This is a genomic window from Amycolatopsis acidicola, assembly GCF_007713735.2.
GTDB classification, from domain to species: Bacteria; Actinomycetota; Actinomycetes; order Mycobacteriales; family Pseudonocardiaceae; genus Amycolatopsis_E; species Amycolatopsis_E acidicola.
Map to the genome: position 1 here is coordinate 1 of NZ_VMNW02000039.1, position 56000 is coordinate 56000.

Annotated in this window: 57 protein-coding genes, 1 tRNA gene and 3 pseudogenes (1 of these 61 running past the window's edge); 22 read left to right on the top strand and 39 right to left on the bottom strand. The window is 69.1% G+C overall.

Translation table 11 applies throughout. The features are described 5' to 3' along the window. Nucleotides 1-679 (top strand): MFS transporter (locus FPZ12_RS24135; RefSeq protein WP_144749006.1); only part of this gene is annotated, 679 nt, incomplete at its 5' end. Between the two features lie 225 nt (nt 680-904). Here the strand turns inward: FPZ12_RS24135 and FPZ12_RS24145 are convergent. Both FPZ12_RS24145 and FPZ12_RS47020 read right to left on the bottom strand, forming a co-directional pair. Then, nucleotides 905-1792, bottom strand: coding sequence for a coiled-coil domain-containing protein (locus FPZ12_RS24145; protein ID WP_144749007.1), 888 nt, complete (start codon nt 1790-1792; stop codon nt 905-907). A 266-nt stretch (nt 1793-2058) separates the two neighbouring features. Beyond that, nucleotides 2059-2487 (bottom strand): helix-turn-helix domain-containing protein, encoded by a 429-nt coding sequence (locus FPZ12_RS47020; RefSeq protein ID WP_144749008.1) that lies wholly within the window; start codon nt 2485-2487, stop codon nt 2059-2061. A gap of 738 nt (nt 2488-3225) precedes the next feature. Between FPZ12_RS47020 and FPZ12_RS24160 the strand changes: the two genes are divergently transcribed. From FPZ12_RS24160 to FPZ12_RS24170, 4 genes and pseudogenes are all read left to right on the top strand, one after another. Next, nucleotides 3226-3657, top strand: coding sequence for an Hsp20/alpha crystallin family protein (locus FPZ12_RS24160; RefSeq protein WP_144749010.1), 432 nt, complete (start codon nt 3226-3228; stop codon nt 3655-3657). A gap of 158 nt (nt 3658-3815) precedes the next feature. Beyond that, nucleotides 3816-3992, top strand: a complete 177-nt coding sequence (locus FPZ12_RS45695; protein WP_166462880.1) for a hypothetical protein — start codon at nt 3816-3818, stop codon at nt 3990-3992. Between the two features lie 17 nt (nt 3993-4009). After that, the gene (locus tag FPZ12_RS24165) at nt 4010-4297 is read left to right on the top strand and encodes a hypothetical protein (RefSeq protein ID WP_144749011.1); all 288 of its coding nucleotides are present in this window, start codon (nt 4010-4012) and stop codon (nt 4295-4297) included. A gap of 573 nt (nt 4298-4870) precedes the next feature. After that, nucleotides 4871-5802 (top strand): annotated as a pseudogene (locus tag FPZ12_RS24170) (fatty acid desaturase family protein). Between the two features lie 7 nt (nt 5803-5809). Here the strand turns inward: FPZ12_RS24170 and FPZ12_RS24175 are convergent. Beyond that, nucleotides 5810-6145, bottom strand: a complete 336-nt coding sequence (locus tag FPZ12_RS24175; RefSeq protein ID WP_144749012.1) for a helix-turn-helix domain-containing protein — start codon at nt 6143-6145, stop codon at nt 5810-5812. A gap of 749 nt (nt 6146-6894) precedes the next feature. Between FPZ12_RS24175 and FPZ12_RS24180 the strand changes: the two genes are divergently transcribed. The 4 genes and pseudogenes from FPZ12_RS24180 to FPZ12_RS46905 all read left to right on the top strand — a co-directional run. After that, nucleotides 6895-7161, top strand: a complete 267-nt coding sequence (locus FPZ12_RS24180; RefSeq protein WP_144749013.1) for a DUF6401 family natural product biosynthesis protein — start codon at nt 6895-6897, stop codon at nt 7159-7161. Between the two features lie 131 nt (nt 7162-7292). Further along, a pseudogene (locus FPZ12_RS46575) lies at nt 7293-7480 on the top strand (Hsp20/alpha crystallin family protein); the annotation flags it as partial. A gap of 48 nt (nt 7481-7528) precedes the next feature. Further along, on the top strand, nt 7529-7909 hold the full coding sequence (locus tag FPZ12_RS24190; RefSeq protein ID WP_144749014.1) for a hypothetical protein: 381 nt from the start codon (nt 7529-7531) through the stop codon (nt 7907-7909). A 134-nt stretch (nt 7910-8043) separates the two neighbouring features. Further along, nucleotides 8044-8178: pseudogene (locus tag FPZ12_RS46905) on the top strand (J domain-containing protein); the annotation flags it as partial. Between the two features lie 232 nt (nt 8179-8410). On the opposite strand, the gene FPZ12_RS46585 reads toward FPZ12_RS46905, so the two are convergent. Beyond that, complete coding sequence (locus FPZ12_RS46585) at nt 8411-8629, bottom strand: hypothetical protein (protein WP_243770005.1); 219 nt, start codon at nt 8627-8629, stop codon at nt 8411-8413. Here FPZ12_RS46585 and FPZ12_RS24200 point away from each other — a divergent pair. Then, nucleotides 8622-8939, top strand: coding sequence for a DUF899 family protein (locus FPZ12_RS24200; RefSeq protein WP_144749016.1), 318 nt, complete (start codon nt 8622-8624; stop codon nt 8937-8939). The genes FPZ12_RS46585 and FPZ12_RS24200 overlap by 8 nt on opposite strands. 530 nt (nt 8940-9469) lie before the next feature. On the opposite strand, the gene FPZ12_RS24205 is transcribed toward FPZ12_RS24200, so the two are convergent. The 14 genes from FPZ12_RS24205 to FPZ12_RS24270 all read right to left on the bottom strand — a co-directional run bounded on the left by FPZ12_RS24205 (nt 9470) and on the right by FPZ12_RS24270 (nt 26296). Further along, nucleotides 9470-10219 (bottom strand): 3-hydroxybutyrate dehydrogenase, encoded by a 750-nt coding sequence (locus FPZ12_RS24205; protein WP_243770000.1) that lies wholly within the window; start codon nt 10217-10219, stop codon nt 9470-9472. A 44-nt stretch (nt 10220-10263) separates the two neighbouring features. Beyond that, a complete protein-coding gene (locus tag FPZ12_RS24210) occupies nt 10264-11391 on the bottom strand; it encodes an FAD-dependent monooxygenase (protein ID WP_166462881.1) in 1128 nt (375 codons plus the stop codon). Beyond that, a complete protein-coding gene (locus FPZ12_RS24215) occupies nt 11388-12014 on the bottom strand; it encodes a flavodoxin family protein (RefSeq protein ID WP_144749019.1) in 627 nt (208 codons plus the stop codon). Before FPZ12_RS24215 ends, FPZ12_RS24210 begins: the two co-directional genes overlap by 4 nt. Further along, entirely contained in the window at nt 12011-13192 is a 1182-nt protein-coding gene (locus tag FPZ12_RS24220) for an NADH:flavin oxidoreductase/NADH oxidase (protein WP_208025980.1), read from the bottom strand. The genes FPZ12_RS24215 and FPZ12_RS24220 overlap by 4 nt, the downstream gene beginning before the upstream one ends. Then, complete coding sequence (locus tag FPZ12_RS24225) at nt 13189-14406, bottom strand: acetyl-CoA C-acetyltransferase (protein WP_144749020.1); 1218 nt, start codon at nt 14404-14406, stop codon at nt 13189-13191. The genes FPZ12_RS24220 and FPZ12_RS24225 overlap by 4 nt, the downstream gene beginning before the upstream one ends. 47 nt (nt 14407-14453) lie before the next feature. Beyond that, a complete protein-coding gene (locus FPZ12_RS24230) occupies nt 14454-15488 on the bottom strand; it encodes a phosphotransferase family protein (RefSeq protein ID WP_144749021.1) in 1035 nt (344 codons plus the stop codon). Next, on the bottom strand, nt 15485-17137 hold the full coding sequence (locus FPZ12_RS24235) for a (2,3-dihydroxybenzoyl)adenylate synthase (protein ID WP_144749022.1): 1653 nt from the start codon (nt 17135-17137) through the stop codon (nt 15485-15487). The genes FPZ12_RS24230 and FPZ12_RS24235 overlap by 4 nt, the downstream gene beginning before the upstream one ends. Further along, nucleotides 17134-19434, bottom strand: a complete 2301-nt coding sequence (locus FPZ12_RS24240; protein WP_144749023.1) for a hydantoinase B/oxoprolinase family protein — start codon at nt 19432-19434, stop codon at nt 17134-17136. The genes FPZ12_RS24235 and FPZ12_RS24240 overlap by 4 nt, the downstream gene beginning before the upstream one ends. Beyond that, nucleotides 19431-21548, bottom strand: a complete 2118-nt coding sequence (locus tag FPZ12_RS24245) for a hydantoinase/oxoprolinase family protein (protein WP_144749024.1) — start codon at nt 21546-21548, stop codon at nt 19431-19433. The genes FPZ12_RS24240 and FPZ12_RS24245 overlap by 4 nt, the downstream gene beginning before the upstream one ends. A gap of 46 nt (nt 21549-21594) precedes the next feature. Then, on the bottom strand, nt 21595-22494 hold the full coding sequence (locus tag FPZ12_RS24250) for an enoyl-CoA hydratase (RefSeq protein WP_144749025.1): 900 nt from the start codon (nt 22492-22494) through the stop codon (nt 21595-21597). Nucleotides 22495-22523: 29 nt separating this feature from the next. Next, a complete protein-coding gene (locus FPZ12_RS24255) occupies nt 22524-23810 on the bottom strand; it encodes an acyl-CoA dehydrogenase family protein (protein ID WP_144749026.1) in 1287 nt (428 codons plus the stop codon). Then, nucleotides 23807-24652, bottom strand: a complete 846-nt coding sequence (locus FPZ12_RS24260; RefSeq protein WP_144749027.1) for a CoA-transferase — start codon at nt 24650-24652, stop codon at nt 23807-23809. The genes FPZ12_RS24255 and FPZ12_RS24260 overlap by 4 nt, the downstream gene beginning before the upstream one ends. After that, nucleotides 24649-25458 (bottom strand): CoA transferase subunit A, encoded by an 810-nt coding sequence (locus FPZ12_RS24265; RefSeq protein ID WP_144749028.1) that lies wholly within the window; start codon nt 25456-25458, stop codon nt 24649-24651. The genes FPZ12_RS24260 and FPZ12_RS24265 overlap by 4 nt, the downstream gene beginning before the upstream one ends. 142 nt (nt 25459-25600) lie before the next feature. Beyond that, nucleotides 25601-26296, bottom strand: coding sequence for a TetR/AcrR family transcriptional regulator (locus FPZ12_RS24270; RefSeq protein ID WP_166462882.1), 696 nt, complete (start codon nt 26294-26296; stop codon nt 25601-25603). A gap of 76 nt (nt 26297-26372) precedes the next feature. Here FPZ12_RS24270 and FPZ12_RS46590 point away from each other — a divergent pair, with 76 nt between their 5' ends. The 5 genes from FPZ12_RS46590 to FPZ12_RS24300 all read left to right on the top strand — a co-directional run bounded on the left by FPZ12_RS46590 (nt 26373) and on the right by FPZ12_RS24300 (nt 30603). After that, entirely contained in the window at nt 26373-27281 is a 909-nt protein-coding gene (locus tag FPZ12_RS46590; RefSeq protein WP_243770001.1) for a ferredoxin, read from the top strand. Next, nucleotides 27278-28063 (top strand): NAD(P)/FAD-dependent oxidoreductase, encoded by a 786-nt coding sequence (locus FPZ12_RS24285; RefSeq protein ID WP_166462883.1) that lies wholly within the window; start codon nt 27278-27280, stop codon nt 28061-28063. Before FPZ12_RS46590 ends, FPZ12_RS24285 begins: the two co-directional genes overlap by 4 nt. 118 nt (nt 28064-28181) lie before the next feature. Next, entirely contained in the window at nt 28182-28436 is a 255-nt protein-coding gene (locus FPZ12_RS24290; protein WP_144749031.1) for an oxidoreductase C-terminal domain-containing protein, read from the top strand. Then, nucleotides 28429-29601 (top strand): cytochrome P450, encoded by a 1173-nt coding sequence (locus tag FPZ12_RS24295; RefSeq protein ID WP_144749032.1) that lies wholly within the window; start codon nt 28429-28431, stop codon nt 29599-29601. The genes FPZ12_RS24290 and FPZ12_RS24295 overlap by 8 nt, the downstream gene beginning before the upstream one ends. A gap of 39 nt (nt 29602-29640) precedes the next feature. Continuing rightward, nucleotides 29641-30603 carry an AraC family transcriptional regulator gene (locus FPZ12_RS24300; protein ID WP_144749033.1) on the top strand — a complete coding sequence of 321 codons (963 nt, stop codon included), beginning with the start codon at nt 29641-29643 and terminating at the stop codon, nt 30601-30603. A 225-nt stretch (nt 30604-30828) separates the two neighbouring features. Here FPZ12_RS24300 and FPZ12_RS24305 read toward each other — a convergent pair whose 3' ends face one another. The 11 genes from FPZ12_RS24305 to FPZ12_RS24355 form a co-directional block, all read right to left on the bottom strand. Continuing rightward, a complete protein-coding gene (locus tag FPZ12_RS24305; protein ID WP_144749034.1) occupies nt 30829-31314 on the bottom strand; it encodes a flavin reductase family protein in 486 nt (161 codons plus the stop codon). Continuing rightward, nucleotides 31311-31802 carry an NADPH-dependent FMN reductase gene (locus tag FPZ12_RS24310; RefSeq protein ID WP_144749035.1) on the bottom strand — a complete coding sequence of 164 codons (492 nt, stop codon included), beginning with the start codon at nt 31800-31802 and terminating at the stop codon, nt 31311-31313. Before FPZ12_RS24310 ends, FPZ12_RS24305 begins: the two co-directional genes overlap by 4 nt. Next, nucleotides 31799-32431, bottom strand: a complete 633-nt coding sequence (locus FPZ12_RS24315; protein ID WP_144749036.1) for an isochorismatase family protein — start codon at nt 32429-32431, stop codon at nt 31799-31801. Before FPZ12_RS24315 ends, FPZ12_RS24310 begins: the two co-directional genes overlap by 4 nt. Before the next feature lie 11 nt (nt 32432-32442). Continuing rightward, nucleotides 32443-34014, bottom strand: a complete 1572-nt coding sequence (locus FPZ12_RS24320; RefSeq protein ID WP_144749037.1) for an amidase — start codon at nt 34012-34014, stop codon at nt 32443-32445. After that, nucleotides 34011-34916, bottom strand: coding sequence for a carbon-nitrogen hydrolase family protein (locus FPZ12_RS24325; RefSeq protein ID WP_144749038.1), 906 nt, complete (start codon nt 34914-34916; stop codon nt 34011-34013). The genes FPZ12_RS24320 and FPZ12_RS24325 overlap by 4 nt, the downstream gene beginning before the upstream one ends. After that, nucleotides 34913-35995, bottom strand: a complete 1083-nt coding sequence (gene rutA / locus FPZ12_RS24330; protein ID WP_144749039.1) for a pyrimidine utilization protein A — start codon at nt 35993-35995, stop codon at nt 34913-34915. The genes FPZ12_RS24325 and rutA overlap by 4 nt, the downstream gene beginning before the upstream one ends. A 95-nt stretch (nt 35996-36090) precedes the next feature. Beyond that, nucleotides 36091-37125, bottom strand: coding sequence for a LacI family DNA-binding transcriptional regulator (locus FPZ12_RS24335; RefSeq protein ID WP_144749040.1), 1035 nt, complete (start codon nt 37123-37125; stop codon nt 36091-36093). Nucleotides 37126-37293: 168 nt separating this feature from the next. Further along, the gene (locus FPZ12_RS24340) at nt 37294-38037 is read right to left on the bottom strand and encodes an SDR family NAD(P)-dependent oxidoreductase (protein WP_144749041.1); all 744 of its coding nucleotides are present in this window, start codon (nt 38035-38037) and stop codon (nt 37294-37296) included. Continuing rightward, the gene (locus tag FPZ12_RS24345) at nt 38034-38783 is read right to left on the bottom strand and encodes an SDR family NAD(P)-dependent oxidoreductase (RefSeq protein WP_144749042.1); all 750 of its coding nucleotides are present in this window, start codon (nt 38781-38783) and stop codon (nt 38034-38036) included. The genes FPZ12_RS24340 and FPZ12_RS24345 overlap by 4 nt, the downstream gene beginning before the upstream one ends. Beyond that, nucleotides 38780-39274: a VOC family protein gene (locus FPZ12_RS24350; protein WP_144749043.1), complete on the bottom strand. Its 495-nt coding sequence runs from the start codon at nt 39272-39274 to the stop codon at nt 38780-38782. The genes FPZ12_RS24345 and FPZ12_RS24350 overlap by 4 nt, the downstream gene beginning before the upstream one ends. Continuing rightward, nucleotides 39271-39819 carry a cupin domain-containing protein gene (locus FPZ12_RS24355; protein WP_144749044.1) on the bottom strand — a complete coding sequence of 183 codons (549 nt, stop codon included), beginning with the start codon at nt 39817-39819 and terminating at the stop codon, nt 39271-39273. Before FPZ12_RS24355 ends, FPZ12_RS24350 begins: the two co-directional genes overlap by 4 nt. A 146-nt stretch (nt 39820-39965) precedes the next feature. Here FPZ12_RS24355 and FPZ12_RS24360 point away from each other — a divergent pair, with 146 nt between their 5' ends. After that, on the top strand, nt 39966-40856 hold the full coding sequence (locus tag FPZ12_RS24360) for a LysR family transcriptional regulator (RefSeq protein WP_144749045.1): 891 nt from the start codon (nt 39966-39968) through the stop codon (nt 40854-40856). Further along, nucleotides 40853-41128, top strand: coding sequence for a hypothetical protein (locus FPZ12_RS24365; protein WP_144749046.1), 276 nt, complete (start codon nt 40853-40855; stop codon nt 41126-41128). Before FPZ12_RS24360 ends, FPZ12_RS24365 begins: the two co-directional genes overlap by 4 nt. Before the next feature lie 306 nt (nt 41129-41434). On the opposite strand, the gene FPZ12_RS24370 is transcribed toward FPZ12_RS24365, so the two are convergent. From FPZ12_RS24370 to FPZ12_RS24380, 3 genes are all read right to left on the bottom strand, one after another. After that, nucleotides 41435-42100 (bottom strand): lactate utilization protein, encoded by a 666-nt coding sequence (locus FPZ12_RS24370; RefSeq protein ID WP_144749047.1) that lies wholly within the window; start codon nt 42098-42100, stop codon nt 41435-41437. Between the two features lie 64 nt (nt 42101-42164). Beyond that, nucleotides 42165-42788: a GntR family transcriptional regulator gene (locus FPZ12_RS24375; protein ID WP_144749048.1), complete on the bottom strand. Its 624-nt coding sequence runs from the start codon at nt 42786-42788 to the stop codon at nt 42165-42167. 3 nt (nt 42789-42791) lie between these two features. Beyond that, nucleotides 42792-43295: a MarR family winged helix-turn-helix transcriptional regulator gene (locus tag FPZ12_RS24380; RefSeq protein WP_144749049.1), complete on the bottom strand. Its 504-nt coding sequence runs from the start codon at nt 43293-43295 to the stop codon at nt 42792-42794. Between the two features lie 62 nt (nt 43296-43357). Here FPZ12_RS24380 and FPZ12_RS24385 point away from each other — a divergent pair. Next, nucleotides 43358-43452, top strand: a tRNA-Sec gene (locus tag FPZ12_RS24385). 34 nt (nt 43453-43486) lie between these two features. On the opposite strand, the gene selB is transcribed toward FPZ12_RS24385, so the two are convergent. From selB to selD, 7 genes are all read right to left on the bottom strand, one after another. Continuing rightward, nucleotides 43487-45226 (bottom strand): selenocysteine-specific translation elongation factor, encoded by a 1740-nt coding sequence (gene selB / locus FPZ12_RS24390; protein WP_144749050.1) that lies wholly within the window; start codon nt 45224-45226, stop codon nt 43487-43489. Further along, entirely contained in the window at nt 45217-46467 is a 1251-nt protein-coding gene (gene selA / locus FPZ12_RS24395; RefSeq protein WP_243770003.1) for an L-seryl-tRNA(Sec) selenium transferase, read from the bottom strand. Before selA ends, selB begins: the two co-directional genes overlap by 10 nt. 155 nt (nt 46468-46622) lie before the next feature. Beyond that, the gene (locus FPZ12_RS24400; protein WP_144749052.1) at nt 46623-46877 is read right to left on the bottom strand and encodes a hypothetical protein; all 255 of its coding nucleotides are present in this window, start codon (nt 46875-46877) and stop codon (nt 46623-46625) included. Nucleotides 46878-47259: 382 nt separating this feature from the next. Continuing rightward, a complete protein-coding gene (locus FPZ12_RS24405) occupies nt 47260-48426 on the bottom strand; it encodes a ferritin-like domain-containing protein (RefSeq protein ID WP_144749053.1) in 1167 nt (388 codons plus the stop codon). Further along, on the bottom strand, nt 48404-49231 hold the full coding sequence (locus FPZ12_RS24410; RefSeq protein WP_144749054.1) for a phosphate/phosphite/phosphonate ABC transporter substrate-binding protein: 828 nt from the start codon (nt 49229-49231) through the stop codon (nt 48404-48406). The genes FPZ12_RS24405 and FPZ12_RS24410 overlap by 23 nt, the downstream gene beginning before the upstream one ends. Before the next feature lie 2 nt (nt 49232-49233). Then, entirely contained in the window at nt 49234-50355 is a 1122-nt protein-coding gene (locus tag FPZ12_RS24415) for an acyl-CoA dehydrogenase family protein (protein ID WP_144749055.1), read from the bottom strand. 15 nt (nt 50356-50370) lie between these two features. Beyond that, nucleotides 50371-51375, bottom strand: a complete 1005-nt coding sequence (gene selD / locus FPZ12_RS24420; protein ID WP_144749056.1) for a selenide, water dikinase SelD — start codon at nt 51373-51375, stop codon at nt 50371-50373. An 89-nt stretch (nt 51376-51464) separates the two neighbouring features. Here selD and FPZ12_RS24425 point away from each other — a divergent pair, with 89 nt between their 5' ends. From FPZ12_RS24425 to FPZ12_RS24440, 4 genes are all read left to right on the top strand, one after another. After that, on the top strand, nt 51465-52835 hold the full coding sequence (locus tag FPZ12_RS24425; protein WP_208025981.1) for an MFS transporter: 1371 nt from the start codon (nt 51465-51467) through the stop codon (nt 52833-52835). A 268-nt stretch (nt 52836-53103) separates the two neighbouring features. Continuing rightward, the gene (locus FPZ12_RS24430; protein ID WP_166462884.1) at nt 53104-54795 is read left to right on the top strand and encodes an ABC transporter permease; all 1692 of its coding nucleotides are present in this window, start codon (nt 53104-53106) and stop codon (nt 54793-54795) included. Between the two features lie 46 nt (nt 54796-54841). Further along, nucleotides 54842-55903, top strand: coding sequence for an ABC transporter substrate-binding protein (locus tag FPZ12_RS24435; protein WP_166462885.1), 1062 nt, complete (start codon nt 54842-54844; stop codon nt 55901-55903). Nucleotides 55904-55930: 27 nt separating this feature from the next. Beyond that, nucleotides 55931-56000, top strand: the start of a protein-coding gene (locus FPZ12_RS24440) for an SDR family NAD(P)-dependent oxidoreductase (protein ID WP_144757739.1). 710 nt of this gene lie beyond the right edge of the window; only the first 70 of its 780 coding nucleotides appear in the window; the start codon lies at nt 55931-55933; its stop codon lies off the right edge, out of view.

The window sequence follows — 56000 nt, forward strand, 5'->3', positions numbered from 1 at the left end:
GGGCGGGTTGGGGCTCGCGGCCGCCGCGGTCGGCGTCTTCGTCGTGATCGAGCGACGCCGGGCGGCACCGTTCGTCCCGCCGAAGTTGCTGGCCGAGTCGCGCTTCGCCCGCTCCGCGGTCGCCGCGATGTGCCAGATGTTCTGCCTGACGGCCACCCTGCTCACGATCCCCCTGTACCTGACCACGCGGTGGGGAACCAGTTCCCGGGCGGCGGGAGTCCTCGTCGTGGCGCTGCCGCTGGCGATGACGGTGCTGGCTCCGGTGACGGGCCTGCTCACCGAACGCTGGCGGCCGCGTCAGGCACTCCGGATCGGCCTGAGTTGCCTGGCACTGGCCGAAATCGCCCTCGCGGCGATCCTCGCCTCCCTCGGCTCCGGGGCCGGTCCGATGTGGACACTCGTCGCGACGGCCGCGTGCATCGGCGCCGGCATGGCGCTGACCCAGACCCCGGCCGCCGCCGGGGCCGGCCGTTCGGCGCAGGAAGCGGACTCGGGCGCCGGTCTCGGAGTCTTCAACATGCTGCGCTTCGTCGGTGCGGCGACCGGAGGCGCCACGGTAGCCCTCATCCTCGGCGACTCCCCTGACGGCCCCACCCCGTTCGCCATCATGGCCACCGTGTGCGCCGGCGCCGCGGTAGTGGCGCTGGGAGTCACTTTCCTCGGCCGCACACCCCGCTGAGCGACAGGATTCGCACCGCGCGGACGCAAGGGACGTGTCCGTGGCGAGCCGCGACTCCCTGGTGTTGCGGGCAAACGGCCGTTCGTCCCGATCAACGCCCACGCCCGGCGCTCCCTGAGCTGGACGCCACTCCCTAGCAGGGCCCTGGCCCTGCTAGGGAGTGGAGCGCATCCTCGCCGACTGACCTCCCGGCGAGTCACCTCTGCCGCTTTTTCCTCCCTGCGCTCACGCGGCGGTCGCGGTACCGGCGTCGGGATCGGGTGGCGCCGGGAGTGCGGAGACGGGCGCGGGGACTCCGGTCAGGGTGGGGGCCTCGGCAGCGTTGTCGGTGTCTTCTGCCAGCAGGGGCAAGGCTTCGGCGACGAGGGCCTGAGCGTCGCGGAGCTGGGCGAGAACGTCGTCGCGGATGTGGTGCAGCTGCTGTACCGCCTGGCGGGCCTCGCTCAGCATGGCGTCGGCCTCGGCACGGGCGGTGGCGCGGAGTTCGGCGATGTCCCGCTCGGCGGCGGCGCGCCGGGACTGCAGGTCGCGCTGGAAGTCGCGTTCGATGGCGGCGCGGCGGCGTGCGGCCTGGGTGTCGAGGGCAGCACGTTCGGCGTGCGCCTGGGTGGTGAGGGCCTCGACGTCGGCGCGGGTGCGGGCGAGCAGGTCGCGGTGTTCGCGTTCCAGTTCCGCCCGCCGGTGGTCGAGTTCGCGCAGCAGGGTGAGGTGGCGGGCGCGTAGTTGTCCGGCGGCCTCCTGGGCGGCGGCCCACTGGTTCTCCGCGGCGGTGCGGGCGCGGGCGGTGATCTCACCGGCCTCGTCCTGGGCCAGTTCGACCATGCGCCGCAACCGGTCCGTCAGCCCGTCGACGCTGGGTGGCGTGCGGCAGACCCGGTCGAACCGGGCCTGCAGCCGGCTCAACGCGGCGCGGGTCCGTTCGAGTTCGGCGGCCAGGTCGTCGCGCTGGCTCAGCGCGGCATCACGATCGGCGGTCACCACCGCCAGGTCGGCTTCGAACTGGCTGATCCAGTAGCGCACCTGCTCCTGGTCATAACCGCGCCACCGCACGTCGAAGTCGGTGTGCAGCGGAACAAGCTCCTCGGTGTCCACCCGCGTGGCCTCCGAGTACATGACCCCTCCCCTTCACAGAACACCTAGGAAGTGTTTCAAATGTGGTTTGCGTGGCGGTGCGGGTAGCGGAACCTGAGGCGGCCCCTGACTCCGGGATCGCCTCATCATGAATGCCCATTCACCACTTCGGCGCTGTCCTCGCCAGGAACCACCTCAGAACCCCCGGCGGTGCCGGTTGACGGCCCACCGCAAGCGGCTCCGCCGCTTATCAAACAGAACATCTAGCCGAAGAAAACCCGTCTCGCCCGTATCGGTGGCGTGGCGCGCTACGCGCGTTCCGGCGGCGGCCCTGCCGCGCCCGGACCGTGCCCGTCGGGCGTCGCGATCTGGCCGGCCGGGCCGTCGCGGCCGAGCTCGACGCGCAGGTCGGCGATCTCCGTTTCCGCCGCGGCAAGCCGGCCCTCGGTGTCCGCCAGCTGATCCTCGGCATCAGCGAGCTGGTCCTGTAAGCCGATGATGCGGCCCGCGGCCGCCAACGTGTGGCCCTCGTCGAGCTCTTCGCGCAGTCGGGCCACGCGGGTGAGCTGGCGCCGGGAGTAACGACGGTGCCCGCCTTCGGACCGGTGTGGACGTACCAGCTCGGCGGTGTCCAGACTGCGCAGAAACGCCTCCTGCACCCCGAGCATCTTCGCGGCCTGCCCGGTCGTGAAGGCCGGGTAGTCCTGATCGTCCAGCCTGCCCAGATCGGCCAACATGCACCTCCCGCTAGATACAATCTACAGCACCCACTACAAGATATCGCAGCGGGCGAGGTCGCAACGCTACGAGCCGCCGCTGCACATTTTCTCCCCTGAACACTTGACACAATCTGCAGTCCGAGCTATAGAAATGAGCGAGTGGTTCATGAACTGGATGTCGGAGACAGCGGACGACCGGGGAGTGATCGACTATGCCTGATACCCGCGACCCAGCGGTGACCAGCGAGTTCGCCGAGCTGGTCTACGCCGATCCGGCCTGGTTGCGCGCGGAGTTCGACGCCATCATGACCGCCAACTTCGGCGTGCGCCCACCTCGCCACCCCCGGCCCGAGCCAAGGGCGTCAGGCCCGCGAAGGCCACGCCGGCACAAGCACAGTCTCGCCCCGGGCGGCCGGACGCCGCCCACCGCGCCGACGGCGAGAGGCAGGCGCCGGCAACGAGCCCCTCCGCTTCCGGCACCACATACGGCCGAGGAGACCCAGCAGCGGTCCCGGCCCCGCGCCTCGTGACGCACTCGATGCGCGCCCCGGACGGCGCGGCACCGGGTGGCCCGATCCGAAGCGACAGCACGATATTGCGACACCCCTTCCCAGAAATGGGGTCCGGCCCCGGCCGCCGGGCTGCGACGGCCGGGCCGCCCCGGCAACGACACTGACAAGCTGACGTCAGCCGCCGCCGGCGCCTCCAGCACGCCGGATGGCGGCGTACAGAAAGGAGCAAAGGAGGCGGATGGTCATGTTGATGAGGACGGATCCGTTCCGTGAGCTGGACCGGCTGACTCAGCAGTTCTTCGGCGGCAACGGCACCGCGGCCCGCCCGGCGGCGATGCCGATGGACGCCTACCGGTCCGGTCACGAGTACGTCGTGGAGTTCGACCTGCCCGGGGTCGCACCGGACTCGATCGAGCTGGACGTGGAGCGCAACGTGCTCACCGTGAAGGCCGAGCGGGCACCGGCCTACGACGACGGCGCGGACGTGCAGGTGTCCGAACGCCCGCGCGGAGTGTTCTCGCGCCAGCTGTTCCTGGGCGACACCCTCGACGCCGACAACATCACCGCACACTACGAAGCCGGTGTCCTGACCCTGCGAGTACCGATCGCCGAACAGGCCAAACCCCGCAAGATCGCCATCACCGGCGGCAGCGACGCCAAGCAGATCAACGCCTGAAGGTCCCGGACCCAGAAAGACGGATTCCCGCCCCGCCCGGCACGCACGCCGCGCCCGCGCGGGGCCGGAGCCGAGGTGTCCACAGTGGACTCGGACGAACTGTGGACCCTCCTTCGCGCGATGCACTTTTCCTCACCCGGCAGAACGGAGAAGCCGCCATGCCCGACGGTTCCGCCCACGACGTCGCCGACCAGCAGCGCCAGGCCCGCCCCGAACCCGGCGACGCCGAACCCGCCTTGGCCGGCACCGGGAGCCTGCTGGATGCCGACCCGGCCGATGTCGCCGATCAACGCCGCGACGCTCCGGTTCTCGACGAGGGCGAACCCTGGCCCTGACACCCGGGGAGTAAGCGATGAGCACCACCCGACCGGTCACGCTCGCCGCCACGCTGGCCACGACCGTCCGCGCGCTCCGCGGCATCAACCCGGCCGCGTCGCCGAGCCTGGGCAAGCTGCGTGACTCCGGCTGGCAGCTGGTCCAGTTGACCGGCGGCCTGACCGACCTGGTCACCATGCTCGCTGAGCACACGGGCCACCACCTGCGCCACCCGTCGCAAGTCCACCGGACGGACGGGACACCCGACACCGCCGCACTGGCCCGCGGCTGCCGTGACCATCGGGCGCTCCGCGCATCCCGTTGACCAACACGCCTGATTCGTCCCAGACGAGCATCAGGGTCGCAGTGCGGGTTCAATGTCCAAAATGGACAACGAGAGACTCTCGTCATGTGGGTCGCGCACCTCAGAATCGCGCACGGGGGCCGGGCCGCAAGCGGTGGAGCACACGGGCACACGGACCGTCAAACGGCACGCGCCTCGCCCCCGTGCTGGCTGTTGCCCGCGGATGCGCGTAGCGTCGACATCAGCAGGCTCGCGCCGCGCTTTTCGACCCTGGGTTACGAGGAGCCTTGACGACGCTGTTCGACCTGCGACCAAGCCTGTGCCCAACGATGGCGCGCCGATCCGCTCGACGCCGCCGTTCGGTGCTCATGCGTCACCGCTGGCCGTGTTCACCTGCCGGCCTCTTCTCAAGGAGTTTCTTTTGTCGCCCACACCCGTACGTACCCGCAGCGCGCGTACCCCGGCCTCGCCGGCGCTGTTCAGCCACCCCGTCTCGCACGCCGCCGGACACACGCTGTCCGACGCGGATCAGCGCCGCACCCGCAGCGTCCGGTTTTCCTCCTCTGCCGCCGGAGCGCCTGCGACGCGGCACCGGTGAACGACCGCGCACCGGGATACGGCAGTCTGCTCGCCGAAGTTCGGGAAGCCGGGCTGCTGCGCCGCCGCCACGGCTACTACGCCGCGGTGATCACGGCGAACCTGGTGGTGTTGTCCGGGGCGTGGGTCGGGTTCGCGTTCCTGGGCGACACGTGGTGGCAGCTGCTGATCGCGGCCGTGCTGGCCGTGGTGTTCGCGCAGTTGGCGTTCGTCGGCCACGATGTGCCGGGCACAAGCAGATTTTCCGGACCCGGCGCCCCAACGACGCGGTCGGTGTCGTGCACGGCGGCGGCCTGGTCGGGATGAGCTTTCAGTGGTGGATCGACGGGCACAACCGTCACCACGCCAACCCGAATCACGAAGAGCACGACCCCGACCTCGACATCCCGGCGCTGGCTTTCACCGGCCGGCAAGCCCGCGTGAAACAGGGTTTCCTCCGCTGGATGGCCAAAAATCAGGCGTTCCTCTTCTTCCCCCTGCTCACCCTCGAAGGGCTCAACCTGCACGTCTCCGGAATCCGGGCGGTGTGGCGGGGTGAGACGAAGCGGCGCCGCGTGGAAGGTGCCCTGCTGACCGCGCACGTCGCCGGCTACCTCACCGCGGTGTTTCTCGTGCTCTCCCCTGGGCTCGCGGTCACGTTCGTCGTGGTGCACCAAGCACTCTGGGGTGTCTACATGGGCTGTTCGTTCGCGCCCAACCACAAGGGAATGCCCACGATGACCGGGCCGCCGGTCGACTTCCTGCGGCGGCAAGTGCTGACCTCACGCAACATCCGCGGCGGGCGGGTCGTCGACTTCGTGCTCGGCGGGCTGAACTACCAGATCGAGCATCACCTTTTCCCGAACATGCCCCGCCCGCACCTCCATCAGCTCGGCGCTCCACTGCGCGCCGCAGACCACGCCCGCGGTCTCGGGGTGCACCGCCGGTGAGGGCGGCTCAGTCTCCGCCCCGGAGATCGGAATTCTGCTGCTGTGCTTCGTGCAGCTGGTCTTCGAGGGACACGATGCGGCACGCCGCGTCGACGGCGGTGCCTTGGTCGACCAGTTCCCGCACCCGCGCGGCGATCCGCAACTGGCGGCGGGAGTAGCGGCGGTGCCCGCCGGCGGAGCGCTGCGGCTCGATCAGGCCGGCTTCGTCCAAGCTGCGTAAGAAGTTCTGACTCGCGCCGAGCATGTCCGCGGCGCGGCCCATGGTGTAGGCGGGGTAGTCCTCGTCGTCGAATTTGTCCGCGCCGCCACCGGGCACGACCGGGTCGTGTTGGTCAGGGATCATTCCACCTCCACATCACAAGGGACCCCGGGTGCCGTGCACGACACCCGGGGTCCCAGGGGTTTGGGTTTCATCATTGCCGACCGGCATCCACGCCGGACTGTTGTACCCGCATCCAGCCGACGAGCGGACTGTGCGGGGATCGCTGTGTCGTAACCGAGAACCACCTTCCAATCCGATGGGACTGCGGTACCCGCGCGGCACTACTGCCCCGCCGCGGCGGGCGATCCAATGATGTGCCCTATCCCTTCTCTCCTGTGTTTCTCTCGTACTCGGTACTGCTGCGATCATCACCGGCCGGAACCCCTTACCGAGATCGGTCCCAGCACGCCTGATGTCGCTCGGGGAATGCGGGGCCCTTGTGCTGCCCCGCATCCGCCCGTCTTCTTCACTGCATACTGCGAACTGACATCACTTCACGCGGACACTGGTGCTCGTCCGCGTCTGCCACACCGGGACCACTACTGCTTCGTGTTCACTACCCGGCCCCGGATCCGCCACGAGCCGGAACCCCTTCTGCGATCGGCTCCGTCCCGCGCGGCGGTCTTACTCGCTCTTGTCTCTCTCCGAACGCCGAGAATATTACAACCCCCCGGCGTTGAATGTCTACCCCCGCCAGCATAGATTTACTGTGCTGGCGGCGTATGGATGTCTGATCCCCGGCCGGACGACGAGAGGAGCGCGTGAGCATGTGCGCGCCGATACCGCTCGAGACCTGGGTGAGCGGGCCAGTGCGCGCCACGATCGCGGAAATGACGGCCGATCCCTGGCGGAAAGCCGTGCTCGACCACCACCAGGACGAGATCCGCGCCGAACTCAGCGCGGCAGGCGCGGCGCCGGATCGCCCCACTCTCACCCTGTATCTGCACGTGCTCGGCCGCGCCATGGACTACGTCGGCACGAACCTCCCCGGCGACACTCTGCCCGTCGCCCGCGTGCACGACACCGGAATGGACTGGTTCACCGTCCGCATCGCTGCCGCGTGCCAGCTCGCCCTCAGCGAAGGGCTCGCCGCCTGAAATTTGCAGCCATGGGAACAGGAAACTTGAGCGCGCCGCCACCGGCCCGCCAGGGCGGTGCACAGGAAAGGAGAATGGAAGCGGATGGTCATGTTGATGAGGACGGATCCGTTCCGTGAGCTGGACCGGCTGACTCGATCGAGCTGGACGTGGAGCGCAATGTGCTCACCGTGAAGGCCGAACGCGGCCCGGACTACGGCGAGGGCGCCGAGGTCCAGGTGCCGGTGTCCTGACGCTACGGGTGCCGATCGCCGAACAGGCCAAGCCCCGCAAGATCGCCATCACCGGTGGCAGCGACACCAAGCAGATCAACGCCTGAGCACCCGGCCCCGCCCCTGGGCGGGCCATCGAGCGGGAGGTGAGCACGGTGACCGACATCGACACGGTGCACGAACGGCTCGAACAGGCGCACGATCATCTGGCCGCGGCCGAGAAGTGTCTGGCCACGCGGACACCCGGGCCGGTCGAGCTGCACGCCGCGGTCGACGCCGCGATGCGGATCGGCACCGCGTTGGCCGACCTCGTCGCGACCGTGATGCACCAAGCCCCCGCCGCGCTGGACCACCGCAGCGACGCGGTCCTGACCGAGCTGGTGGCCGACCTGCGCGCGATGCACGGCTGCCTGACAACGGGACCGCTCCTGCTCGCCCCGGCCCGCGACGACCTGCGCCAGCTGCTCGCCCACCCGCACACCACCGCCCAGCACGAAGGCCCCACCATGCCCGACGACGGCGACCTTCGGCCCTGAACGATCCTCCGATCGCAGCTGCGTCGGACAACTTCGCCCACGCTCCGACCCGCTCAGACCACTGCCCGCGGCTCCTACACCGCCGTCAGCCAGCTCAACCCCGCACACGCACCCGACCCTCCACGGCCACCACAATGAGCACACAACCGCCCGATCCCTACGCAGTCCTCGGCATTGAGCCCGGCGCCAGCGCCGCCGAGATCACGGCTGCCTACCGCCGCGCAGTCCGTGCCTGCCACCCCGACGCACCGCACCCCGACCGCGACCGGTTCGCGATCGTGCTCGCCGAGTACCGCCAACTCCGCGGACCTCCGCGCGGGCCCCGTCCGTCGCCATCCCCGCCGACGCTGACACCCCAACCGGTACCGCCAGAACCCAACCACCGCGAGCCCGAGCTGGTCCCGCCGATCTGGGCGGGGTGCGCTCTGCTGGTGTGGATCGACCGGCCGCATGGCCCCGGGATAAAGACGCGCCTCGTGCCGAGAAGTCATTCGACCACGATCACCGTTCAGGGTCCACAGTGGACTCCGGGAACCTGCGCACCAGACCGGGGTCGACGAAAGTGGTCACCGAAACGAGCTGGGTGGCGTCCGTGGTCAGCACGGCAACGCCGAACGGCTGGAACGTTTCGTGCACGGTGGGTCGGTAATAGGCCACCGCGGCGGGCTGGGCGTTCGCGACCGCCGGGTACATCCGATACAGCCCCGGCGCGGTGAGCACGTGTTCAGCGACGCTCCCGCCAGACGCGCTCAGCAGGCGGCGGCGCGAACTGCCGATGGTGAAGGTGGAGAAGAACTACGTGTTCGAAGGGCTCGGCGGAAAAGGGAGCCTGCTCGACGTTTTCGAGGGCCGCCGCCAGCTCATCGTCTACCACTTCATGTTCGGGCCGGACGACACCGAAGGGCACAACAGCTGCTCCCTGCTGGTCGACACATCAGCCACGAGGAGCATCTGCCTGCACTCGACACCACGATCGCGCTCGTGCCGTGGGCGCCGATCGGGAAACTCGCGCCCTTCCGGGAACGGATGAGGTGGACGATTCCGTGGTACCCGACCCCGCTCGGCAGGCAGACGCACGTCACGCAGTTCGAACTGCATGACGCCCACTGACCGCGATGGGGCGCCGCCGCGGTCGACCGGATCCCCGCCCACGTGTGGACATCGGCCTACATACAGCGCGTGAGGGGGGCGTGGGTGGCCGAGCTAGCCGGGCTGCCGGATCGAGATCGTCTGCCTCGCGGCGGCACTGACCGCTTTGGCTGCAGCTGCTGACCCTGCACGACCAGCCCGCGCGCCGCCGGGAACCCAAACGGTTGCGCCTACCGCTGTTCCCCGCCGCCCTTCACCAGCTTGATCACCATCGCGGTGATCCGCCTGCACCCCGGAGACCAGCAACAACCCGGCCCCAACGCCTAGAGAAAGAACACTCATCCGGGCCCGTGGAATGCGGCAGCCAGCCGCTGAACGGGCCACCAACCACGCCTCACCACCAAAAACACCGTTGAAAACCCCCATTCCGGACCGACCAGGCCGGCAGGTCGGCCACGCGAAAGATCCGGGCTAGGCGGCCGTCCAGCCGCCGTCGACGGAAATCGAGGTCCCGGTGACGTGGCCGGCCTGCGCGCTGCACAGCCATACCACCGTGGAGGCGACGTCCTCCGGCTCGATCAGCTTCTTGATCGCGGCACGCCGCAGCAGCACATCTCCCACGACCTCGTCGCGGGAGATGTCGTGGGCGGCGGCCTGCGCGGTGATCTGGCCTTCGACGAGCGGGGTGCGCACGTAGCCGGGGTTCACGCAGTTGCTGGTGACACCGAACTGGGCGCCTTCCAGTGCGGTGACCTTCGACAAGCCCTCAAGACCGTGTTTCGCCGCGACGTAGGCGGACTTGAAGACGGACGCGCGCAGCCCATGGACACTCGACATGTTCAAGATCCGCCCCCATCTCCGGGCATACATCGCCGGGAGGCTGCGGCGGATCAGCAGGAACGGTGCCATCACCATCAGTGCCTGCATCCGCGCGAACTCCTCCGGCGGGAACTCCGTGAGGGGCGCGACGTGCTGGAACCCGGCGTTGTTCAGCAGAATGTCGACGTTGTCCGGGAGCGTCTCGACCGCTGCGGGGTCGGTCAGATCGGCGGCGTGTGCCCATCCTCCAACCTCCGCGGCGGCCCGTTCGGCCCCCTCGGCATCGAGGTCGACTACGTGCACCCTCACCCCGACCGCGCTCAGGGCACGCGCGCAGGCCAGGCCAATGCCCCCGGCACCACCGGTCACGAGCGCCGTTTTGCCCGTAAGATCTGTTGCCATATCGGGAAAATCTCCCATCGAAGTCCGGCACTCACCCGGCCGCGTTATTGCAACGCCTCGTACGCACTCATCATCTCGGAATTCCGTCGCCGAAACTCCTCGTAACGCACACGCCCGGTTCTCATGACGTACTCGAGCGTCAGCTTGGCGAGATCCCGGGGCGGTCGATCCTCAAGGCTCTCGTACCAGCCAATGCTTCGAACAGCTGCCCGCTGGAAACTTTCCGCGACGTGGCGCCTGGTTTCCTCGTACCCGCGTAGCGCCGCCGGCACGTCCCAGCCGCCAGCGATCAGAGCGTCCACAAGATACACGGCATCGCGCATGGAAAGACGTGTGCCCGAGCCCAGCGAGGGATGAACGGTGTGCAGCGCGTCCCCTATCAGCGTCACATTGTCGTGGCTCCACGATCCGGCACACCGCACGAACTTCGGCTGGAACCAGAGGGATTTGTTCGTATAGAGGCGATCCCCTTGCAGGGAGTCGGAGAAAATCTCCTCGCACCGCTGTCGTGACGCCTCTTCGTCGAGAGTGTCGAAGTTCCCATTGTGGTACGCCTGGGGCGACAATTCCACAAGGAAGTTGCTCCGGTCCGGCGAGTATTGGGAGGCGTGTCCGACAAATACCCCTTCAGGACGGTTCATAAAGATGAGTGACGGCGCGTTGAACAGCCGGGGTGTACCGTACCAGGCAAACCAGTTATTTCCATAGCTGATCTCCGGCTTGAACGTCTCAGTGAACAGCTCGCGAACCTGGCTGTTGACACCATCCGCGCCGACGACAAGGTCCCAGCCCGCCAATTCGTCACTTGTTTCGACTCGCTCGTTGTGCGCGAACGTCACTCCCGCCGCTCGCGCCCACCGTTGCAGCTTCTCCAACAGGAGGATGCGAGAAATGCGGTAGAAACTGGACGCATGCACGGTCATGGACTTGCCGTCGAGAATGAACCCCATCTCGTCGGTGATATCAGAGCCATCGCTCAAGTCGTCGATGACGTCACAGGCGGCGGGGCGCAAGGCGTCAAGAGCGGATTCCGTCAACCCGATTCCCCATCCGTAGGTCGCGTCCGCTGGATTCTGCTCCACGATGTGCACCGAGATATCCGGTCGTGCGCGCTTGAGTAGGATCCCGAGAAAGAGCCCTCCGGGTCCCCCGCCCACTACGAGAACTTTCACTGCTCGCCCCTCTCTGTGACACGGGGTGCCGACGCGCAGCCGTTGGCCGATGCCTCACCACTCTGCCGCCAGCGATGGGCGGCGAGGGCGACCCTGTTGCCCAGCGCTTCCGCCGTGGCGACGTCGCTTTCCGGAATTCCTTCTATCCCGAGATCGACGTCGGACTTCGCCATCGCGCCAGCGTACGAACCGAGTCGATTCACGTTGTCAGCCGTCGATGTGCTGGAGCTGCCGCCGTCGGGCAAGCCCAATCCGACCCACACCATTCCGTGTTGCATGGCGAACAGCATCAGCTGAACCAGTGTGTTGAGTTTGTCTCCGCTGTATCCGCCGGAATTCGTGAAACCGGCCCCGATCTTGTCCTTCCATCTTTGCTTCAACCAGATACCCGACGTCGCGTCGATGAACTCTTTGAAGCCGGCCGACGGTCCGGCCATGTAGGTGGGGCACCCGAAGACGAGCGCGTCAAAGCCGTCGAGCTGGGCGGGGTCAGCGGCGGCGTCTTCCGCGAAGACCATGCGTGCGCTGGTTCCTGGGACGGCGGCTGCACCCTCGGCGACCGCACGCGCCAACGCCGCGGTGTGCCCGAAGCCGCTGTGGTAGACAATTCCGATCGAGGTCATCGGTTCGAACCTTCCCTGCCCATGCCGTTGTGCTCCCGCTGGTGGCGCCGGGGCCACGCACCCTTCAGGTACTGGGTGGGGTACGGCGCCCGATCCCGGCCGATGCCGAGGGCGTGCGCGGCCCGCAATGGCCATGAGGGCTCACGCAGCGCCGCGCGCGCGAGCAGGACCGCATCCGCGGAGCCTTCTGCGAGGATGCGTTCTGCTTGTTCCGGATCGGTGATCAAGCCGACCGCGCCGGTGGGAATCCCCGCGGTGGCGCGGATCTGTCGTGCGAACGGAACCTGGTAGCCAGGACCGACGGCCAATCGGGCCGGCGCGACCACTCCCCCTGACGAGACGTCGATCAGGTCGACGCCGAGGGTCTGGACGCGCCCGGCAAGTTCGGCGGTGTCCTCGACCGTCCACCCGCCGTCGACCCACTCACTCGCCGAGAACCGCACGAACAGTGGTTTGCCGGCCGGCCATTCCTTCCGTACGGCCTCGACGATCTCGATGAGCACCTTGGCCCGGTTATCGAAGGATCCGCCGTAGTCGTCGGCGCGGAAGTTCGACAGCGGCGAAAGGAACTGGTGGATCAGATAGCCGTGTGCCGCGTGCAGTTCGATGACGTCGAAACCGGCGCGGTCGGCCCGAGACGCCGCGGCGGCGAACGCCCGCACGGTATCGGCGATGTCCTCGCGAGTCATCTCCTGGGGCGTGTCGAGACCGTCGAGAGCCACCGGCGACGGGCCGACAGCCTGCCAGCCCCCTTCGGCCGCGGGGATCGTCCCGTCCCGGCGCAGCGCGAGAGCCCACGTGGAAGCCTTGCGTCCGGCATGCGCCAGCTGCACGCCGATGGCCGTGTTCTGGCTGTGTACGAAGTCCACGATTCGAGCCCAGGCCGTCTGCTGGGTTTCGTTCCACAGTCCGGTGTCGTGCGGGCTGATCCGCCCTTCCGGCAGTACGGCCGTGGCCTCGGTCATGATCAGCCCGAACCCTCCGGCCGCGCGCGCTCCGAGATGGACGAGGTGCCAGTCGGCCGGAACGCCGTCCTGGGATTCGACGCTGTACTGGCACATGGGCGAGAGCCACACCCGGTTTTTCAGCTCGAGCTCACGCAGCCGCAGGGGCGAGAACAACAGCAGCGTCCTCACGTCCTTCTCGATCTGCGTCACGTCGGCGGCCGTCCGTGTCATGACAGTCGCTCCAGGACCATGGCCATGCCTTGGCCGCCGCCGACGCACATGGTTTCCAGTCCGAACTGTTCGTCGTGGAAACGCAGGGAGTTGAGCAAGGTGGTGGCGATCCTGGCGCCGGTCATCCCGAAGGGGTGGCCGACGGCGATAGCGCCACCGTTGACGTTCAGTTTGTCCTCATCGATGCCCAGCTCGCGTGCCGACGCGACGACCTGTGCCGCGAAAGCTTCGTTGATCTCCACCAGGTCGATGTCGTCGATGGTGAGACCTGCCCGGGCGAGCGCCTGCCGCGAGGCTTCGACCGGGCCGAGCCCCATGATCTCCGGGGACAGGCCGGACACGCCAGTGCTGACGATGCGGGCCAGCGGGGTAATGCCCAGCTGTTTCGCCCTGGCGTCGGACATGATCACGACGGCAGCGGCACCGTCGTTGAGGGGACAGCAGTTGCCGGCGGTCACCGTGCCGTCTGGGCGGAAGACCGGCTTCAGCGAAGCGACGCCCTCCATCGTCACCCCTGGGCGTGGGCCGTCGTCCGCGTCCACAACCGTGCCATCCGCAAGCGTCACCGGCGTGATCTCGCGGGCCCAAAACCCGTTCGCGATAGCCTGTTCCGCACGGTTTTGTGAGCGCACGCCGAACGCGTCCTGCTCTTCGCGGCTCACATTCTTCAGCTGGGCAACGTTTTCCGCGGTCTGCCCCATCGCGATGTAGATATCCGGCAGCGATCCCGCGATACGCGGATCCACCCAGGTGTGGCCACCGCCCGCGAGTTTCTCCGTAGCGGCCTTGGCGTCAGCGAAGATCGGGTTCTCGGTTTCCGGAAGACCGTCCGCGTAGCCCTTGGCGAACCGGCTGACCGTCTCCACCCCGGCGGAGACGAACACCTCTCCCTCGCCGGCTTTGATCGCGTGCAGGGCCATCCGAGTGGTCTGCAGGCTGGACGAACAGTAACGGTTGACCGTGGTCCCTGGCAGGGAATCCATTCCTGCCAGCACCGTTACCACGCGGGCCAGGTTGAAACCGGCCTCGCCCGCGGGCTGCGCGCAGCCCACCATCAGGTCATCGATCTCCACCGGGTCGAGTTCCGGCACCTTCGCCAGCGCCGCCCGCACCATCCGGGCCGTGAGGTCGTCTGGACGCAGGTCTTTGAGCGATCCCTTGTTGGCGCGACCGATCGGTGAACGAGCCGTGGCGACGATGACTGCCTCTGGCATGGGGCTGGCCTCCTGTGAAAGTCGTTGGTGCGTAGACAAAAACCGGCTCAGGTGCCTAACCGGCTCAAAGCGGACTCGGCCAGCACGTGAGCGTCGTCGGTGAGTTCGTCCACGGCGAGCTCGGAACCGGCTCGGCCGCCGCGGCGGTAGCGGGACGCGACGCCGAGTGTGATAACGGCCAGGCGCCAGGCCGCGAAAGCGATGTAGTAGGGCAAATCGGTGAGGTCGAGCCCGGAGCCGGCCGCGTAGCGGGCGGTGAGATCGGCCGCTGCGGGAAAGCCGGGAAGCTCGCTCCCGCTCGGCAGAACCGCGGCCAGCCGCTGTTCTGGTTGCCAGTAAAGCATCAGCCAGCCGAGGTCGGCGAGTGGATCGCCCTGAGTGGACAGTTCCCAGTCGAGGACCGCGCGGACCCCACCTGTCTCGGAAAGGACCACGTTGTCGAGCCGGAAGTCGCCGTGCAGCAAGGCGGTGCGCTGCTGGCGCGGCATCAGGCGGGCCAGTCGCAGCTGTCCTTCGCGCAGCAGTGCGGCAGTGCCGGACTCGCCGTGGATCTGAGCTGACCATCGGCGTAGCTGCCTGCCGAGATAACCATTGGGCCGCCCAAGGTCGGCGAGGCCCATCTCGGCGAGCGACGCGCGGTGCAGTTCGATGAGCTGGTCGACAAGGGCGTGGCCGGCGCGCCGCCTGACGGGTTCGTCCAGCGCCGCCGCGCTCGCCGTGTCACGCACGATGGTGCCGTCGACGAACTCCATCACCGAGAACGGCACCCCGATCACGTTTTCGTCGTCGCAGAAGGCGATCTGCCCGGCGACGCGCACGTGGGATCGCCGGGACAACGCCTGCTGGATCCGGAATTCCCTGGCGATGTCGTGTGCGCCTTGGACTTCGATCCGGGCGGGTGGGCGACGAAGCACGACTCGATGCCCCATCGCGTCGCCGACTTGGTAGGTGAGGTTGGATCGGCCGCCCGCGATCAGGGTCGAGGCGAGCGGCGGCCGCAGCTCGGGGACCAGCGGCTCGAGCCACGGCTCGAGCCGGTCCACAGGCAGCGTGGTGAGGGAAGCGAGATTGCCGATGCTCATCCCGACACCGCCTTCGCTTGCCGCTCGTTGGCGAGTTTCGCCGCGATGTCCTCGCGCAAGCTCTTCTTCGAGACCTTCCGTACGCTCGTCACCGGGAGCTCGGAGCGCAGTTCGACCCGTTCGGGGAGCTTGAACTTCGCGACTCCCTTGCCGAGCAGGAATTCGGCAAGGTCCGCCACTGTCGGGGCCGGAATGTCCCTGCGGGGTACCAGATAGGCACAGACCCGCTCGCCGAGCTCCGGGTCGGGCATGCCGACGACGGCGACCTCGGCGACGCCAGGGTGGGTCACCAAGAGCCGCTCCAGTTCGTCGGCGTGGATCTTCTCGCCGCCGCGGTTGACGTTGTCCTTGATGCGGCCTTCGATCGAATAGAACGTGACGCCGTCGATGTCGTGAGCGCGCGCGAGGTCTCCGGTGCGGAAGAAGCCGTCTTGGGTGAACGCGGCAGCGTTGTGCCCGGCCGCGGCGTAGTACCCGGGAATGGTGTACGGGCCGCGGAGCGCGAGTTCGCCGATCTCGCCCTCCTCGACATCGGTCAGCTCGTCGTCGAGGATGCGCACCTCATCGAGGGGATGGATCGGGGTGCCGACGGTGGTGCGGCGGGCGTCTTCCGGAGCGTCCCACGGGGTGCACATGATCATCCCCTCGCCCATGCCGAACACGCCGAGCGCGCGGATCCCGAGCTCGGACTCCAGCCGGCTCGCGTATTCGGGGGTCTGCGGGCCGACGGTGAGCCGGGCGAGTGAGCTCAAGTCGGCGTCGCGGGCCGCGTCCGATTCGAGCAACCGGTAGGCGACGGTGGCATTGGCGACCATGTCCGTGACCCGCTCGCGTTCGACCAAGTCGACGATGACCTCCGCGTCCGCCCGCGGCGCCAGCACCACGGTCGCTCCGGTGACGAGCGCCGGCAGCACGCACAACGCGATGCCGGCGTTGTGCATGATCGGCAACGCGTGCATGGCGACGTTCCGTTCGTCCCAGCCCCAACGCCCGGCCCAAGCCCGCGCGTTGCACAGGTAATCGCAGTGCAGGCGCGGGATGAGCTTGGGCGTACCCGTGGTGCCACCGGACAGCTGCAGCACGGCAAGGCCTTCCGGGTCCAGCTCGGGCATGGGTCCTGGCGGGTGCGCGATGAGCTCGTCCAGCGTGACGCCGCCGTGCACACTTCCCCGCGTGGTGATGGTGAGCTGGAGGCTCTCGTGCTCGGCGGCAAGCTCGGCGGCGAGTGCCGGAAGATCGGCGCGCGGCCAGTCCGCCTGAACCAGATGGGCGCGGGCACCGGTGAGTGCGATCAGCTCGCCGACTTCCCGTTTGCGGTGCTGGGGAAGGGAACACACCGGAACAAGGCCGGCCTTGAGCAGACCGTAGAACGCCACAATGGTTTCCACGACGTTCCCGGACTGCACGACGACGATGCCGCCCGGGTGCAACCCGCGTGCCAGCAGGCCGCCTGCCATCGCGGTGGCTTGCCGGTCGAGCTCCGCGTAGCTGAGCCTTCGCACGGCGTCCGCCACCGCCACGCGCTCGGGGAAACGCCTGGCGGTGGCACTCAACTCCGCGCCGATCGTGGAACGCCTCCAGGCGCCTTCCGCCCGATAGCGGTCGGCGAGGGCCGCCGGCCAGGAGGGCAAAGGGTGGTCAGCGCTCATCCCCGGCTCCCGGCGCCACGAATGTCGGCGGGCATCGGGTGATCGGCCGGCACGACCTGGCTCAGCAGCGCCGTCGCACAGCCGGGGCAGATGGCCTGCCGGAAGATGACCTGCTCGTCGATGTAGGTGGCCGAGTCCGCCCACACGTGCGGCCCCGCGGCCGACGGGCCCGTCTCGATACGAGGCAGCGCGGCCAGATAGGGCTCGCCGAGAGTACCGAGTCCGGCGCCGCAGTGACGGCACACGACGGTCTTGCCGTCGACGAGCGCCTGGTTCACGTCGAGGTGCTCCGCACCCGAGACGTCCGGACGCTCTCCACCGTCGCGTGCCGTGATGCCCGCCGCCTCACGGCGCGCCGTCCACAACAGATCCCGCTGCCGGTTCGTCGCCTCCACGTCCACGCCGGCGTCGCCGTCGAGAACGACGCCGTAGACGGCCCTCGCGGCTTGTTCCGAGACCTTCGCCTCACGCACGTCCTCGGCGACGGCCTCCGGGTCGCGGTGGAGTGGGTCGCCGTAGCCACCGCCGCTCTGCCAGTGGACGTAGACCGCGTCCTCGAGACCGATGACGGTCTCGACCTCACCGCCCATGACATCGTGGGTGGCGGTGATGTCATCGAGGCCGCGGGGAACCCGGCCGTCCGCCAGGATGCGGCGCACATCGCTGCCACGCAGCACAATGTCGAGCTGGGTATTGCCGGGGTACCCGCCGGCGAGGCCGGAGTTCTGCGTCGTCGCCTTACCCGTGCCGGAGAACACCCCGGCCAGCGGGGCCGGTGTGTCGTGCGGGACAAGGCAAACGGAACCGCTGAGACCGCCGCGCTGGGCACCTGGCCCACCGGAATCCGTCTCCTCGCGGCGCCACAGCAGAAGCACCGGCGAGGTGAACTCGGTCATCTCCGCGTCGGGCGCGCGTCCCATGGGGATGACGAAGGCGCCACCGGTGTCCACGCCATCCCGATCGATGCCGGCGCCGTAACCACCGGCCATCGCGTCCATCACCAGGGAGACGAAGGGGTACTGGCGCTGATCGAGACCGGCGAGGGCGACCATGTCGAAGGTGCCGCCGCACACCGACTGGACCGACTTACGCGATTTCGGTCGCGAGTCGAGCATCTTGGCGAGGCACTCGCTGACGAGGTTGCCTGCCGCCCACGCGGGACCGACTGGGCCCTTACCGACCGCGGCGGGGAAGGACGCGTTGATCATCGTTCCTTCGTCGGCGATGATGTCGAAGCAGCGCATCAGCCCGCCGCCTGCCCACGGAATGTCGCCGGCCAGCATCGGAAGCAGCGCGGACATGATGCCGGCCCGCACTCCGGAGTACGGGCAATTGATCATGCCGGTTTGTGCCGCGGTGCCACGGAAATCGAAGGTCAGGCGATCGTCCGCTTTGGTCATCGCAAGCACGATCTTGTACAGGCCGCGGTCGTCCTGGCCGGAGTGCTCCTGGTAGCCGGTGGCGTGCCAGGTTCCGTCCGGAAGTTCCCGCAGCTTCGCGCGCAGCCGCTGCTCGGCGTCGTCCATAATCCGCTTCATGACGGCCTTGACCGTTGTCGGCCCGTAGGTTTCCAGCAGCCTCAGCAGCCGGGCCTTCGCGGTGTTGTTCGCGCCGACCTTGGCCCGCAGATCGAGCGAGACCAGCATGGGCGTGCGGGAGCGGCGAGTCCACATGTCCGCGACATCGCGCTGCAACACGTTGTCGCGCACCACTTTGATCGGCGGGGTCGGCAGCGACTCCCAGAAGACGTCCTGGGCGCGTGGGGTCCAGGACCCTGGCGCGACACCGCCGATGTCGAGTTGGTGCGCCACCGCGGAGGACCAGCCGAACAGCTCACCGTCGAAAAAGATCGGGGCGTACACGGTGGCGTCGTTCTGGTGCAGCCCACCGCCGACCCACGGGTCGTTGCAGAGGAACATGTCGCCGTCGTGGATGCCGGGATTTTCGGCGCGGTTCTGCAAGGTCCAGTAAACGGCCAGATCCAGTGAGGCGGACAGGAAAGTGTTGTACAGCCCGATCTGCACTTCCTGGCCGACCTCGTCGCAGAGCGCGAAGTCGAAGTCGTTGGCCTCGGTGACCACCACGGAGCCGGACATCTTCTTGAGCGTCTCACCCATCTCGTCGGTGATCGACCACAGCCGGTGGCGGATCACCTCGTAGGTGAGCGGGTCCAGGTTGTCGATGGCGTCCTGGCCGACGGTGTGCAGCCGCAGGCTCGCCGGCACGCTCGCACGGAGCACAGCCGGGTCGACCGGGCGGCTGTTGTAGACCTCGGCTCCGGGAATGGGGCTGCTCATGAGCACTCCTCGGTGTTGTGGTGCAGAACGAGGTTGCCGAAACCGTCGATCTCGGCGGTGTCCTTGCGCGAGATCGTGACGGTCGTGGTCGGTACTTCAACGATCGCCGGACCGCTGATCCGGTGCCCCGGCGCGAGGCGGACGTAGTCGTAGATGGGGGTCTTTTCGAAGCCGCGGGCCGGATCGAGCAACACCGGCCGGTGACCGGTGAGAGCGTCCGCAACGGTTCGCCCGTCCGCGGCATCGGCCGCGGGCAGTGTCACCTTGGACGGGAGCACGCCGGTCGCGTGCACGCGGTAGGTGATGAACTGGAAGCCGGCGGCGCCGAAACCGGTTCCCTCGCCGAAGGTGCGGTGATAGCGCGCCTCGAAGTCCGCGAGGACCTTCTTCAGGTCGTCGTCCGTCACGGTGCCGGAGGGCACCGGAGTCGGCAGCTCGGCCAGCTGCATGGTGTAGCGGACGTCGGCCTCGCGGCGCAGCAGAATGTCGACGAGCTCGACACCCTGCTGCTCCAGCGCGGTGCGGGCCTCGTCTTCGAGCTCCTCGAAGGTCTTGGTGACCTCTTCCGCGGGCACCGGGAACGTCGAGGGCTTCGAGACTTCCTTGACGACGGCAACGTTGCTCGAGGCCAGCCCGTAGGCGGAAAACGCCGCAGCAGACGGGCCCAGCGGCACGACGGTGGACTGCACCCCCAGTTCGGCGCCATAGGCGAAGCAGTGCACGGGGCCCGCGCCGCCGAAAGCGTACGCGACGAAGGCACGCGGGTCCTCGCCGGATTCGACCACCACTTTGCGCACCAGGTCGGAGGTTTGTGCGTTCTGCACGGCGAAAATCGCGGCGGCCGCGTCCTCGACACTCATCCCCAGCGGCGTGGCGACGTACTTGCCGATGGCCTCACGGGCCCGCGCCAGGTTGAGTTTCTTGCGGCCACCAAGGAAGTTGTCCGGGTTGAGGATGCCCAGCACCAGATCGGCGTCGGTGACGGTCGGCTCCGTGCCGCCCTGGTCGTAACAAGCGGGTCCCGGTACGGCCTGCGCGCTGCGCGGACCGATCCGCAGGTTGCCGCCGGCGTCGATCCAGGCGATGGCGCCACCGCCGCTGCCGATCGCCTGTACCTTCAGCATCGGCACGTCGATCGTGTGCTGGTTGATCACCGTTGTGGTGGTCTGCAGCGGTTCCCCGTTGACGATGAGCCCGACGAGGAAAGTGGTCCCGCCGACGTCGGTGCAGATCACGTTGCCGTGCCCGAGCTGCTCCGCCAACCTGCTCGCCCCGGTCACCCCGCCGGTGAGCACCGAGCCGACCGTCTGGATCGCGGTCTTGGGCGCCTCGCTCGCGGCGAGCGTGCCACCGGTCCCCTGCATGATCAGCAGCGGTCCGCGCAATCCCTTGTCGCGCAAGCGATCTGTCAGCGGCTCGAGGTAGCGAGCGAGGGTCGGACCGACTTGGGTGCTCATGATCGTGGTCGCGTTGCGGGAGAACTCACGCATCCGCGGCGAGAGTTCGCTGGACAGCGTCACGTACATGTCGGGGGCCTGCTCGTGGATGAGTTCGCGCAGCCGACGCTCGTGGGCGGAATTGCGGAAGGACCACAGCAGCGAAACGGCGATGGCCTCGACGTCCTCGTCGAGAAGCTCGCGGATCGCTTGCCGCGCCTCGTCCTCGTCGAGCGGGACCACGACGCTGCCCTTGTAGTCGACCCGCTCGACAACCTCCTTCGCCCGGCGCTTGGGCACCAGCGGCGCCGGCTTACGGGTCGCGAGGATGTCCTGGACCTGCTCCGGGCTGCTGCCGGCATAGCGGCCCGCGACGTTCATGATGTAGATCGAGTCGCGGTGGCCGACGGTGGTCAGCCAGCCGACCTTGCCGACATCCCCGATCACGAGCGCGTTGAGCGTCGAGGTCGTGCCGTGCGCGACGTAGGAGGTGTCTGCAAGGAGTTCCCGCATGCCGAGGCCCGCGCGCTCGGCGAGATCTTCGAGTACCTGCACCACTCCGTCCGCGTAATTCGGGGGTGTCGAGGGTGTCTTCGTCGAGATCATCGTGCCGTCGTCGCGGGACGCGACCGCGTCGGTGAACGTTCCCCCGACGTCAATGCCGATCACATAGGACATGGCTGTGCCTTTCCGTCGGAGTTGCGATGGGTACCGCGGCGGGCGTTCATTGGCCGCCTCCTGAGGCGCTGCGGGCATTGCGCCGTTTCACGCGCAATTCGTCGTCCGGTTCCGCGGCGGGGAAGGTCTCCTGCAGCGCGGGCGGGATACCGGCGGGATCGAGGCAGATCCCGTAGCGCTCGAGATTGTGGGTGTGCGCCAGCTGGTGCATGGAGAAGGCCGTCCGGATCGCGGCTTCCTGGCCCTGCACATCGACGGCCTGATTGACCGCTTGTTTGGTGAGCCGCAGCGCGAACATCGGCTTGGCCGCGATCTTGCGGGCGACCCCGCGGGTGAACTCGGTCAATTCATCGCGGGGCACGACGTGGTTGACCATACCGAGGCGATGCGCCTCCTCCGCCGTCCAGGAGTCGGCTGTGTAGAGGAATTCCTTGGCTTTGCGCGGCCCGAGTTCCCAGGGGTGCGCGAACCATTCGACACCGCAGACGCCCATCGAGACCACCGGGTCGGCGAAAGTCGCGTCGTCCGCGGCGATGATCAGATCGCAGACCCAGGCCAGCATCAGCGCGCCACCGATGGTGACACCGTGCACCGCGGCGATCGTCGGCTTCGGGATGTCGCGCCAGCGGCGGCACATCTCGAAGTAGATCTCCTCCTCGCGGGCGACCCAGCCTTCCGCGCCGGGCGCGCCGAAACCACCCCAGGTTCCGACCTGCTCGAACTCCTCGTGCCACACCACATCGCGAAGGTCGTGGCCGGCCGAAAAGTGCGGGCCGTCCCCGGCCAGGATGATCACTTTGACCGAGTCGTCCTTGGCGGCGCGGTCGTAGGCGTCGTTGAGTTCGTAGGTCATCCGGACGTCTTGCGCATTACGTTTGTCCGGTCGGCTCAAGGTGATCACGCAGATCCCCGGTTCGGGGATCTCATAGCGAATGGATGACGTCATCGGCAACCTTCCGGCCTACTGGTGCTGGGTCAAAGTAGTTCGGGGTCGAGCAGGGCAGCGAACTGTACGCGGGCGGTCTGCCTTCGGGTAGGCAGGTGCTCGCTGGGGATTCCGTTCTCGGGGGGCGTGAAGCCGCGCAGGATGAGCCGCGCGGCGCTTTGCCGGTGCACCTCGTCGGGCCCGTCGTAGATCCGGGCCGCCCTGGCCCGGCGGTACATCCCTTCCAGCGGCATATCGGCCGAGAAGCCGAGCGACCCATGCGCCTGCACGGCGCGGTCGATCACGTCGTGCAGGACCTTCGCGCCGAAGAACTTGATCAGCGCGATCTCCTCGCGGGCCGCCTTGGCGCCGGCCGTGTCGATACGCCACGCCGCGTGCAGGGTCAGCAGGCGCGCCGCGGCGATCTCGGCGGCCGAGTCGGCGATCCAGTTCTGCACGGTCTGCTTCCCGGCGAGCGTGGACCCGTGCGCATAGCGGTAGGTGACGCGCTCGCAGAGCATGTCCAGCGCCCGCTGGGCCTGGCCGATCCAGCGCATGCAGTGGTGCACGCGGGCCGGGCCGAGGCGTTCCTGCATCATCGCGAATCCCTTGCCGGGTTCGCCCAGCACAGCATCGGCGGGCAGCGTCACGTCGGTGAACACGATCTCGCAGTGGTTCTCGAGCTGCGCCGGGCACGGCTCCGGGTCCTCCATCGACGGGATGTCGCGGCGGATCTCGACGCCGGGGGTGTCGCGGTCGACGAGCACGATGGTCGCGCGGTCTTTCGGCGGCGCGTCCGGATCGGACACCGCCATCACGAGCAGGAATCCCGCGAGAGAAGCGTTCGTCGCGAACCACTTGTGTCCATTGAGGACCCAGCCGTCGCCGCGGCGCTCCAGCCGGGTACTCAGCAGTGTCGGGTCGGCGCCCGCGCCCGGCTCGGTCATCGCCACCGACGAACGCACGGAACCTTCCAGCAGCGGAAGGAAATACCGGGCGCGCTGCGCGGGTGTGGCGTGGGCCGCGAGTAGCTCCAAGTTGCCGGAGTCCGGCGGCGCCGTGCCGAACAGCGTGGGACCGACGCGGGACCGGCCGACGATCTCGTTCATCAGAGCCAGCCGCAGCTGGCCGCGGCCCGTCCCGCCGTGCTCGGGACCGAGATGCGCGGCCCACAGGCCCCGCGCCCGCACCTCCTTTACCAGCGGCGCGGCCACCCGGTCGAATTCGGCGGCCGGCAGGTCGAGTGCCTCCAACGGGATGGCCTTGTGCTCGATGAAATCCCGGATCCACGCCAGCTCGGACTCGGTGCCGGGATCCGTGCTGAAGTCCCAGCTCATCGCGTACCTCCGGCCGGGGTGGTCCACAGCGACCGCTCCCGCTCCGCCAGCTCGGCCAGCAGGCCGGGCGGCGGGACGGGACTGTCGAGGCGGCGGACGCCGAGCGGGTCGAGGCGCTCGCGGATCCAGTACAACTCCTCCTCGGTCGGCGGCGGTGTGACCGGAATGGCCCCCCTCGGAGGAAACAGCTCGAATCCGGTCGCGCGGGCCACGTCGTCGAAGCTCACGCCCGGGTGGAGTGAGCGCACCCGCATCCCGGCCCCGTCACGGTCGAAGTCGAACACGCCGAGATCCGTCACCAGCATCCGTGGTTCGCCGCGCGTGAGACCGAGCTTTTCGCGATCGGGCCCGAAACCGAGACCACAGCGGAAATCGACCCGTTCGACGAGCGCGCGTGGCGTGTGCCTGCGGACGTGGAACGTCAGCTCGGACAGCCGGACCAGGTCGTCGGGGATGCCGCGGGAGCCGATCATCGCGACCTTCGGCCGCGCCCAGTCGCCGAGCACGGAGATGTTGCAGGAACCCGTGCGGTCGACCTGTACCGGCCCCATGCAGATCGCGTACTTGCCCGCCGAGATCAGGTCGAACGTCTCGATCCAGTCGGAGCCGCGCACCGCGCTCGCGGACGCGATCCACTCGTCGTTGAGCCCTTTCGCGGTGGGCGCGCAGTCGTATCCGGCCATGCTGCCGCCCGCCATCAGCACGATTTCGGGCGCATACAAGGCTTTCGCGAGCCGGGCGGCGATATCGGCGGAAACCGTGGCGGCGGCGGCGATGACCTCGCCGCGGTAGATCCCCGCCAGCACGCTGATCACCTGCTCCTCGACGGTGAAGCCGGTCATCGTGCCGCTCCGTTCACGAGCGTGCCGGCGTGCTCGCGCAGCCAGTCGTGATCGCGACAGTGGCCCACGTAGTCGTCGGCCGCGGCGTAATCCAGTGGCCAGTCCGGATAGGACGCCGTGAATCCGCAGCCGCGCGGAACCTCGGCGACACCGCTGACCCACAGCCGGGAAATGGTGGTCTCGTGCTCGCTGATGGCTCCGCCGAGCCGGTCGACCACACGGTCGGCCGTCACGAACACCGTGGACGCGGCGCGCGCGAGCTGCGGGTCGAGGAAACCGTCGCCGGTGATGCGGACGTTGCCCGCGCGATCGGCTTCGCCCGCGTGCAGGAAAAGCACGTCCGGCCGGATCGCGGGCACCGCGGTCAATTCCTCCCCGGTGAGGGGGCAGCCGAACCTCCGGAAGGGGGTTCCGGGCACGTCCATGAGATCCACCCCGGGACCGCTCACCGTCGGCATGAACGGCACCCGCCGGGTCGCGGCTTCGACGCCGGCGATGAACATCGCCTCGGTCCATTCCACGACGGGGAGCCCGTCTTTTTCCCGTGCCCGGCGGAAGTTCGGCGACAGGCCGAGCGCGTCGAGACCGACGTAGGCGAACTGCAGCTCGTCGACCACCCCCGCGCCCAGCATGAGGTCCACGTCGGGACCGCCGAGGAAAACCGCCAGCCGCACGGGAGTCCGGCGCAGCGCGAGCGCGGCGACGGCCGCCATCGGCTTTCGCACCATTCCCCCACCGCCGAACGAGACCAGGGAACGCGGTTCGACGGCGGCTGCCATCTCCCCGAGCGGGACCACCTTGTCCATCGCGCCTCCGACTCACGAGTCGTATAAACTACTTTCGAGTCGGGACTGTAGACAGCGCTCACCACCACCGTCAAGACACGGCACAAAAAGAACGCGGCCACCGGTCAGGAACCGGTGGCCGCGGGAAACCCGGTCGTGCTGGTCAGGAAATGGGGTCCTCGGCAGGCAGATGCCGCTCGACGTACTCCAGGTCGGCGCGGATGGCCGCGAGCGCCGCCCTCGGCCCGCCCGGAACGGGAGTCCGGTCGGTGCGTGCCACCGAACGCAGCGCCATCAGGGCGAGCTGGTCCGCCACCGCTTCCGGGGCCGCCCCAGGCGCGTCGGGACGGAACCACCAGGCCACCCAGTTGCAGGACCCGAGGATCGAAAACGCCGCGACCCGTCCGTCGGCCGGCCAGAACTCGCCGCTCGTGATCCCGCCGTCGATGATCGCGCTCAGGTGCGCGAGGATCGCCCGCTTCCCCGCCTGATGCCGCCGCTGGAAGGACTCCGGCAGAATGTGCTCGCTGCGGTCGAGCAGCCGGAACCGGGCCGGGTGCGCGCAGATCCGCAGGGTCACCGACCGCACGGACCGGGACAGCCGCTCCGACCAGCTCAGGTCGCTGACCTCCAGCTCGGCCAGCTCGGCCGCCGCGGTCTCGGTCAGGCCCGAGACGAGCATGCCGAGCAGGTCGTCCTTGCTCTTGATGTAGTGATACAGCGAGGGACGCGTGATCCCGATGGCCTCGGCGATGTCCTTGAGGGTGGTGCCCTCGAAGCCACGCTCGGCGAAGAGCGCCGCGGCACGGTCGAGAAGCTCGTTCTCCACCAACTGCCGGCGCGAGCCACCACCCGTCACGAACCTCACCCTTCTCGACTGACCGTGAACCACGTTAGCCCGGACGAAGCGAAGCCCCGAAGCGGGCCGGTGCGCGATGGGTCCGGAACTCTGCGCGAACGGACCGCCCGTGGCCGGCGCGTCAGCCGCGTGGACGAGCGCCGTCGAAGCCCTGCTCGCGCTCGGCCACGATGGGCCCGTCGTGCTGCCCGGGGCGGAGCCGCATCCGCGGTACAGACATCCGGATTCGCCCGCGGGCGTGGAGTTCCGGCCTGCAACGACCGCGACCGAGATAGACCTTCGGCGCCGCACCGCGACCTTTCGAGACACCACGGGCGCCACCGAATCGTTGCGCTACAACAGCCTCGTCCTCGCCACCGGCGGCATAGCCCTCACCGGAGTCCTCACAGAGGACATCGCCCTGCATGGCGGCCCGCGTATCAACGCCGAGAACGCCGTCATCGCGCTCGCGGAGCAAGGCGTGCGCGCCTCGGTCGTGCGCCTTCCCCCAGCCGTGCACAGTGGTTATCCGGAACCTGCTTGGTGGACCTCGTTATCTGCCTCCGTCCGGAGCATCACTGCAGCCGTTCATGCACCACGTCAGCACAGGCGATCGCGCACCGACAGGACCGTTTCCCGTTCGCCGTCTTGTAGGCACGCGCGACAACACTGGGACCGTCAGCAAGCCGTGCGCATTCCGTCCGCAGTTCCGCGCGAACGGTCCGCCCCGGCCCGCCCAGCGTTCCTAGCCTGGTCCCGGATGTCGCCGGACGACGGGCAAGGAGGCCTCATGGGTGACCAGATCTGGACGGTGACCGCCGACTTCGCGCGCTGCGAGGGTCACGGCCTGTGCGTCGAGGAGGCACCGAGCCACCTGCGCATGGACGAGGACCTGGTGGCGATCACTGAGGACACGGTGACCGACGGACACCTGCCAGCTCTTCGGGCGGCGGTCCGAGCGTGCCCGGTAGCCGCGCTCCGCCTCGAACAGCGAGCCACCTCGTGAACCCGATCGTGGTGGTCGGCGCATCAGCGGCCGGGACGAGCGCGGTCGAGGAACTCGTCTCGCTCGGCCACCAGGGGCACATCGTGTTGCTGGGCGCGGAACCACACCGGCCGTACAGCCGTCCCGCTCTGTCCAAACGGTTCCTCTCGGGCGAGGTGCTGGCGGTGTCGCTCGCGGAACTGCCCGCAGGTGTGGAGTTCCGGCCCGGGACAACGGCGTCGGCGGTGGACGTCGGGCGCCGGACCGTGACCGTGCGAGACACCGAGGGCCGCGTCGAATCCCTGGACTACGCCGGGCTCGTCGTGGCGACCGGATGCCATCCACGTCGCATCCTGCAGCCGGCGTTCGGTGCGCTCACAGTCCGCACGATCGACGACGCCACCGCACTCGGCGAGGCGTTGCGCCCGGGTATCCACGTCATCGTGGTGGGTGCCGGGTTTCTCGGCCTCGAGCTCGCCACTGCCGCCGTCCGGCACGGCGCAACCGTGATCGTGATCGACCGGGAACCGCCGTTGCGACGCGTGCTGGGCCCCGAGATCTCGGCGCTGATCTCTCGACGGCTCGCCGCGGCGGGAGCCGCATTCATCCTGGAGCCGGCCGGAATCAGCACGGATCAGGACCCCACCGCAGGGCTCCGGCTGCCCTCGGGACGGTGCCTGCACGCCGACGTCCTCATCGAGGCCGTTGGCGACCATCCCGCCACCACGTGGTTACGCGGCTGCGGTATTCCCTTTGCATACCGACGGAAGTGTCCTGTCCGATGCCTCGGGACGCATCTCTGACCACATAGTCGCGGCCGGGGATGTCCGTGTCTCGCCCGGTCCGGATGGGCTGTGCCGCACACCGTACTGGTCAGCGGCGATCGCGGACGGACGGCGTGCGGCACGCACCCTCCTCGGCATGCCCCCGCCGGCGCCGTCGCCCGGGTACTTCTGGACCGAGGTGTTCGGGCTTTCGGTGCGCGTCTTCGGTTCCCTGCCCGCGCATGGCCGCCTCCAGGTGATGGACGGTGACCTCGACAGCGCGAACGCGGTCGTGAGATGGACGGGGCAGGACCAGCGCGCGGTGGCCGTCGCCGCGATCAATCACCCTGTCTCGGCCCGGTATCTCCGCCGGGCCTTGGACGAGCACATGGAGGAGACGAGCCATGTCTGACCAGCACACGCCGTTCAACCCGCTCGACGCCGCCCACCTCGACGATCCTGACGGGCCGCTGGCCGCCGCCAGGGGGCGCTGCCCGATCTCATTCCCGCGCCCTGGGCTGGCCTGCGTCGTCACGGAGGAGGGCGTCCAACACGTACTGGGAAATCCCGGGATCTACTCGAACCGCGGCAACTTCGCGATCGACGGCGAGCTGGAACTACCGGCCCAGCTGATCACGATGATCGACCCGCCCGAGCACACTCGGCTGCGCGGCCGGCTACTGCGCTGGTTCGCCCCCGCGCGCCTGCGGGCCCTGCGCCCCGAGGTGGAACGCATCGTCGCGAACGCGCTCTCCCGATTGCCGGCCGCGGGCGAGGTAGACCTCTACGAATCGTACGTGCGCGTGATCCCGGCCTCCGTGGTGTTCGCGTTCATGGGGCTGCCCGAACATTTGTGGCAGGACCTGGAGAACTGGACCGAAGTGATCGCCGGAACGATGCCGGAGCCGCTGATCGATCTCCCGGAGATGGCCAAGATGATCGCGACACTGACCGAACTGCTGGAACGGCGCCGCGCCGAGCCGCCGGCCCAGCGGGATGTCATCGACGGACTGCTGCACCCGCAAGACGGGGAACTGGAACTGACTGATGTCGAAGCAGTCACACACCTGATGCAACTGGTTCTCGCGGCAACCGACACCACCCGAAGCCTCATCCTGAACACGCTCCATTCCCTGCTCGCCACAAACCAATGGCAAGCACTGGCCCAGGAGCGAAGCAAGGTACCGAAAGCCGTGGAGGAAAGCCTTCGGCACGACACCCCGCTGCAGTTCGTCCTGCGCACCACCAACCGGGAGGATTCCCTTGGTGGCACGGTCATTCCCGCCGAAACGAAGGTGCTCGTCAGCCTGCAGTCGGCCAACCGGGATGAGCAAGCATGGGGCGCGGACGCCGGACAGTTCCGGTTGGATCGGCAGGCCGTCTCGGCGCACCTGGCCTTCGGCCGCGGCATCCACACTTGTATCGGGGCGCCGCTGGCCAGGATGGAAAGTGTCCTCGCCATCGAAGCCATGCTCGACTCGTATCCGACGCTCCGCCTTGCCGATTCCTACCGCTGGGAGAAGGTCCGCGCGCCGATGATGCGGCGGCCGACGAACCTGCGGGTGGTACTCGCGTGAATGTTGACACAGTGGTAGATAATCCGTCACCGTAGTCAAATGGGTCACCTCGACGCCGGGGGTCCGGACCGCGCCATCACCGATCCCGAGGAGGCGAGTTCGGTGCTGGAGGCGGCTTATGCGCCCAACTCGCTTTTACTGGCCGGACGACCGGCGTGGCTCGAGCTGCGCCTGAAAACCATGCGTCTGCCACTCGCCGATGTGGGCGCGGTCCGGATCAGGGGCGACATGCGCCTGGAAGCACCGCCGCCACGGGCCTGCTGCGTGGTGCTGCGCCCGCGGCGGGGCGGGGTCACGATCAGCACCGGGCGGGAAACGGTCCGGGTTTCCCCCGGCACGCTGGCTTTTCTGCCTCCCGCCCCATGCTTCCGTTACGCGGATTGGGGTCCGGACACCGAACTGACCACGCTCCGGATCGACAACTCCGTGGTATCCGCGCACCACCCGCTGGATGCCGAGCACATGCTGCGTCCGGAGGCCAGGCCGCTCCTGGTGGACCTGCGGCAGGACGGTGCGAGAGCGTTGGCCTGGGTCATGTGCCTGCTCGCCGCCGAGATCCGGCGGCCGAGCGGGATGCTCACCAGCGGACCGGTCGCCGACCATGTCTCGGGCTTGGCACTGAGCAGCGTGCTCAGTGCCGCGGGGCGGGACACCACGATGCCTTCCTCCGCGAGGAACCGGATTCTGCGGCGAGCATTGACACTGGCCGACTCGCAGCCGCATGCCGTGCCCTCCATGCCCGAGCTGGCGAAGTCGGCCGCCGTCAGTGTCCGGATGCTTCAGGAGGTGTTCCGGACCGAGCTGCACCTGACCCCGACGACCTACCTCCGGCAGCTGCGGCTACGACGGGCGCACGAAGAACTCCGACGCGGAGATAGTTCCCGCACCACTACAGAAGCAGTCGCGCACCGATGGGGCTTCACGAACTACGGGCGCTTCGCACGACTTTATCGAACTCAGTACGGAGTGAACCCGGCCGCGACACTGCGCCAGGACAGCTGACGCCATCCGGGCCGTCGCACACATTCGTCCCGGAGCCGAAGCTCGGCTGACAGGTTCTCCATACCGACCGGACACCCCGGCGGCGATCACCGCAAGCACGCTCGTCCCGCCGAGCGCTTCGTGCGCGACGTCGCGGGCGGTGAACGCCAGGTACGGGACCGTCGGAACCGGCGGGCCAAGGCGCGCCGGACGACCGCGAGGTTCGTCGACGTCCGCGGGCGCCGCTCACGCGACGTGCAGGCGCCTGAGTGTGCTGCGGTGAAAGACGATCGGGGACACGTCCGGCCGGGTCGTCAGCTCGTTGACGCGGAGCACGACGATCGTGTGATCGCCTGCCGGCACCTGTTCCACGACCGTGGTGTCGAGCCACAGACCGGCGTCGTGAATGAATACGGCACCGCCGTCGTGGATTTCCGTTGCCAGTCCCGCGAAACGGTCGCCGGTCTTGGCCGCCAGCACTCGCACCGAACGGTCATGCGCCTCGCCGAGCACGGTGATTCCGATGTGCGGCGCGCTCGCCAGCCGCGGCCAGGTAGCGGAGGTGTTCTGCACACAGACCGACACCAGCGGCGGGTCGAGAGACACCGGGACGAAGGTGCTGGCCGCCATGCCGAGACGCTCCCCCGCGAGGTTCGCGCAGAGCGCGACCACGCCGGTCGGGAACTGGCCGAATGCCTCACGCAGGGTCGCTTGATCCAGGTCGGTCCTCATACCCGCGCCGCCTTCAGCACCGGCGCCCACCGCCGCGCGTAGTCGGCGATGCGGGTGTCTTCGGTGAAGGTACTGTCGATGAGGTAGAGGCCGGGCGCCGGAGTCGTCGCACCCAGTTCGACCAGCACGGGTTTGAGCAGCAGGTCCGGGGCCAGCGCGTGCCCCGGCCCGGCGCCGAGCATCAGCGGAACGGCGACCACGCCCTTGAGCCCGTCACCGGTCGCGAACTGATCCAGAAACAGCTTGAGCACGCCACTGTAGGTCGCCTTGAAGGTCGGGCTGGCGAACACGACGAGATCGGATCCGGCGACGGTCTTGACCGCGGCGGAGACCTCGGCGTCGCCCCACCCGAGCAGACCGGAGCCGAGGGTGATCACGTCGATGACCGAGTGCGGCGCCTGCCCGCCGACCGCTTCCGCGACCCGCGTGGCCGCGTCCAGTGTGCGCGACGCGGGCTTCGGATTGCCGGCGACCACTGTGACATTCATCGTTCGACGCCTCCTTCGAGATAGTCCACCGCACGGGCCAGTGACCACACTTCGCCCATCTTGTACTTGATGTCGAACAGGTTCGAGGAGTGGACACCGGGATCCCGGTCACCCACCGCGTCGGCGACGACGATCGGCACGAAACCGTGCTGCATCGCGTCCAGCGTGCTCGCCCGTACGCAGCCGCTGGTCGAAAACCCTCCCACCACCACCGTGTCCACACCGGAGGAGGTGAGGTAGGAGGCCAGCGTGGTACCGAAAAACGCGCTCGGGTACTGCTTGGTGATCAGCAGTTCGCCGGGTTCCGGGGCGAGCCCGTCGATCACGGCCGCATACGGACTGGCCTCGGCGAACACCCCGAGCGAGGGCACCTTCCGGAAGAACAGGCCCGCGTCGGACCCGTCGGACCGAACCCGCACCTGGGTGACGATCACGGGATGTGCCGCGGTCCGCGCCGCGGCCAGCAGCGCCTTCATCGCGTCCACCGCCTGCTCGGTGCCCGCGTACAGCGGCGAGCCCGGATCGACGTATGCGCGCGCCGGATCGACGAGGAGCACGGCGGGCCGGTTTCCCGGCCGTAGTTCGCCGCCGAACCCGGCCTGCTCGTAGTCCTGCTCGGTGCTTCCCATAGGCGGTCTCCTCACCCGGGCCCACGCAAGTGGTGGGCGGTCGCCGACTGGAGCAGCTCCGCCAGCCGCAGGCACTGCTCGTCCGCCCATGGCCGTCCGGCGATCTGCACGCCGGCCGGGAGGCCGCCGACGAACCCCGCGGGCGTCATGACGACGGGCAGCCCGAGGTAGTCGAAGACGCCGGTGTTGCGGCCGATGATCGCCTGCATCGGATGCCGCGTACCGTCCACCTCGACCGTGACGTCCGACAGCCGGGCGGCCGTGCTTCCGATGCCGGGTGCCAGCACGAGATCCACGCCGGCCTCGTCCATGGCCCGCACCGCGTCGCGTTGCGCGCCGGCTCGCCGTCGCAGCGAGCGCAGGTAGTCGGCCGCGGAGGGCACGAAGCCACGCGCGATCCGCACCTGGGTGCCGATGTCGAACAGGCCGAAACCGTCCAGATTGGACTCCTGTGTGGAGGCCAGCTCGCTGACGAGCACCACCAGCATGTCGTCGTTGATCAACGGGAGATCTCCGAGCTCGATCGCGACGAGCTCGGCGCCCAGGCCGCGCAAAGTGTCCACAGTGGAATCGAAGGCGGCGAGCACGCGGCTGTCGCACAACTCGCGGAACCATGATCCGGCCACCCCGACCCGCAGTGCCGCGGGCCGCCCGTCGGCCGGGTAGCGCCCGGTCAGCCGCGGCAGCACCAGCCTGAGGTCGGCGGCCGAGCGCGTCATCGGGCCGACATGGTCCAGTGTCCACGACAGGCAGGCGACGCCCGAACGCGGCACCAGATCGTAGGTCGGCTTGATCCCGGTCAGGTTGCAGAACGCCGAGGGCACCCGGATCGACCCGCCGGTATCGGTGCCCAACGCCAGCGGAACCAGCCGGGCGGCCAGCGCCGCGGCGGACCCGGTGGACGAACCGCCGGTCCAGCGCTCGCGGTCCCACGGATTGGTGACCGCACCGTAGCGGGCGTTGTGCGGCGCCCCGCAGGCGAACTCGGTCGTCGCGGTCATCAGTACCGGGATCGCGCCGGCGGCACGCAACCGCGCCACCACCGCAGCGTCGGCGGGCGCGATCCGGTCGCCCGTGGTGCGCGAGCCGCTGGTGACCGGGGCCCCTGCCACGTCGATGATGTCCTTGACCGCGAAAGGAATCCCCTCGAGTGGGCGCGCCTGCCCGGTGCGCCACCGGTACCCGGACTCGGCGGCTGCCTCGTCCGCGCCGTCGATCTCGGCGAGGATCGCGCCGCCGACGAGGTCCTTGTCGGCCCATCGCTCGCGCAGCGCGGCCAGCAACGCCGCCGGGGTGAGAGTCGCACCGGCGAACGCGGCCAGCAGGTCCGCGACGCCCAGCTCGTGTGGGGCCCCGGTGCCCGCGGCCCGTGGCGGCACCTCGACCGCCCGCGCGGGCGGCGGGCAGGAGGCGAGGAACGCCACCGAATCACCCGGTTCGCTGCCCGAGGCCGGCGATGGCGGGAGCGGGCGGCGACGCGAGCGCGCGAGCACCGGCGCCAGATCCGCGGTGGCCGCGGGCAGCAACTCCTCGACCGAGTGCGCCGCGGTGGCAGCCAGGTCCGGATAGTCGGTTCCCGTCACGAAACGACCACACCCGAACTGAGCCTCGCGAGCAAGCCCAGGACGTCCGCACGCCGGTCCCGGCCGAGCGGAAACGCGGTACGCACGGCCGAAACCTCGTCGAGATCGATCGTCGTACGCAGGATCACGCCCGGCTGGTGCGCGGGTGCCTGTGCCACGACCTCGCCGTCCGGCCGGATCACGGCGGACAGCCCGAAGTAGCCCGCCTTCGTGCCGTTCAGTTCTTCCACACCCGCGCGGTTGGCCGCGATCACCCACGACTGACTCTCCAGCGCGCGGGTCCGCAGTTCGGCCGTGAACAGCTCCTCGCGGGGTCCGAGCGAACTGACGACCGCGAGCACGACTTCGGCGCCCATCGCCCGCGCCACCGCCCAGTACTCGGGGAAACTGCGGTCGTAGCAGATCACGCAGCCGATCCTGGTGCCGAACAGTTCGATCACGACGGGCGCCTGGCCGGGCGCGAACCAGTACTTCTCGTCGATGTCCACGTCACCGAGCCGGCACGCCGGCACCGACAGCTTGCGGTACGCGGGCACCGGAAGCCCGTCGGCGGTACGCCAGGGCACGATCTCGCCGCCGGGGCCGGCGACCACCACCGCGTTGTGGCACGCGGACGCGGTCCGCTCGTACATGCCGAAGGCAATGGTCGTACCCAGTTCCCTTGCCAGCGCGGCGAAAACACCGGTCGTGTCACCGGGAACCGGCTGCGCCCACGGGGTCCGGTCGATCTCGTTGCCGGTGCAGAAGTACGGCGTGGTGATCAACTCGGGGAGCACCACGAGATCCGGCGCCGCCGGGCTCGCGGCCTCCCGCACCAGCGCGGTCAGCCGCGCGAGGTTCGCGAGCAGGTCCTCGGTGCACTCCCCGGCCTGGACGACGGCGACGTCGAGTGCGCGGGTCACGCGGGTACCGCCGCGCCCGCACGGCACTTCATCAACGGCTGGATGCGGGTGCCGAAGTCTTCGACGCCCTGCACGAAGTCGTCGAAGGTGAGCATGATGCCTTTGATGCCGTCCAGTTCGGCGACCTCGTCCAGCATCCGCGCGACCGTCTCGTACGAGCCGACGAGCGTCCCCATGTTGAAGTTGACCGCGCCCTCCGGTGCCGAGATCGTCTTCGCCGTGGACGAGTCGTCCGCGGTCTTGTCGGTCGCCGACTCCCCGGCCATGTACGCGAGCGCCTCGAAGTCGGCATTGTCGTGGTAGTCCTGCCATTTGGCCCGGGCGGCCTCGTCCGTCTCATCGGCGATGATCATGAACAGGGCCATGGCACCCACGTCGCGGCCGGTCTTCTTCGCCGCCTCGACGAGGTTGCCGGTGGTGTCCGCGAGCGCGGTGGGAGTGTTGACGCCGGTGCCGAGGATGAAGTTGTAATCGGCGTGCTCGGCGGCGAAGCGCATGCCGCTGTTGCTCTGCCCCGCGGCCACGATCGGGATCCGCCCGGCGGCCGGTTTCGGCGAGAGCACGCAGTCCTCCATCCGGTAGAACTCTCCGTTGAAATCGCTGACGCCGTCGGCCCACAGCTGCTGCATGACTGTCGTGTACTCGGCGGCGCGGGCGTACCGGTTGCCGAAGTGCTCGTCCCCCGGCCACAGCCCCATCTGCGTGTACTCGCCCGGCGCCCAGCCGGTGACGATGTTGACGCCGAACCGGCCCGGCGCGATCGAGTCGATGGTGGACGCCATGCGCGCCACCATGGCGGGCGGCAGCGCCAGGATCGGGGTCGACGCGTACAGCTTGATCTTCTCCGTCACCGCGGCCAGCCCGGCCATCAGCGTGAAGGATTCCAGGTTGTGGTCCCAGAACTCGGTTTCGCCGCCGAAACCGCGGAGTTTGATCATCGAGAGCGCGAAGTCGAGGCCGTGCTTCTCGGCCTTCTGCACGATCGTCTTGTTGAGCTCGAAGCTGGGAAGGTACTGCGGCGAGCTTTTCGAGATGAGCCAGCCGTTGTTGCCGATCGGGATGAAAACACCGATATCCATCTCGCTCCTCAGGGTGCCGGATCTGCGATGACTTCGAATGTATGGAGGCCCTGTTGCGGATCCGGTGCCAGTTCGTAAACGCTGGATTGCCTGCGCTACCGGTCGCCGGACGAGCCGTATACCCCCGTGCTGCCCCGCCGGATCAGCTCGACGCCGAAGTTCTTGTGCACGGGCGCGCCCGCCGCGCGGTCGATCCTCGCGAGCAGCAGCTGCGCGGCCGTGCGTGCCATGTCGTCCAGGGGTTGCCGAACCGTGGTCAGGTCGAAGATCGCCGAACCGGACGCCTCCAGGTCGTTGTACCCGATCACCTGCACATCCGCCGGGACCGCGAGGCCGAGGCGTTTGGCGGCGTCCAGCGTGCCGAACGCGACGTAGTCGGTGATGCTGAAGACGGCGCTCGGCCGTCCGGGCCGCGACAGCAGCGCCGTGCCGCCCTCGAACCCGGTCCTGATGTCCACCGGTCCCCGCGCGACCAGCGTCTCGTCCAGCGGGTATCCCGCGTTCGAAAGCGCTTTCCGGAAACCGCTTTCCCGGATCTTCACGCTCGGGTTGTCCAGCGGCCCGGAGACGAGCCCGATCCGCCGATGTCCCAGTTCGAGCAGATGCTCGGCCACCAGCCGCCCGCCGTGCGCGTTGTCGGAGGTGACCCGGTCGACGCGGCCGGCCTGCGCGCCGTCCACGTCACGGCTGAGTATCACCAGCGGGACCTTCCAGTCGATCAGCTGGGGCACCATCGGCGAGTCGACTCGGTGGGAGATGAACACGACGCCGTCCACGAGCCCGCCGCGCAGCGCGAGGATGTCCCGTTCCAGCGTGCCCTCGGTGCGGTCGCTCATCAGCAGCACCCGGTACTCGCGGCGCGCGAACTCGTCCTGCAGGGTGTTGATCAGCGCCGGGTAGGACGGGTTGCGCAGATCGCCACTGATGATCGCGATACTCCAGGACTTCTTCGTGATGAGATTGCGCGCCGTGACGTGCGGCGCGTAACCCATCTCGGCGGCGATCCCGCGGATGCGGTCCCGGGTCCCGGCGAGCACCCGCGGATCCCCGCGCAGCGCCCGCGACACCGTGGACTGCGACACCCTCGCCCGCTGGGCGACGTCGTAACTGGTTACCGGGCGATCAGGCACACGGAGGATTCTACGGTCACTTCGCGTTCACCAGGTTTCCCCGCCGAGGCGATCACGGCGTCGGCAGGGCCCGCCCCGCGATGTCCGGCGCCCACATGACGCGGCCGACAAGTGGGCCTCACGACGCCGCCACCCCGCACCGGGTGTACGCGCCGATGGCTGTTCAGCTCACGCCGTGGTCCCCCCGTCGACGGTGTACACCGCGCCGTTGACGAAGGACGCATTGTCGGAGAGCAGCCACGCCACCAACTCGGCCACCTCGCCCGGCCGCCCGTAGCGGCCGGCGGGTATCGCGGACACGAGCTGCTCTCGCACCGCGGCCGGATCGCCCGGGGACCATTGGTCTTCGAGGCTTTCGATCATCCGCGTCGCGATCTGACCTGGCGCGACCGCGTTCACTCGAACGCCTCGTCCGCCGGCCTCGATCGCCGCGGTGCGGGTGAGGCCGATGACGGCGTGTTTGCTGGCCACATAAGCGGAAAGCCTGGGGACGCCCTGCAGCCCCGCCTGGCTGGCGGTGTTGACGATGGCTCCCCGGCCTTGCGCATACATGACCGGCAGGACTTCACGGAGTCCGAAATAGACACTTCCGATGTTCACGTCGAGGACGCGCTGGAACTGCTCGGGCTCTGTATCCTCCAGCGCCGCCGCGTGTCCCTCGATACCCGCGTTGTTGAACAGGTAGTCGATGCGCCCGAAGTGGTCCAGTGTGGCTTGCACATAATGCCGCGCACCGTCTGCTTTGGACACGTCGGCCGCGATGCCGAGGCAGCCGGTCAGCGCCTGGACGCCTGCCTCGTCGAGGTCGACGGCCGCGACGTGGATGTCTTGGCGCAGCAGGCGTTCGACCGTGGCCTTGCCGATGCCACCCGCGGCTCCGGTGACGATCGCGACGCGCTCGTCGGTGCTCATCGCAGCGTGAACCCTCCGTCGACCAGCAACAACTGCCCTGTCACGAAAGAAGAATCGCCGGAACAGAGCTGCACCACCGCGCCCGCGATGTCCTCGGGGTTGGCCGTGCGGCCGAGCGGGTGCTGCTCGCGGAGACTGTCCCAGTGGGCGTCGTCGGCGAGGCTGTCGGCGGTGAAGCCCACGCGTGAGAACGACGGGCCGACAGCGTTGACCCGGATCCCCTGCGGCCCGTATTCCAACGCGGCGGAGCGGGTCAGGCCGAGCACGGCGTGTTTGGTCGCGACGTAAGCGCTGATCGTGGGCATCGCGACGGTGCTCATGATCGAGGCGACGTTGACGATGGAGCCACCGGACCCCATCACCCGCAGCTGGGCGCGCAGGCAGTAGAAAACGCTGTTGAGGTTGACGTCGACGACCCGATGCCAGTCCTCGAGCGGATAATCGGCCATCGGGGCCATGGCGCCGCCGATGCCGGCGTTGTTGACCGCGATGTCCAGCGCGCCGTGTTCACGCACGATGCCGGCCACCACCGCGTCCACCGCCTCCGCGTCGGTGAGGTCGACTTCGTGGAACGTCGCCTGGCCACCGGCGGAGACGATGCCCGCGACGGTCGCTTTCCCGGATACCGGGTCGCGGTCGAGCACCGCGACGTGGGCGCCCAGCCCGGCCAGGCGCGCGCTGATGGCCCTGCCGAACCCGCCGCCACCCCCGGTGACCAGGGCGATCTTGCCGGATAGCTCAGTCATGCGGCACCTCCGTCACGGTTGGCCCAGGTTCGCTCGAAGCTGCGGGAGCTGACCTCGATCAGCGTGCCGAACGGGTCCTCGCAGTAGACGACGTCGCAGTCCGGGAACAGCGTCCACACCTTGCTGCGCTGCTTGCCCCCGCCGGCCACGATGCGGTCCGCGAGCTCGGAAACGTCGGGCCAGGTCAGGCAGAGGTGGAACGGGCCGGTGCGCCAGTACTCCACCTCGTCCGGCCGCACCGTCGCGGGCCGGACGAACTCGAACAGTTCGAGCCCGGTCCCCTCCCGCGTCGACAGGAACGCGACCCTCAGGCGCGCCCACCGCGGGCCGAAGATGTCCCCGAGTACCTCGCCGAACGGCTCGTCCTCCCGCCCGATCTCCAGCGGCCCGCCCAGCAGGTTCAGGCCCAGCATGCCTTGGTAGAAGGCGATTCCCGCGTCGAGGTCGGGCACGGTGACCCCGGCGTGGTTGAACACCGGCGCGGTCCTCACTGCAGCTCCGTGGAGCCGTAGGAGTAGTCGACCAGCTGCGTGTTGTGCACGGCGTCGTTGTCACGGGCCATGTAGTAGTGCAGGCGCGCGTCCGCCATCACCGCGAGCTTGCCGTCATCGGTGTAGCCGCCGATCGGCCCGTCGAACACGGCCAGCATCAGGCAACCGGTTTCGGTCGAGAACGGCTGGTGCACCGTTCCCGCGGTTTCGACGGTGAAAGAATGCGGCGTCCCCTCGTCCTCGATCGTCTTCCCGTCGATGGTCACGGTTCCGTCGTAATAGTGGAACCCGCCTTCGAGGATGTAGACCTGCAGATTCCCGACGTGCCAATGCGAGGTGGCCTCGATGTTCGGGTCGACCTGGAGCAGGATGGTGAACGCGCCGGAGACCAGGTTGCAGTACAACAGTTTGTACCGCGTCCCGGGCATCAGCCAGTCCGTCCAGCCGGTCTCCTCCGGCCGGTGGAAATCACGCCGTTCCCCTTTCGGCGTGTTACCGGGACTGGTCATCCAGAACAACGGGTTCCGGGTGTCGACGGACGTCATTCGGGCTCTCCTTTGAGCTGGCTGAATTTCCTCGCTTTCCAGCCTGCATTCCGGCGGCGGCGGACACCAGGTCGCATCCGACGGCGATCGGTAAGCCACTCTTACCGATGGTGACGCCGGGGCCCTGGTGGTAACGTCCGCGACTCATGGACGTCCACCCGAGGATGCTGCGCTACTTCCTCGCGGTCGCCGGGGAACTGCACTTCCGGCGGGCCGCGCAGCGGCTGTGGATCACCGGGCCCGCGCTGAGCCAGCAGATCCGGCAGCTCGAGCAGGAACTCGGTTTCCCCTTGTTCCACCGGACATCCCGCACTGTCACCCTCACCGACCAAGGCCGGGAACTGATCCCACTGGCGCAGGCGGTCGTCGACGCGAGCGACGCACTCTCGGACTGGGCACGCGAACGCAAGCAGGGCAAGGAACCGTTGCGCGTCGGCTTCATGGCCTCCGGCGCCGGCACCCTCACCCAGGAGATCCTCAAGGCCGCCACCGACCGGCTGCCACACCTGGACGTGAAGCTGGTCCACCTCCGCTGGGACGAGCAAACCCAAGCGCTGCACGACAACCGGGTCGACGTCGCCTTCGCCCGCGAACCCGCCGAAACCGACGGCCTGCGCTGCACACCCGTCCTGAGCGAAAAACGGGTGGTGATGCTGCCCGCGACCCATGCGCTCGCGACGCGGACAACCCTGTCGTTCACCGAGATCGCCGACGAGACGTTTCTGCCCAGCGCCACCGGTTCCGCGGAATGGACCGACTACTGGCTGGTCAACCCCCGCCCCGACGGCTCACGGGCCCGCACCGGGCCGCCGATCTCGACCGTCGAGGAAATGCTGGAGGAATGCGCGGCCGGACACGGGATCGTGATCACCGCCGGCTCGGTGCCGATGTTCTACGCCCACCCCGGGGTCCGCTTCGCCGAGGTCGAGGACCTCCCGCCCAACCACGTACTCCTGTGCGTCCGGGAAAAGGCGGGCACCGCCGCCACCGAGTTCGAGGACGTGGTCCTGGACCTGATCCACCGAGGCGCCCGGTGAGCACCGCTGTATTCGAGCGGGCTCGTCGTGCAGAGGAAGTTGCCGAGGCTGGACGTCGTCGAGTGCGGTTCGAGCTGGTGTATGAAGGCGGCCATCGCCTGGGTGTCCAGGACGAGGTCACGGATTTCGAGGGGTTCGAGGCCGATGGGGAAAACAGGTATCTGCTTGCCAGAACCATGGATCCCGATCTCGCGGACCATGTAGTGGTCACGTGGCATCACCATCCAGATCGCTCCGATGAGCGGCGAACAGCGAAGCTCCTTGGCCCGTAGCATCTTTTAGGGATTTCCTTACCAAGGAACCGACTTCGGCACTGGCCGGCCGGCGCAACGTCAAGGTCGCGGCCGTCAGCGAATCCGGGAAAAGCCCGCCGGTGGTGGTTAGCAGTCGGGCGACGCGCACATGCGCAGGGGCCGGCGACCCTCGCCATGGGCGCCGCACGGGCGACCTGGTTGCCGTTGGCATCGGCAGCCCAGAGGTGGCCTTCGGCATCGAGCGGGCCGTCGCCGTGCACGGACAGATCGGCCAAAGTGGACAGACTGACCGGCTCACCCGATGCCGGGCCACGGAAAACGGGCTCAGAGGCCGAGATCCTCGTTCACCAGTATCACGCAGATCTTGCCCTGTTCCACCGGCTGGTTGCCGTCGATGATCGCGGTGTAGCGGAGTACACCCCAGCCGAGGCCGTCGTCCTTGCGGTGCTTGAGCCGGTGGCGCCAGGCGTTCACGGGCCCGGCCCAGTCGCGGATCCGGCGCAGCGCGTCCTCGACGTCCGTGCAGATCTTGTTCACCCCGGCGACGATGATCACCTTCTTCGGGCCGAACATCATCGCCGCGACGCGGTTGCCGGAGCCGTCGGTGCTGACGATCGTGCCGCCGAGGGTGATCGCGTTCGTGCCGCACAGGTAGACGTCGGACAGCAACGTCATCCGCTGCATCTTCCGGCGCTCCTCGCGGGGCGGGTTGTAGCCCTGTTTGTCGGTGCGCACGGGGTTGATGAACTCGTTCTGGCCGCGTTCCATGAGCGCCTCGAAGACGCCGAGCTGGTTCAGTGTCACCGAATCGCCGCGCCCGAGCGTGGCGCCGGGCGGGATGAGCTCCAGCAGCAGTTTGAGGGCCTGTTCGCGCGTCTCGACGAAATGTCCCTCCATGTACTTCTCTTCGAGACCCTTGACGACGAGTTCCGCTTGTTCGCGTCGGTACTGCTTGATCTCGGCGGTCAGGTCGACGTCGCCCATGGCCATCTTCGGCACTCCTCGCCGTTGCACAATATTGGTGACCAATCTTGTGCAGCGACGGGTGTTCGTGTCAACCCCCGTCGGTCCCGGCCGGGTAAGCCGCCGCCATGGCGGCCATCGCGGCCTCGGCACGCTCGGCGTCGCCGCAGGTGATCGCGTCGAGGAGCGCTTCGTAGCGGAGCGCGGCGGCCGCGAGCCCGCCTTCGCGCAGCAACACCCGGCGCCGGAGGCACGCGATGCGCACCCGCAGCCGCCCGACGACGTCGGTCGCGACGCGTTGCGCGGAGACCCGCACCACGAGGTCGTCGACGTCGCTCGCCGTCTGCTCGAATCCCGGAAGGTCAACGACTTCCGCCGCGCGCCGCAACCGGTCACCGAGGTTCCGGAGCTGGGCGAGGTCGGCTTCCCCGATGAGTCGCGCGGCCTTGCCCGCGCACAGGATCTGCAGCGTCAGGCAGACCTCCGCGATCTGCGCCGCTTCGTCCGGCTCGATCACGCGTACTCGGACGCCGGCGTTCGGGATCTGTTCGAGCAGCCCTTCGTGCACGAGTCTCATCAACGCGGCCCGCACCATGCCGCGGCTCGCGCCGAGCTCATCACCGAGCTGCGATTCGACCAGCCGCTGACCGGGAAGCAGCTCCCCCGAAGCGATCCCGCGGCGAACCGCCTCTGCGACGTACGCCTGCACGCTCATCGCTCAGCGTTTGGTGCCGGCCTGGGTCTCCCTCAGCTGATCGACCAGTTCTTCCAGCGCGGGCAGGGCTTTCGTCAACGACTGCTGCTGTTTCTCGCCGAGCCCGTCCAGCGCTCGGGCCACCACTTTCGCCCGCCCCGCACGGACCTTGGCCTCCAGCGTGCGGCCGCGTTTGGTCACCTTCACCGCCGCGCTGCGCAGATCCTCCGGGGCCCGGGTGCGGCTGATCAGGCCTTCGCTGTCGAGTTTGCTGATCATGCGGGAGAGCATCGTCGGGTTGAGGCCCTCGAGTTCGGCCAGCTCGGTCAGGTTGATCGGGCCGCGCCGCGCGATGACACCGAGGATCGTGGCCTGCGAAGGGGTGAGCCCCTCGTCGGTGGCCGTGTTGTTCAGCTGACGCGCTATCCGGCTGACCGCCTGCCGCAGCCGCGTCATGGTCTCTTCGTCCACCTGGTCGCCGCTCTCCTCCATTTTGCTTGCTGGCAGGCAGATTGTAGGCTCCGTCACGTCATACCTCCAAGTCCTCTGTGGACCACGGTGCGGCGGGTGGGCTATCCTCGGGAACCGAGGGAGGTGTCCGCGTCCTGGTGGGCGCCGCGGTCTTCAAAACCGACGAGGCCGAGCATCTCGGCCTGGCGGGTTCGATTCCCGTTCACCTCCGCCACTTTCTTTTGTGTTGAGTGTTCCGGGTACGGCGGTCAGTCACCGCCGGGCATGGAGCGCAGGTCCTTGGTCTCGCGGCGGGTGAGGCCGCGGCGGTCGAGTTCCTCCAGCACCGGCAGGGCGATGCGCCGCGTGGTGCCCAGCGCTTGGCGTGCTTCGCTCGCGGTGAAGGGGCGGCCTAGCGCCGCGAGCAGACTCGCGGCGTGCTCCAGCCCTTCCGGGCGCAGGTAAACCGCGCCGGGCAGGCGCACCAGTTCGCCTTGTTTCACCGCCACGTCAAGATAGGCGGCGGCGGCGAGTTCGGCGGGCTCGGGCACGTCGAAAGCGTTTGCGGACAAGCGTTCCAGCAACTGGTCCACGGCGCGGCGCCCGTCCGGCGGAAGCACGGCGCGCACGTCGGGCCGGTGCACGCCATCCCCATCGAGCACCAGGCCGTCGTCCGCGCGCACGAGCGCTTCGAGCACAACGCGATCGGGGAGACCGAGCTGCCGGATCGCTTCCGCGGGCGGGATGCCCGGCCGCATCGGGTTGTCCGCCGCCCAGCGGTCGGCGAGTTCGGTGAGCTTCGCGCGCCAGTCTTGCCAGACGTCCGGGTCGACGAGCCATCCGTCGATGGTTTCCTCCGGCGCGGCCACTCCGGCCCGGAGCAGATCGTCGCGCCGGATGGCGCCGCGCAGCCGCACCTCCGCTTCCGGGCCTTGCCCGGCCAGCTCGGCGAGCCGCTCGCCGCGTCGCCGCGCCGCTCCACGGCGACGTTCGAGCGCGGGCGGGTATGGGTCGAGCACACGCACTCCGGCGGCGATGCCCTCGCGGCCGGGATCGCGCAGCAGGGCGCGCTCCCCTGTCCGCACCGGCACGGCTTTCGCCAGCGACAGGCGGGCGATGCCGGGCACGAGCGGCCGGACCCGCACCGGGACGGCGGCCGAGCCCAGGTGCAGCAAAGCCTGCTCGGGCACGCGATCGACCGAGAGGCGCACGTCGATCGTCGACGCGACCGCCCACTGGCCCGGCGCGACGAGAGCCGATCCGCGCGGTACCTCCGCAGGCTTGACGCCGCGCAGGTTGAGCGCCACACGTGCGACCGCATTCGCTTGCCCCACCGAGGTTTTCAACGTTTCGATGCCCCGCACCTGCACGCGCTGCCCGGACGGAACAACCTCCACGTCATCGCCGACGCGGAGCGTGCCGGTGGCCAGAGTGCCGGTGACGATCGTGCCCGCGCCGCGCACGCTGAACGAGCGGTCCACCCACAGGCGCGTCGGCTGCTCCGGTGGCGAGGGCAGCGCGCTGGTGAGCCGCCGCAGGGCTGTCCGCAGTTCGGGAATTCCGTCACCGGTCACGGCGCTGACCGCGACCGCCTCGATCCCGGCGAGGCTCGTGCCCGCGAGGTGGTCGCGCGCCTCGGATTCCGCGAGTTCCGGGAAACCGAGATCGCTGCGCGTCAACGCGAGCACCCCGTGCCGGACTCCGAGCGCGTCGAGTGCTGCGACGTGTTCGGCCGTTTGCCTGCCCCACCCCTCGTCGGAGGCGACGACGAGCAGGACGGCGGGCACGGGCCCCATCCCGGCGAGGGTGTTGGACAGGAATTTCCGGTGCCCGGGCACGTCGACGAACGCGACCGTGTCGCCGTCCAGCTCTGTCCACGCGTAGCCGAGGTCGATGGTCATGCCGCGCCGCTGTTCCTCGGCCCACCTGTCGGGCTCCATGCCGGTGAGTGCGGAGATCAGCGTGGATTTGCCGTGGTCGACGTGACCCGCCGTCGCGATCACATACATGCGCGCACCGCCGTGGCCAGAGCGCCGTCCTGATCCTCCGGCACGCAGCGGAGATCGAGCAGGCACCGGCTTTCGTCGACGCGCGCGACCACGCACGGATCGCCCAGCCTCAGCGCGACGGCGAACCGTTCGGGCAGTTCCACCGCCCAGCCGGGCAAGGTCAGCTCGGGTGCTCCCCCGCCACCGACCAAACCCGCGCTTTCCACGACGGCACAACGCAATCCGGCCTGCACCAAGGAATCCGCAAGCGCTTCCGCGCGGCGGCGCAGCTTCTCGGGATCGGCGCGGATTCTGTCCGCCGTGGGGGTCGACCGTTCGGCGAGGGTGGCTTCGAGGGCGGCGAGAACCAGTTTGTCGACGCGGAGCGCGCGGGCCAGCGGGTGCCGGCGCAGTGTGTGGATCAGCTCGGCCCGCCCGAGGACGAGCCCGGCCTGCGGGCCGCCGAGCAGCTTGTCCCCGCTGGCCGTCACCAGATCCGCTCCTTGCGCGAGCCAGGTGGCGGCGTCCGGCTCCGCGGGCAGCGCCGGTTCGGGGGCGAGCAGGCCCGAGCCGATGTCAGCGATCACCGGCACCCCGAGCCCCGACAGTTCGCGCACGGACACCTCCGAGGTGAACCCGCGCACGACGAAGTTCGATGGATGGATCTTCAGCACGAACGCCGTCTGCGGCCCGATCGCGTCCCGGTAGTCGGCGAGGTGGGTGCGGTTCGTGGTGCCGACCTCGCGCAGCTTCGCGCCGGTGGACTCCAGGAGTTCGGGCAGCCGGAAGCCGTCGCCGATCTCGACCAGCTCGCCGCGGCTGACGAGAATCTCCTTGTCCACAGCCAAAGCCGTGGCCGCGAGCGCCAGCGCGGCTGCGCCGTTGTTGAGCACCAGTGCGTCCTCCGCGCGCGGGACTCTCGCGAGCAGCGCGTCCAGCGCGCCGCGGCCGCGCCGGGCACGGGCGCCGGTCCGGACGTCGAACTCGACATCGACATACCCGGCGGCGGTGGTCAGCGCGCGCACCGCGGTGGGAGAAAGCGGAGCCCGGCCGAGGTTCGTGTGCAGCACGACGCCCGTCGCGTTGAGCACCGGCCGGAGTGAGCAGCCGTCGAGAGGAAGCGCTTCCAGGACTGTTTCGATGACGTCCGGGGGCTCGATCTCACCCGAGCGGACCGACGCGAGCGCCCGCTGCACCGCCTGCTTGACGATCTCCGGCGCGAGGGTGGCCCGCGCGGTGGCGAGGCATGGATCGGCGAGCACCGCGTCGGTGCGAGGGACACGGCGACGGGAGTCGGTGGGCGCGGCGTCGGCGCGCGGGGCGTCGGTGCGAGGTGCGTGGCGACGGGAATCGGCGGGCACGGCGTCGGTGCGCGGGGTGTCGGTGCGAGGTGCGTGGCGGCGGGGATTTTGGGCGCTCACAGGAGAATCCTCGCGTGTGGGGTGGGGAACGCGGCCGCATCCGGAACCTCGACCCGCCCCGAGCGGGCTGACTCGTGCGGCGCCTGCGCGGCCCGATTGGCGATCGCCGGGGCGCGGGTGGCCTGCGCGGCCTCGGGTGCGAGGGCGGCCCACGCCATCCCCGGCGCGAGGGTGGCCCGCGCGGTGGCGAGGCGCGGATCGGCGAGCACAGCGTCGGGGCACGCGGCGCGGCGACGCGAATCAGCGGGCACGGCGTCGGGGCACGCGGCGCGGCGACGCGAATCAGCGGGCACGGCGTCGGGGCACGCGGCGCGGCGACGCGAATCAGCGGGCACGGCGTCGGGGCACGCGGCGCGGCGACGCGAATCAGCGGGCACGGCGTCGGGGCACGCGGCGCGGCGACGCGAATCAGCGGGCACGGCGTCGGGGCACGCGGCGCGGCGACGCGAATCAGCGGGCACGGCGTCGGGGCACGCGGCGCGGCGACGCGAATCAGCGGGCACGGCGTCGGGGCACGCGGCGCGGCGACGCGAATCAGCGGGCGCGGCGTCGGTGCAAGGGGCGTTGGTGCGAGGTGCGTGGCGGCGGGAATTCTGGGCGCTCACCGGAAAATCCTCGGGTGCTGGAGCGTGCTCACATGAAGTTCCTGGTGTGCAGGGCCGACAGCTCGGCCGCCTCGTCGTCGGGGAAGCCGATGTACGACAGGCGGCGCCGGCGGCCGTCGTCCATTCTGTGCTGGAGGTTTTGGACCGCGTCCCAGCCGCGGCGGATCGACGCCGGGTCCCACGAACCCGCCGCCAGGAGGACCAGCGAGTCGTAGACCTCCTGGTTCAGGCCGGCCGTATCGCGCAGGGCCTCGTGACGCCGTTCGACGGCGGCGCGGAGGCGGCCGAGGAACGCGGGGTCGCTGCGGACGATGTGCCCGGTGTGGGCGGTGCCGAAAGCGACGTGCCGCGCTTCGTCCCGGCCTGCGAGCTTCGTGACGGCCGCCGTCACGGGGTCGGGGGCATGTTCGTTGAGGAAGCTCAGCAGATCGACGAAGGTGCCTTCGCCGAGCACCGACAGCAGGAACGAGGCCAGCGTGAAATCGGGCTCGTCGAGCAGGCTCTGCAACGACGCTCGCCCGCCGGCGCCCGACACGCCCAGCTCGTCCCGGTGCAGCAGGGCACGGCGGGTGAAGATCTCGACATGCCGGGCTTCGTCGGCGACCTGCGACGCCAGGAGTTGCATCACCTCACGGAAATGCGGGTGCAGGCTGCCGAGCATCCGCGCCGGGATCATCAGCGCGGCGTGCTCGTTCTCCACGAGGTAGGTCATGATCTGCACGACCGCGTCCTCGATCTCGGGCGGCACCTCGGCGGGCGCCGTCCACTCGACCGCTGTCGCCGGATCCCATTGCGTGGCCGCGGCGCGGGCATAGAGCTGGGGCGCGATGTCCGCCCACACCAGATCCCGGTCCACCCAGGTGACGTCGAGCGCCGGACCGCCCTCCTCCACCAGCGCGCCGCGCGCGGCCAGGCCCCAGCTGCGGTCCGCGAGGGTACTCGCGGCCGCCGCGCTGCCGGCCCGTTTCGCACCGGCCCAGCGTTGTTCTTCCTTGTCCCCCTTGGTGATCGTGGACTGCCCGTCGAACACATGCCCGCGCGCCCGGCACCACGCCCGCAGGTGCAGCGCCAGCTCCGGATGCGTCCCGGTGACCGTCAGCCGTTCGCCGGGACGCAACCCCGCCAGCGCACGTTCGACGAGCAGGTGGCCGCCGGAATCCAGGCCGAGAGACTCAAGGTCGGTAGTCGCGGGCACGGATGTTCCCTTGTGCGTCGTAGAAACCGGCTTCGTCGACCGCCTTCTCCAGCCCGGCGTGCAGGCTGGTGCGGCCGGGCAGCCAGCGGGTGAGGCCCTCCAGATCCAGCAGCGGACGGGCCACGGGATCCGAATAGGACATGCCCAGCAACAACTCCGTGAGCTGGTCCGCGTCGGCTCCGGGCGCGGTGGTCAGCACGCAGTGGTCGTATGGCTCGGTGTGCGCGAGCACCCTCGTCGACCCGGCCGCGATCGTGCCTTCCTGGCTGAACAGCAGGAGGTTCGTGTCCGAGACGCACGCCGCGTCCACCAGCCCGTCCCGCAGCGCGATCATCGCGTCACGCTCGCCGCCGATGTGATCGCCGTGCAGCCCGACGCCGACGTCGAACCGCCGCACCTTCGCCTCCACGCCAGCCGAACGCAGCAACGACAACGGCAGGAGTGTCGCTTGTGGAGAGTCGACCGCGCCGGTCGCGATCGTGCTCACGCCGGCGAGCGTCTCGATCCCGGAATCCGCGCGGACCACGATGGCCGTGGTGAGGTCACGGTCCGTATCCCGCATCGCGACCGCCCGGACCTCTTTCCCAGCAGCGGCGGCCAGCCGGCGGGAGCGGACCCACGCCAGCGGGGAGTTCCAGGCGACATCCATCCGCCCCGCCACGAGCTCTTCGGCCAGCCGCTCGTAGTTCGAATACAGCACGAAGTCGAACTCGCAGCCACGTTCCCGCAGCCAGCGGCGGAACCCCTCCCAGATCGTGACGACCTTCGGATCGTAGGCGACGGCGCCCAGTACCAGCTCGCTCATGATCACGCGTCCAGCAGCGGCAGGCCGCACAGGGCGCGGCCGACGAAGTCCAGCAGCGCGTCGGTGGTCGGGGCCATCACGCGCGCCGCGCGGGAATCCCGGAAGCGGCGCTCGATCGGCAGTTCCTTGCGGAACGCCGCGCCGCCGCACACCGTCATCGCGGTGTCGGTGACCAGTGCGGCCGCCTCGTCCGCGGCCGCTTTCACTTCCAGCACCAGCAATTGCGCGTCCGGCCTGCCCGCTTCGACCGCGGCCACCGTGTCCTCCACGAGTGCGCGGGTGCGGTCGGTCTCGATGCGCATCCGGGCGACTTTCGCGCGCGAGGGCAGCTGCTGCGCCAGCGACTGGTCGAGATGCCGCAGCCGCGTGGCCGTGAGGTGCTCGACCGTGGCGGCGGTGACCGACTCCATCAGCCCGACCCCGGCGGAGGCGTTCAGCAGCAGGAACCACGGCAGCACCGCCGTCAGCGCGGTATCGAGCCCCGTGCCGTCCTCGCCGAGCAAATCCTTGCGGGCGACGCGGACGCCCTCGCCGGTCACCGGTGAGGAATCGTTGCCCCGCAAGCCCAAACCGTCGAACGAAGCGGGCGAGCCGAGCCCCGCCGTGCCCTTGCGTACGAACCACAGCGACATCGGGCCTTCCGCCGCGAGCGGCCGCGAGGACCACACGTAGCTGTCGGCATGGTGCGCCGAGGTGACCCAGCTCTTCGCGGCACTGAGCACCACTTCGTCCCCCTCGGCGGCCGCGGTGCTCAGCGGGGCCCAGAAATGGCTCCGTGAACCGGTTTCCGAGAACGCGAGCGTGCTCAGATGCCGCCCTTCCGCGATCTCCCGCAACGCGTCCTCACGGCCCGCGGCGGCGAGCGCCGCCGTTGCGGCGTAATGCATCGTGACGACCATGGCCGTGGAACTGCACGCCTGCGACAGCGTGCGCACGACATCGGCACCCGCGGCGAGGCCGAGCCCGCCACCGCCGTACTGGGCTGGCACGGTCAGCCCGAGAATGCCCGCCGAAGCCAGTTCTTCCACGGCGGCAAGGGGAAACGCCCCGTCGGCGTCCACGCTCGCCGCCCGCGGGGCGACGATGTCCTCGACGATGCGGGCGAGATCTTTTTCGTAGGTCACGACAGTCCTTTTCGGTCAGCCGACGACGAGCGCGTTCGTGCCGGGAGGAAGGAGTTCACCAATAATCCGGGCGCCGGGAACCTCACCGGCGACGAGCAGCCCGCCGGACGTCTGAGCGTCAGCCAGCAGCAAGCGCTGTTCTTCGGCCACGCTACACCACTCGACGTGATCGGTCACCCACTTCAGGTTACGAGTGGTGCCTCCGCTGACGAACCCGTCGCGCACGGCCTCGCGCGCACCCTCGACATACGGGACCGCGGCCGGGTCGATCCGCACCGTCACGCCGCTCGCACGGGCGAGTTTGTAAGCGTGGCCCAGTAAACCGAAACCCGTGACGTCGGTGGCACACCGGATCCCGGCCGCCACCGCCGCCCGCGAAGCGTCGCGGTTGAGTGTCGTCATCACGTCGATCGCCTGCGCGAACCGTTCCCCGGTGGCCTTGTGCCGGTTGTTGAGCACGCCGACGCCGAGCGGTTTCGTCAGCGAGAGCGGCAAACCCGGGCGCCCGGCCTCGATCCGGAGCAGGTCCCGCTCCGGCGCGGTCCCGGTGACCGCGAGGCCGTACTTCGGCTCGGGGTCGTCGATGCTGTGCCCGCCGGCGAGGTGGCATTCCGCCTGCCGCGCGATGTCCAGGCCGCCCCGCAGCACTTCGGTGGCCAGCTCCATCGGCAGCACGTCGCGCGGCCAGCCGAGGAGGTTGATCGCCACGAGCGGGATCCCGCCCATCGCGTACACGTCCGACAGCGCGTTCGCCGCCGCGATCCGGCCCCAGTCGTAGGGATCGTCGACCACCGGGGTGAAGAAGTCGGACGTCAGGATCACCGCGGTGCCCCCGTCCAGCCGGACGGCCGCCGCGTCGTCGCCGTGCTCCAGCCCGACGAGCAGTTCGTGCCGCGAGCCGGACGGCGCGGCACCGGCCAGCCCGGCGACCAGCTGCTCCAGCTCGCCGGGCGGGATCTTGCACGCGCAGCCGCCGCCGTGGGCGAACCGGGTCAGCCGCGGGGCGGCGTCGGTGCTCATGCGGGCAACCATAGAGCCGATACATGCCGATCGGCAAGCAAATCAGCGAACATTGCTTGCCGACAGAAAACTAATTACGCTTCCCGCGGGTGACCGACGGAACCCTGCCCCGCGCGAAAGCCGCCAACCGGAACGTCATCTTCCTGATCGTCTGCCTGGCGCATCTGATGATGTCGGTGGACCAGACGATCGTCTCCACGGCGCTGCCGGCGATCCAGTCGGACCTCGGCACCGCGCTCGGCTGGGCGGTCTGGACGATCACCGTCTACTCGCTCGGCCAGGTGCTGGCCAAGCCGATGGTCGGCAGGCTCACCGACCGGCTCTCGGCCAAACGGGTTTTCCTGGTCTCGGTCACGGTGTTCACCCTCGCGTCGGCGTGCTGCGGGCTCGCGCCGAACGTCCAGCTGCTGATCGCGATGCGGTTCGTGCAGGCTCTCGGCGGCGGCGTGGTGCTGCCGGCCGGCGCGGTGATCATCTCCGCTGCCTTCGGGGAGAACCGGGACCGCGCGCTGGGCCTGTTCTCGAGCATCGTCCCGATCGGCGCGCTGATCGGACCGGTACTGGGCGGGCTGCTGGTGCACGCGTGGTCGTGGCGCGGGATCTTCCTCGTCAACGTGCCGATCGGGCTCGGAATCCTTGCCGCGGCGGCCGCCCAGATGCCGCGCACGAGCTCGGTGCGCACGGCGGGCACGACCGACTTCGCGGGCGTTTTCCTGCTGAGCGGCCTGATCCTGACCGCGATGATCGGCATCACCGAACTCGGCGACTCGGGCGAGGTGGCGATCGTGCTCCCCTGCCTCGCGGCGGCCGCCGCGTGCGCGTTCGTCCTGCGGGGCCACCTGCGCCGGCACGAGAACCCGGTGATCTCCCCGGCGCTGCTCACCGGCTCGGGGTTCGGCGCGATGAACGTGCTCAACTTCCTCTACGGGTGCACAACGATGGGGCTCGCCACCCTCGTCCCCCTCTACGCGGAGCGCCGCTACTCGATCCCGCCACTGGAGGCGGGCACGCTGCTGACCGCCCGCGCGATCGGGATCATCCTCCTCTCCGGCGCGACGACGTTCGCCCTGCGTCGCACCGGATACCGGCTGCCGATGTTGGGCGGTTCGCTGCTCATCGCGACCGGGCTGGCACTCATGGCGATCCCCACGTCGCTGCCGCCGACGCTGTGGCTGGCGATCACCGCCGCGATCGCCGGGCTCGGGATGGGCGTGGCGGGACCGGCGTCGAACAACGCGGCGATATACCTCGCGCCGGACCAGATCGCGGAGATCACCGGGCTGCGCGGGACCTTCCGGCAGGCCGGCAGCATCACGGCCGTTTCGGTCGCGACGGCCGTTTCCGAACGCAGTGGAGACCCCGGCAAGACCCTCGGATTGGTGTTCGTGGCCTTCGCGGTGCTGGTCGTGAGCACACTGCCCCTGCTCTTCCGGGTCACCGACCACCGGGGCACCTGGTGAACAAGCAGCTTCCTGACCAGGCCCGGACCGCTGTTGACATCCCAGACCGCGCTGATTACCGTGACGCTACGCCAAATTGTAAACAGGATTGGTGAACGATATTGCGGCCTCAGGGCCGCCCCTTCTCGACGCGCCAGGCGGTGCGGGCCCTCCCCCTCGACCCGGAGTACACATCGACGTGAAAACCATGCAGCGCACGGCCGCACCCGAACAGCCACCTGCCCGCCCCACCCGGTCGCGGCCAGGCTCCCTCGACACGCTCGCGAAAGTGCTCCTCGCCCTCATCGCGTGTCTCGTGATCTACCCGATCGCGAGATCGGTCATCGGCATCTTCACCGATGGCAGCGCGGGAAACCCCGCCGAGGGCCTCGACTCCTCGATCCTCCCGGTGCTGGGCAACACGGCGCTCATGGTCGGCGGCGGCAGCCTGCTGGCGCTGCTCGGCGGCGCGACGCTGGCCTGGATCAACGAACGCACCGACGGCAGTTTCCGCGGCCTCGGCGGGTTCATGCCGGTGGCCCCGCTGCTGCTGCCGGGCATCACCGGCGTGCTCGGCTGGGTCGTGCTGCTCGACCCGCGCGTCGGCCTCGCGAACGGCGTGCTGCGCGACCTCCTCGGTTTCATCGGCATCCACCTCGACGAAGGCCCCATCGACCTCTACTCGATGGGCGGGCTGATCGTGATCACCGGACTGCACCTGGTGCCGATCGTCTACCTCGTGGTTTCCGCCGCGTTGAAGAACCTCGACCCCGCCATCGAAGAAGCGTCGCGGATCAGCGGCGCCAAGCCACTCCGGACGGCGCTGCGCGTGACACTGCCCGCGATCGCCCCGGCACTCGCGCGGGGCTGGCTGCTGGCGGTGATCAACGGCATCGGGCTGTTCACGGTGCCCGTCATCATCGGCACCAACGCGCGTATCGAAGTGGTGTCCGTGCGGATCTGGCGCTACCTCACCAACTATCCGTCCCAGCCGGACGCGGCGCTGCTGCTGGCGGCGGGCATGCTCGTGGTGATCCTCGGGCTGACGCTCGTGCAGCGCTACCTCATCCCGTCCGCCCGCCAGGCCACCATCAACGGCCGCGGCGTGCGCGCCGCCCCGCTGCGGCTGGGAAAGCTGCGCATCGTGGCGCGCGCGGTGGTGGTGCTCTACATCCTCGTCGCGCTCGTGCTGCCCATCCTCGGCCTGCTCATCGTCTCGTTCTCCCCGTTCTGGACCGCCAACGTCCCGTGGTCGCATCTGACGACGGCGAACTTCCAGGACGTGCTGAGCGATCTCTCCGCGTTCGCCGCGCTGGGCAACAGCCTGATCCTGGCCGCGGTGGTGGCCAGCCTCGCGATGCTCATCGCCGGGTTCCTCATGCTCAACGCCCACCAGCGCAAGGGGACCGGCGGGCACCGCAAGGGCGGGAAGAAAGCCAAGCACCAGCACGGCGACAGCCGGCGCCAGCGCCTCGTCGACACCGTGACGACGCTGCCCGCGACCGTGCCACACAGCCTCATCGGCGTGAGCTTCATCCTCGCGTTCGGCGGTGCGCCGTTCAACCTGTACGGCACGGTGTTCATCCTGATGCTGGCGTACCTCACGATGGAAATTCCCTACGCCGCCAACGCGGCCAGCGCCGCGGTCGGCGTGGTCGGGAACGAACTCGGTGAGGCGTCCCGGATCTTCGGCGCTTCCGAACGGCGCACGCTGCGGAAGATCCTGCTGCCGCTGGTGTTCCCCGGCCTCGCCGCGGGCTGGGTGCTGGTGTTCATCCACGTGCTCGGCGAAGTGACCGTGTCCTCGCTGCTGTCCGGGGTGTCCAACCCCGTCGTCGGCAGCGTGCTGCTGGACATGTGGACCCAGGGGAACTTCCCGCGGATGACCGCCTTCGCGATCATCATCTGGCTGATCGCGTCGATCGCGGTGCTGGTCATGCTGCGGGTGAGCAACCGCCGCTTCGCGCGGGCCACCCGCTGAACCTCCGTTTTCGTTGTCCCCACTGAAAGTCAAAGGAGAACTGTCGGTGACCAGGAACGAGCACAACGACGTCTCGATCATCTCCCGGCGCAGGGCGCTCGGACTGGGATTGGGCGGGGCGGCCGCGGCGCTGCTGGCCGCCTGCTCCGCCGCCGGGAAGGCGACCACGCCGGAAAGCGCGCTGAGCGCCCCCGAGAAGAGCCTGCTCGACGCGGCGAAGAAGGAGGGGCAGGTCGTCGTCTACACCTCGAGCGAACAGTCCGTTGTGGACGCGCTGACCAAGGGATTCCAGGACCGCTACGGCGTCCTGCTCCAGGTGCAGCGGCTCAACTCGGCCCAGCTGCAGCAGCGCTACACCGCCGAGGCGCAGGCCAACACCTTCGCCTGCGACGCCGTGCTGTCCGGCGACCCGACGATCGCCGACGACTTCGCCGCGAAGGGCTGGGTCTCGAAGATCAACGGCGCGCCCGCGGCGGCGCAGTGGCCGGCGAAGTTCCTCAGCGACAACTACGCCATCGTCTCGATCAACCCGTACACCCTGGGCATCAACACCGACCTGGTCAAAGAGAGCGCGATCACCGACTGGAGCATGCTGACCGACCCGAAGTGGCAGGGCAAGATCGTCACCGTCGACCTGAAGCAGGTGGGCATCGTGGCCTTCCCCGCCTGGGACATCCTGCGGCAGGCCTACGGCGACGACTTCCTGCGCAAGATCGGCACCCAGCAGCTGCGGCTGTTCGACAGCGGCCCCTCGTCGGTGCAGCAGCTGGCCGCGGGCTCCGGCGCGCTGTATTACCCGTGCTCGGCGACCACGGCGGCGAGCCTGTCCAACCAGGGCGCGCCGGTGAAGACGCTCTTGCCGGGCAACGCGCCGATCTCGGGCGCGGAGGTCGCGGTCTACATGTCGGCCAAGGGCCCGCATCCCAACGCCGCCAAGCTGTTCGCGAACTACTGCATGATCACCGAAGGCCAGCAGGCGCTCAACAAGGTCGCCTCCTCCCCCGTCGACGCACCCGGCGCGCCGCCGCTGCCCGCGAAGTACGAGCGCCCCGACTACCAGCGCGCGAAGCAGACCCAGAAGGAGCTGATCTCGCTACTGGCCATGTAATGCCGTCCCCGCAAAGAAAGAGGTGCAATGTCGGAGGAACTCGATTTCACCGGTAGAACCATCTTGGTGACCGGGTCGGGCCGGAACATCGGGCGCG

Excerpts from the sequence above, each read along its gene's own strand:
- FPZ12_RS24145 (WP_144749007.1), bottom strand. The coding sequence starts at position 1,792 with ATGTACTCGGAGGCCACGCGGGTGGACACCGAGGAGCTTGTTCCGCTG.
- FPZ12_RS47020 (WP_144749008.1), bottom strand. The coding sequence starts at position 2,487 with ATGTTGGCCGATCTGGGCAGGCTGGACGATCAGGACTACCCGGCCTTC.
- FPZ12_RS24160 (WP_144749010.1), top strand. The coding sequence starts at position 3,226 with ATGTTGATGAGGACGGATCCGTTCCGTGAGCTGGACCGGCTGACTCAG.
- FPZ12_RS45695 (WP_166462880.1), top strand. The coding sequence starts at position 3,816 with ATGCCCGACGGTTCCGCCCACGACGTCGCCGACCAGCAGCGCCAGGCC.
- FPZ12_RS24165 (WP_144749011.1), top strand. The coding sequence starts at position 4,010 with ATGAGCACCACCCGACCGGTCACGCTCGCCGCCACGCTGGCCACGACC.
- FPZ12_RS24175 (WP_144749012.1), bottom strand. The coding sequence starts at position 6,145 with ATGATCCCTGACCAACACGACCCGGTCGTGCCCGGTGGCGGCGCGGAC.
- FPZ12_RS24180 (WP_144749013.1), top strand. The coding sequence starts at position 6,895 with ATGACGGCCGATCCCTGGCGGAAAGCCGTGCTCGACCACCACCAGGAC.
- FPZ12_RS24205 (WP_243770000.1), bottom strand. The coding sequence starts at position 10,219 with ATGGCAACAGATCTTACGGGCAAAACGGCGCTCGTGACCGGTGGTGCC.
- FPZ12_RS24215 (WP_144749019.1), bottom strand. The coding sequence starts at position 12,014 with ATGACCTCGATCGGAATTGTCTACCACAGCGGCTTCGGGCACACCGCG.
- FPZ12_RS24220 (WP_208025980.1), bottom strand. The coding sequence starts at position 13,192 with ATGACACGGACGGCCGCCGACGTGACGCAGATCGAGAAGGACGTGAGG.
- FPZ12_RS24225 (WP_144749020.1), bottom strand. The coding sequence starts at position 14,406 with ATGCCAGAGGCAGTCATCGTCGCCACGGCTCGTTCACCGATCGGTCGC.
- FPZ12_RS24230 (WP_144749021.1), bottom strand. The coding sequence starts at position 15,488 with ATGAGCATCGGCAATCTCGCTTCCCTCACCACGCTGCCTGTGGACCGG.
- FPZ12_RS24235 (WP_144749022.1), bottom strand. The coding sequence starts at position 17,137 with ATGAGCGCTGACCACCCTTTGCCCTCCTGGCCGGCGGCCCTCGCCGAC.
- FPZ12_RS24240 (WP_144749023.1), bottom strand. The coding sequence starts at position 19,434 with ATGAGCAGCCCCATTCCCGGAGCCGAGGTCTACAACAGCCGCCCGGTC.
- FPZ12_RS24245 (WP_144749024.1), bottom strand. The coding sequence starts at position 21,548 with ATGTCCTATGTGATCGGCATTGACGTCGGGGGAACGTTCACCGACGCG.
- FPZ12_RS24250 (WP_144749025.1), bottom strand. The coding sequence starts at position 22,494 with ATGACGTCATCCATTCGCTATGAGATCCCCGAACCGGGGATCTGCGTG.
- FPZ12_RS24255 (WP_144749026.1), bottom strand. The coding sequence starts at position 23,810 with ATGAGCTGGGACTTCAGCACGGATCCCGGCACCGAGTCCGAGCTGGCG.
- FPZ12_RS24260 (WP_144749027.1), bottom strand. The coding sequence starts at position 24,652 with ATGACCGGCTTCACCGTCGAGGAGCAGGTGATCAGCGTGCTGGCGGGG.
- FPZ12_RS24265 (WP_144749028.1), bottom strand. The coding sequence starts at position 25,458 with ATGGACAAGGTGGTCCCGCTCGGGGAGATGGCAGCCGCCGTCGAACCG.
- FPZ12_RS46590 (WP_243770001.1), top strand. The coding sequence starts at position 26,373 with ATGGGTCCGGAACTCTGCGCGAACGGACCGCCCGTGGCCGGCGCGTCA.
- FPZ12_RS24290 (WP_144749031.1), top strand. The coding sequence starts at position 28,182 with ATGCCCCCGCCGGCGCCGTCGCCCGGGTACTTCTGGACCGAGGTGTTC.
- FPZ12_RS24295 (WP_144749032.1), top strand. The coding sequence starts at position 28,429 with ATGTCTGACCAGCACACGCCGTTCAACCCGCTCGACGCCGCCCACCTC.
- FPZ12_RS24300 (WP_144749033.1), top strand. The coding sequence starts at position 29,641 with ATGGGTCACCTCGACGCCGGGGGTCCGGACCGCGCCATCACCGATCCC.
- FPZ12_RS24305 (WP_144749034.1), bottom strand. The coding sequence starts at position 31,314 with ATGAGGACCGACCTGGATCAAGCGACCCTGCGTGAGGCATTCGGCCAG.
- FPZ12_RS24310 (WP_144749035.1), bottom strand. The coding sequence starts at position 31,802 with ATGAATGTCACAGTGGTCGCCGGCAATCCGAAGCCCGCGTCGCGCACA.
- FPZ12_RS24315 (WP_144749036.1), bottom strand. The coding sequence starts at position 32,431 with ATGGGAAGCACCGAGCAGGACTACGAGCAGGCCGGGTTCGGCGGCGAA.
- rutA (WP_144749039.1), bottom strand. The coding sequence starts at position 35,995 with ATGGATATCGGTGTTTTCATCCCGATCGGCAACAACGGCTGGCTCATC.
- FPZ12_RS24340 (WP_144749041.1), bottom strand. The coding sequence starts at position 38,037 with ATGAGCACCGACGAGCGCGTCGCGATCGTCACCGGAGCCGCGGGTGGC.
- FPZ12_RS24345 (WP_144749042.1), bottom strand. The coding sequence starts at position 38,783 with ATGACTGAGCTATCCGGCAAGATCGCCCTGGTCACCGGGGGTGGCGGC.
- FPZ12_RS24355 (WP_144749044.1), bottom strand. The coding sequence starts at position 39,819 with ATGACGTCCGTCGACACCCGGAACCCGTTGTTCTGGATGACCAGTCCC.
- FPZ12_RS24360 (WP_144749045.1), top strand. The coding sequence starts at position 39,966 with ATGGACGTCCACCCGAGGATGCTGCGCTACTTCCTCGCGGTCGCCGGG.
- FPZ12_RS24370 (WP_144749047.1), bottom strand. The coding sequence starts at position 42,100 with ATGGCCATGGGCGACGTCGACCTGACCGCCGAGATCAAGCAGTACCGA.
- FPZ12_RS24375 (WP_144749048.1), bottom strand. The coding sequence starts at position 42,788 with ATGAGCGTGCAGGCGTACGTCGCAGAGGCGGTTCGCCGCGGGATCGCT.
- selB (WP_144749050.1), bottom strand. The coding sequence starts at position 45,226 with ATGTATGTGATCGCGACGGCGGGTCACGTCGACCACGGCAAATCCACG.
- FPZ12_RS24410 (WP_144749054.1), bottom strand. The coding sequence starts at position 49,231 with ATGAGCGAGCTGGTACTGGGCGCCGTCGCCTACGATCCGAAGGTCGTC.
- selD (WP_144749056.1), bottom strand. The coding sequence starts at position 51,375 with ATGAGCACCGACGCCGCCCCGCGGCTGACCCGGTTCGCCCACGGCGGC.